Source organism: Psychrobacillus sp. PGGUH221 (genome assembly GCF_042055255.1).
Classification (GTDB): Bacteria; Bacillota; Bacilli; order Bacillales_A; family Planococcaceae; genus Psychrobacillus.
In genome coordinates this window covers 1-57,671 of the sequence record NZ_JAQMHQ010000004.1, presented here as the reverse complement: position 1 = coordinate 57,671, position 57,671 = coordinate 1, and the positions used below count along the sequence as shown (strand labels likewise).

Annotated in this window: 57 protein-coding genes, 3 rRNA genes and 1 pseudogene (1 of these 61 running past the window's edge); 3 read left to right on the top strand and 58 right to left on the bottom strand. The window is 36.4% G+C overall.

The window, feature by feature from the left end:
• The 28 genes from dprA to PGC35_RS07685 form a co-directional block, all read right to left on the bottom strand.
• Positions 1-198: the 5' end (the start) of a DNA-processing protein DprA gene (dprA, locus tag PGC35_RS07820; protein WP_375218788.1), read on the bottom strand. Its footprint begins 705 nt before the window's first position; the window shows 198 of its 903 coding nt (coding positions 1-198); it begins with the start codon at positions 196-198; its stop codon lies off the left edge, out of view.
• Between the two features lie 287 nt (positions 199-485).
• Complete coding sequence (sucD, locus tag PGC35_RS07815) at positions 486-1,388, bottom strand: succinate--CoA ligase subunit alpha (RefSeq protein WP_375218787.1); 903 nt, start codon at positions 1,386-1,388, stop codon at positions 486-488.
• A gap of 19 nt (positions 1,389-1,407) precedes the next feature.
• Positions 1,408-2,568, bottom strand: a complete 1,161-nt coding sequence (gene sucC / locus PGC35_RS07810; protein ID WP_053589993.1) for an ADP-forming succinate--CoA ligase subunit beta — start codon at positions 2,566-2,568, stop codon at positions 1,408-1,410.
• 126 nt (positions 2,569-2,694) lie between these two features.
• A complete protein-coding gene (locus PGC35_RS07805; protein WP_275784949.1) occupies positions 2,695-2,979 on the bottom strand; it encodes an EscU/YscU/HrcU family type III secretion system export apparatus switch protein in 285 nt (94 codons plus the stop codon).
• Positions 2,976-4,826: a lysozyme family protein gene (locus tag PGC35_RS07800; RefSeq protein WP_375218786.1), complete on the bottom strand. Its 1,851-nt coding sequence runs from the start codon at positions 4,824-4,826 to the stop codon at positions 2,976-2,978. The genes PGC35_RS07805 and PGC35_RS07800 overlap by 4 nt, the downstream gene beginning before the upstream one ends.
• 9 nt (positions 4,827-4,835) lie before the next feature.
• Positions 4,836-5,603, bottom strand: a complete 768-nt coding sequence (locus PGC35_RS07795; protein ID WP_053592153.1) for a ribonuclease HII — start codon at positions 5,601-5,603, stop codon at positions 4,836-4,838.
• A 217-nt stretch (positions 5,604-5,820) separates the two neighbouring features.
• Positions 5,821-6,669, bottom strand: coding sequence for a ribosome biogenesis GTPase YlqF (gene ylqF, locus PGC35_RS07790; RefSeq protein ID WP_053589996.1), 849 nt, complete (start codon positions 6,667-6,669; stop codon positions 5,821-5,823).
• Between the two features lie 74 nt (positions 6,670-6,743).
• Positions 6,744-7,304 carry a signal peptidase I gene (lepB, locus tag PGC35_RS07785; RefSeq protein WP_056829251.1) on the bottom strand — a complete coding sequence of 187 codons (561 nt, stop codon included), beginning with the start codon at positions 7,302-7,304 and terminating at the stop codon, positions 6,744-6,746.
• A gap of 592 nt (positions 7,305-7,896) precedes the next feature.
• Positions 7,897-8,241 carry a 50S ribosomal protein L19 gene (rplS, locus tag PGC35_RS07780; RefSeq protein WP_053589998.1) on the bottom strand — a complete coding sequence of 115 codons (345 nt, stop codon included), beginning with the start codon at positions 8,239-8,241 and terminating at the stop codon, positions 7,897-7,899.
• A 137-nt stretch (positions 8,242-8,378) separates the two neighbouring features.
• Complete coding sequence (gene trmD / locus PGC35_RS07775) at positions 8,379-9,110, bottom strand: tRNA (guanosine(37)-N1)-methyltransferase TrmD (protein ID WP_275785171.1); 732 nt, start codon at positions 9,108-9,110, stop codon at positions 8,379-8,381.
• A complete protein-coding gene (gene rimM, locus PGC35_RS07770) occupies positions 9,110-9,625 on the bottom strand; it encodes a ribosome maturation factor RimM (RefSeq protein WP_053589999.1) in 516 nt (171 codons plus the stop codon). The genes trmD and rimM overlap by 1 nt, the downstream gene beginning before the upstream one ends.
• 58 nt (positions 9,626-9,683) lie before the next feature.
• Positions 9,684-9,917 carry a KH domain-containing protein gene (locus tag PGC35_RS07765; protein WP_053590000.1) on the bottom strand — a complete coding sequence of 78 codons (234 nt, stop codon included), beginning with the start codon at positions 9,915-9,917 and terminating at the stop codon, positions 9,684-9,686.
• A 14-nt stretch (positions 9,918-9,931) separates the two neighbouring features.
• A complete protein-coding gene (gene rpsP / locus PGC35_RS07760; RefSeq protein WP_053590001.1) occupies positions 9,932-10,204 on the bottom strand; it encodes a 30S ribosomal protein S16 in 273 nt (90 codons plus the stop codon).
• Positions 10,205-10,307: 103 nt separating this feature from the next.
• Positions 10,308-11,663 carry a signal recognition particle protein gene (gene ffh, locus PGC35_RS07755; RefSeq protein WP_053590002.1) on the bottom strand — a complete coding sequence of 452 codons (1,356 nt, stop codon included), beginning with the start codon at positions 11,661-11,663 and terminating at the stop codon, positions 10,308-10,310.
• A 12-nt stretch (positions 11,664-11,675) separates the two neighbouring features.
• Positions 11,676-12,005, bottom strand: a complete 330-nt coding sequence (locus PGC35_RS07750) for a putative DNA-binding protein (protein ID WP_371256505.1) — start codon at positions 12,003-12,005, stop codon at positions 11,676-11,678.
• Between the two features lie 364 nt (positions 12,006-12,369).
• Positions 12,370-13,398, bottom strand: coding sequence for a signal recognition particle-docking protein FtsY (gene ftsY, locus PGC35_RS07745; RefSeq protein ID WP_053590004.1), 1,029 nt, complete (start codon positions 13,396-13,398; stop codon positions 12,370-12,372).
• Between the two features lie 15 nt (positions 13,399-13,413).
• Positions 13,414-16,968 (bottom strand): chromosome segregation protein SMC, encoded by a 3,555-nt coding sequence (gene smc, locus PGC35_RS07740; RefSeq protein WP_375218785.1) that lies wholly within the window; start codon positions 16,966-16,968, stop codon positions 13,414-13,416.
• Positions 16,969-16,970: 2 nt separating this feature from the next.
• Positions 16,971-17,720, bottom strand: coding sequence for a ribonuclease III (gene rnc, locus PGC35_RS07735; protein ID WP_053590006.1), 750 nt, complete (start codon positions 17,718-17,720; stop codon positions 16,971-16,973).
• A 133-nt stretch (positions 17,721-17,853) separates the two neighbouring features.
• Positions 17,854-18,090: an acyl carrier protein gene (acpP, locus tag PGC35_RS07730; protein WP_053590007.1), complete on the bottom strand. Its 237-nt coding sequence runs from the start codon at positions 18,088-18,090 to the stop codon at positions 17,854-17,856.
• Positions 18,091-18,240: 150 nt separating this feature from the next.
• A complete protein-coding gene (fabG, locus tag PGC35_RS07725) occupies positions 18,241-18,987 on the bottom strand; it encodes a 3-oxoacyl-[acyl-carrier-protein] reductase (RefSeq protein WP_375218784.1) in 747 nt (248 codons plus the stop codon).
• Positions 18,980-19,930 carry an ACP S-malonyltransferase gene (gene fabD, locus PGC35_RS07720; RefSeq protein ID WP_375218783.1) on the bottom strand — a complete coding sequence of 317 codons (951 nt, stop codon included), beginning with the start codon at positions 19,928-19,930 and terminating at the stop codon, positions 18,980-18,982. Before fabD ends, fabG begins: the two co-directional genes overlap by 8 nt.
• Positions 19,923-20,918: a phosphate acyltransferase PlsX gene (gene plsX / locus PGC35_RS07715; protein WP_053590010.1), complete on the bottom strand. Its 996-nt coding sequence runs from the start codon at positions 20,916-20,918 to the stop codon at positions 19,923-19,925. Before plsX ends, fabD begins: the two co-directional genes overlap by 8 nt.
• Positions 20,919-20,933: 15 nt before the next feature.
• Positions 20,934-21,500, bottom strand: a complete 567-nt coding sequence (gene fapR, locus PGC35_RS07710; protein ID WP_375218782.1) for a transcription factor FapR — start codon at positions 21,498-21,500, stop codon at positions 20,934-20,936.
• Between the two features lie 96 nt (positions 21,501-21,596).
• On the bottom strand, positions 21,597-23,645 hold the full coding sequence (gene recG / locus PGC35_RS07705; protein WP_375218781.1) for an ATP-dependent DNA helicase RecG: 2,049 nt from the start codon (positions 23,643-23,645) through the stop codon (positions 21,597-21,599).
• Positions 23,635-24,534, bottom strand: coding sequence for an L-serine ammonia-lyase, iron-sulfur-dependent, subunit alpha (gene sdaAA / locus PGC35_RS07700; RefSeq protein WP_053590013.1), 900 nt, complete (start codon positions 24,532-24,534; stop codon positions 23,635-23,637). Before sdaAA ends, recG begins: the two co-directional genes overlap by 11 nt.
• 12 nt (positions 24,535-24,546) lie before the next feature.
• A complete protein-coding gene (gene sdaAB, locus PGC35_RS07695; RefSeq protein ID WP_053590014.1) occupies positions 24,547-25,209 on the bottom strand; it encodes an L-serine ammonia-lyase, iron-sulfur-dependent subunit beta in 663 nt (220 codons plus the stop codon).
• 217 nt (positions 25,210-25,426) lie between these two features.
• Entirely contained in the window at positions 25,427-27,082 is a 1,656-nt protein-coding gene (locus PGC35_RS07690; RefSeq protein WP_056830267.1) for a DAK2 domain-containing protein, read from the bottom strand.
• A gap of 17 nt (positions 27,083-27,099) precedes the next feature.
• Positions 27,100-27,462, bottom strand: coding sequence for an Asp23/Gls24 family envelope stress response protein (locus PGC35_RS07685; protein WP_053590015.1), 363 nt, complete (start codon positions 27,460-27,462; stop codon positions 27,100-27,102).
• Between the two features lie 495 nt (positions 27,463-27,957).
• Here PGC35_RS07685 and rpmB point away from each other — a divergent pair, with 495 nt between their 5' ends.
• A complete protein-coding gene (rpmB, locus tag PGC35_RS07680; RefSeq protein WP_053590016.1) occupies positions 27,958-28,146 on the top strand; it encodes a 50S ribosomal protein L28 in 189 nt (62 codons plus the stop codon).
• A gap of 86 nt (positions 28,147-28,232) precedes the next feature.
• Here the strand turns inward: rpmB and spoVM are convergent, their stop codons facing one another.
• The 13 genes from spoVM to gmk form a co-directional block, all read right to left on the bottom strand.
• Complete coding sequence (gene spoVM / locus PGC35_RS07675; protein ID WP_156316786.1) at positions 28,233-28,325, bottom strand: stage V sporulation protein SpoVM; 93 nt, start codon at positions 28,323-28,325, stop codon at positions 28,233-28,235.
• 16 nt (positions 28,326-28,341) lie between these two features.
• On the bottom strand, positions 28,342-28,998 hold the full coding sequence (locus PGC35_RS07670) for a thiamine diphosphokinase (RefSeq protein WP_375218780.1): 657 nt from the start codon (positions 28,996-28,998) through the stop codon (positions 28,342-28,344).
• A complete protein-coding gene (gene rpe / locus PGC35_RS07665; RefSeq protein ID WP_375218779.1) occupies positions 28,995-29,663 on the bottom strand; it encodes a ribulose-phosphate 3-epimerase in 669 nt (222 codons plus the stop codon). Before rpe ends, PGC35_RS07670 begins: the two co-directional genes overlap by 4 nt.
• 3 nt (positions 29,664-29,666) lie before the next feature.
• Positions 29,667-30,548 (bottom strand): ribosome small subunit-dependent GTPase A, encoded by an 882-nt coding sequence (gene rsgA / locus PGC35_RS07660; protein ID WP_375218778.1) that lies wholly within the window; start codon positions 30,546-30,548, stop codon positions 29,667-29,669.
• A gap of 11 nt (positions 30,549-30,559) precedes the next feature.
• On the bottom strand, positions 30,560-32,557 hold the full coding sequence (gene pknB, locus PGC35_RS07655) for a Stk1 family PASTA domain-containing Ser/Thr kinase (protein WP_375218777.1): 1,998 nt from the start codon (positions 32,555-32,557) through the stop codon (positions 30,560-30,562).
• A 2-nt stretch (positions 32,558-32,559) separates the two neighbouring features.
• Entirely contained in the window at positions 32,560-33,297 is a 738-nt protein-coding gene (locus PGC35_RS07650; protein ID WP_375218776.1) for a Stp1/IreP family PP2C-type Ser/Thr phosphatase, read from the bottom strand.
• A 316-nt stretch (positions 33,298-33,613) separates the two neighbouring features.
• Positions 33,614-34,978, bottom strand: a complete 1,365-nt coding sequence (gene rsmB, locus PGC35_RS07645) for a 16S rRNA (cytosine(967)-C(5))-methyltransferase RsmB (RefSeq protein WP_275784899.1) — start codon at positions 34,976-34,978, stop codon at positions 33,614-33,616.
• Positions 34,975-35,916 carry a methionyl-tRNA formyltransferase gene (gene fmt / locus PGC35_RS07640; RefSeq protein WP_375218775.1) on the bottom strand — a complete coding sequence of 314 codons (942 nt, stop codon included), beginning with the start codon at positions 35,914-35,916 and terminating at the stop codon, positions 34,975-34,977. Before fmt ends, rsmB begins: the two co-directional genes overlap by 4 nt.
• Positions 35,913-36,407, bottom strand: a complete 495-nt coding sequence (def, locus tag PGC35_RS07635; RefSeq protein ID WP_375218774.1) for a peptide deformylase — start codon at positions 36,405-36,407, stop codon at positions 35,913-35,915. The genes fmt and def overlap by 4 nt, the downstream gene beginning before the upstream one ends.
• Before the next feature lie 25 nt (positions 36,408-36,432).
• On the bottom strand, positions 36,433-38,844 hold the full coding sequence (gene priA, locus PGC35_RS07630) for a primosomal protein N' (RefSeq protein ID WP_375218773.1): 2,412 nt from the start codon (positions 38,842-38,844) through the stop codon (positions 36,433-36,435).
• Entirely contained in the window at positions 38,841-40,049 is a 1,209-nt protein-coding gene (gene coaBC / locus PGC35_RS07625) for a bifunctional phosphopantothenoylcysteine decarboxylase/phosphopantothenate--cysteine ligase CoaBC (protein ID WP_375218772.1), read from the bottom strand. Before coaBC ends, priA begins: the two co-directional genes overlap by 4 nt.
• Positions 40,050-40,273: 224 nt before the next feature.
• Complete coding sequence (gene rpoZ / locus PGC35_RS07620; protein ID WP_375218771.1) at positions 40,274-40,498, bottom strand: DNA-directed RNA polymerase subunit omega; 225 nt, start codon at positions 40,496-40,498, stop codon at positions 40,274-40,276.
• Positions 40,499-41,119 (bottom strand): guanylate kinase, encoded by a 621-nt coding sequence (gene gmk / locus PGC35_RS07615; protein WP_053592156.1) that lies wholly within the window; start codon positions 41,117-41,119, stop codon positions 40,499-40,501. It lies immediately after the preceding gene.
• 354 nt (positions 41,120-41,473) lie between these two features.
• Between gmk and PGC35_RS07610 the strand changes: the two genes are divergently transcribed.
• Positions 41,474-43,159, top strand: coding sequence for an Rqc2 family fibronectin-binding protein (locus PGC35_RS07610; RefSeq protein WP_375218770.1), 1,686 nt, complete (start codon positions 41,474-41,476; stop codon positions 43,157-43,159).
• A gap of 346 nt (positions 43,160-43,505) precedes the next feature.
• Here the strand turns inward: PGC35_RS07610 and PGC35_RS07605 are convergent, their stop codons facing one another.
• From PGC35_RS07605 to PGC35_RS07550, 12 genes and pseudogenes are all read right to left on the bottom strand, one after another.
• Complete coding sequence (locus tag PGC35_RS07605) at positions 43,506-44,006, bottom strand: hypothetical protein (protein WP_375218769.1); 501 nt, start codon at positions 44,004-44,006, stop codon at positions 43,506-43,508.
• Positions 44,007-44,317: 311 nt separating this feature from the next.
• Positions 44,318-44,710: a hypothetical protein gene (locus PGC35_RS07600; protein WP_375218768.1), complete on the bottom strand. Its 393-nt coding sequence runs from the start codon at positions 44,708-44,710 to the stop codon at positions 44,318-44,320.
• A 139-nt stretch (positions 44,711-44,849) separates the two neighbouring features.
• Positions 44,850-45,185 (bottom strand): DUF7957 family protein, encoded by a 336-nt coding sequence (locus PGC35_RS07595; protein ID WP_375218767.1) that lies wholly within the window; start codon positions 45,183-45,185, stop codon positions 44,850-44,852.
• Positions 45,182-46,846, bottom strand: a pseudogene (locus tag PGC35_RS07590) (ribonuclease YeeF family protein); the annotation flags it as partial. The pseudogene PGC35_RS07590 and the gene PGC35_RS07595, both read right to left, overlap by 4 nt.
• Before the next feature lie 520 nt (positions 46,847-47,366).
• On the bottom strand, positions 47,367-47,720 hold the full coding sequence (locus PGC35_RS07585) for a hypothetical protein (protein WP_375218766.1): 354 nt from the start codon (positions 47,718-47,720) through the stop codon (positions 47,367-47,369).
• 613 nt (positions 47,721-48,333) lie between these two features.
• A complete protein-coding gene (locus tag PGC35_RS07580) occupies positions 48,334-48,492 on the bottom strand; it encodes a hypothetical protein (protein WP_375218765.1) in 159 nt (52 codons plus the stop codon).
• A 136-nt stretch (positions 48,493-48,628) separates the two neighbouring features.
• Positions 48,629-49,012: a GntR family transcriptional regulator gene (locus PGC35_RS07575; protein ID WP_375218764.1), complete on the bottom strand. Its 384-nt coding sequence runs from the start codon at positions 49,010-49,012 to the stop codon at positions 48,629-48,631.
• A gap of 24 nt (positions 49,013-49,036) precedes the next feature.
• Positions 49,037-50,629, bottom strand: coding sequence for a hypothetical protein (locus PGC35_RS07570; protein WP_375218763.1), 1,593 nt, complete (start codon positions 50,627-50,629; stop codon positions 49,037-49,039).
• The gene (locus tag PGC35_RS07565; RefSeq protein WP_375218762.1) at positions 50,619-51,320 is read right to left on the bottom strand and encodes an ABC transporter ATP-binding protein; all 702 of its coding nucleotides are present in this window, start codon (positions 51,318-51,320) and stop codon (positions 50,619-50,621) included. The genes PGC35_RS07570 and PGC35_RS07565 overlap by 11 nt, the downstream gene beginning before the upstream one ends.
• 52 nt (positions 51,321-51,372) lie before the next feature.
• The gene (locus tag PGC35_RS07560; RefSeq protein WP_375218761.1) at positions 51,373-52,152 is read right to left on the bottom strand and encodes a hypothetical protein; all 780 of its coding nucleotides are present in this window, start codon (positions 52,150-52,152) and stop codon (positions 51,373-51,375) included.
• Positions 52,149-53,057, bottom strand: a complete 909-nt coding sequence (locus PGC35_RS07555; protein ID WP_375218760.1) for an ABC transporter ATP-binding protein — start codon at positions 53,055-53,057, stop codon at positions 52,149-52,151. Before PGC35_RS07555 ends, PGC35_RS07560 begins: the two co-directional genes overlap by 4 nt.
• Positions 53,038-53,292, bottom strand: coding sequence for a PLD nuclease N-terminal domain-containing protein (locus PGC35_RS07550; RefSeq protein ID WP_375218759.1), 255 nt, complete (start codon positions 53,290-53,292; stop codon positions 53,038-53,040). Before PGC35_RS07550 ends, PGC35_RS07555 begins: the two co-directional genes overlap by 20 nt.
• 188 nt (positions 53,293-53,480) lie before the next feature.
• On the opposite strand from PGC35_RS07550, the gene PGC35_RS07545 reads away from it, so the two are divergent.
• A complete protein-coding gene (locus PGC35_RS07545; RefSeq protein WP_375218758.1) occupies positions 53,481-54,020 on the top strand; it encodes a helix-turn-helix domain-containing protein in 540 nt (179 codons plus the stop codon).
• A gap of 397 nt (positions 54,021-54,417) precedes the next feature.
• On the opposite strand, the gene PGC35_RS07540 is transcribed toward PGC35_RS07545, so the two are convergent.
• From PGC35_RS07540 to PGC35_RS07525, 5 genes are all read right to left on the bottom strand, one after another.
• The gene (locus PGC35_RS07540; RefSeq protein ID WP_172794324.1) at positions 54,418-54,588 is read right to left on the bottom strand and encodes a hypothetical protein; all 171 of its coding nucleotides are present in this window, start codon (positions 54,586-54,588) and stop codon (positions 54,418-54,420) included.
• 357 nt (positions 54,589-54,945) lie between these two features.
• On the bottom strand, positions 54,946-56,403 hold the full coding sequence (gene dacB / locus PGC35_RS07535; RefSeq protein ID WP_375218757.1) for a D-alanyl-D-alanine carboxypeptidase/D-alanyl-D-alanine endopeptidase: 1,458 nt from the start codon (positions 56,401-56,403) through the stop codon (positions 54,946-54,948).
• Between the two features lie 284 nt (positions 56,404-56,687).
• A 5S ribosomal RNA gene (gene rrf, locus PGC35_RS22240) occupies positions 56,688-56,813 on the bottom strand.
• 446 nt (positions 56,814-57,259) lie between these two features.
• Positions 57,260-57,375: ribosomal RNA gene (rrf, locus tag PGC35_RS07530) — 5S ribosomal RNA — on the bottom strand.
• Between the two features lie 186 nt (positions 57,376-57,561).
• A 23S ribosomal RNA gene (locus PGC35_RS07525) occupies positions 57,562-57,671 on the bottom strand; the annotation flags it as partial.

Genomic DNA, 57,671 nt, shown 5'->3' with positions numbered 1-57,671 from the left:
TTTTTGGTACATGTTTTTAAGTTGAATTGCTCGATTTTCAGTAATACGCAAGAGATCAACTAGTAAGCTTGTCTGCATTTTCTCTAATTGTAATGTGGGATTGTATTCAATTAGGGGATGTAGTTTGTTCATAGGGACTGGAAATACATAGTGTAACGCTAAAAATCGATTAATCCACTTCTCTTCTGAATTGATCATTGCTTTCCTCCTATTTTTTTTGGCTATGATAAACTTCGCTGTAGTTAAGATACTCATACTTGAATCTACGAATCTATTTGAATTCGCGCTGGCCGCAAAACCACGAAGAATGAGACTTCAGTTGGGGATTGAGAAGCAATGCCGCGGAACATTCTTGAAGACTCAGTCGTAGGCTGCTGTAGCGCACATACGTGCAAGATTCCTACTCTTAAAAACAACAATAAATAATACCAAAGCCAAATATAAAAAAATACGGCAACACCGGATGATGTGCCGTACCTTTAATATTAATGTGTTTTACATTTGTCGTAAAGACCTGCTGCTTTAATTGCTTTAATTAAAGTTTCGCCGATTACTGAAGGAGTTGGTGCAACTTCCATTCCAGCCGCTTGCATTGCTTTAATTTTTTCTGCTGCAGTACCTTTACCACCAGAAATAATTGCTCCAGCGTGACCCATACGTTTACCTTCAGGAGCTGTTTGCCCTCCGATAAATCCTACAACAGGTTTTGTCATGTTAGCTCTAATCCATTCTGCTGCTTCTTCTTCAGCAGTACCACCGATTTCACCAATCATAACAACTGCGTAAGTTTCTGGATCTTCATTGAATGCTTTTAATACATCAATGAAATCTGTACCATTTACTGGGTCTCCACCAATACCAACCGCTGTAGATTGTCCTACACCAGCTTGAGTTAATTGATGAACTGCTTCATAAGTTAAAGTACCAGAACGAGATACAACACCTACATGCCCTTTTGAATGGATATTCGGAGGCATGATACCGATATTACTTTCGTCTGCTGTTACAATACCAGGGCAGTTTGGTCCCACTAAACGAGTTTTTTTGCCTTCCATGTAACGTTTAACTTTAACCATGTCTAATACTGGAATGTGCTCAGTAATACAAATAGTCAAGTCTAATTCTGCATCTGTAGCTTCCAAAATTGCATCCGCTGCAAATGGAGCTGGAACATAAATTACTGAAACATTTGCTCCAGTAGCTTTAACAGCTTCTTCAACTGTATTGAATACAGGAACACCTTCTACCTCTGTACCGCCTTTACCTGGAGTTACACCAGCAACGATTTTTGTACCATATTCCAACATTTTTTTTGTATGGAATAGAGCAGTGGAGCCAGTAATACCTTGTACCAAAACTTTAGTATCTTTATTAATAAAAATTGCCATTGTTTTGTCTCCGCCTTTCTTAGCCTACAAGTTCAACAATTTTTTGTGCGCCATCTGCCATTGAATCAGCAGCAACGATGTTTAAACCTGATTCGTTTAATAAAGATTTACCTTTATCAACATTTGTACCTTCTAAACGAACAACAAGTGGTACTTCAAGTCCAACTTCTTTCGCAGCAACGATAACACCTTCAGCGATAATATCACATTTCATAATTCCACCAAAGATGTTAACAAAGATACCTTTAACATTTTTGTCTGAAAGAATGATTTTAAATGCTTCCGTTACTTTTTCTGCTGTAGCACCGCCCCCAACGTCCAAGAAGTTAGCCGGTGATCCGCCGTAATAGCTGATTGTATCCATTGTAGCCATTGCAAGACCAGCACCATTAACCATACATCCGATATTTCCATCAAGAGAAATATAGCTTAGGTCATATTTGGATGCTTCGATTTCTTTTGCATCTTCTTCATCAAAGTCACGTAATTCTACGATGTCTTTATGACGGTAAAGAGCATTTCCATCAAAATTAAATTTAGCATCTAATGCCACAACTTCTCCAGCACCAGTTACAACAAGTGGATTGATTTCAACGATTGCTGCATCTTTATCCACAAATGCTTCATATAATCCAAGCATTAGTTTTGCTGCTTTGTTTACTAATTTTGCAGGTATATTCATATTGAAAGCCATACGACGTGCTTGGAAACCAGTAAGACCAACTACAGGGTCAATTTCCTCTTTGAAGATTTTTTCAGGAGTAGCAGCTGCCACTTCCTCGATATCCATACCACCTTCTTCAGAACCCATTAAAGTTACACGAGAAGATGCTCGGTCTAAAACTAAACCAAGATAGTACTCTTTTTGGATATCAGAACCTTCTTCGATATAAAGGCGTTTTACTTCTTTACCTTCTGGACCTGTTTGGTGTGTTACTAATACTTTCCCTAACAGTTCCTTCGCATATGCACGAACATCGTCCAAGTTTTTTGCGATTTTTACTCCGCCTGCTTTACCGCGTCCACCAGCGTGGATTTGGGCTTTTACAACGACAACTTCAGAACCTAGTTCTTTTGCAGCTTTAACAGCTTCTTCCGGAGAAAATGCTACTTTCCCATTAGGAACTGCTACACCGTATTGTCTGAGGAGTTCTTTCCCTTGATATTCATGGATATTCATCTTACGTCCTCCAATCAAACTTATGTCAAGTAATTTACTACCTTTATCATTGTAATAAACCTGTCACTTCTTGTCTACAAAAGTAAGTTTTTTCTCTAAAACATAGAATATTCAAATATTTTTAGATTAATTCATTTTTCCTTTCTCTTGATCAATTCGATAAATAAATGCAAATACTTCCGCTACCGCTTGATATAGCTCGTCTGGTATTGACTGATTTATATCTAATTGACCGAGAAGTTCTACTAAACTACGATCCTCTTGTATAGGAACATTATGTTCTTTTGCCTTCATTAAAATATTATCTGCTATTTTTCCTTTTCCTTTTGCAAGAATAGTAGGGGCATCAATGATTCCCGGTTTATATCCTAATGCGACTGCTTCTTTACGAAAATGTTTTTCCTCTTTCATATACGAATATCTACTCCTTGTGAGTCTTTTCCCAGTAATTTCTTCGGTGACGTAAGTTTATTTTCTTCAAACGTTTTGACAAATACACCGGAGAGTTGGTATCCCACTGACAATAAGCCTTCCTTAAGGGTGTCATAAAATACGTTGGCAATTGGTTTTAAGCTGGTATCGTTATTGTATAAAGAGATGGTTACTACACGATTTTGAACCTGCATATCTACAACTGTCTCTTCTAAAGAATCTAAATGTAAATAAAACATGATACGAGCATAATCAGAATCTATTTTGCCATCCTCTTTCATACGACCATTCCATTCAAGGGTCGCATCCATTTTCTTCCCTAAAAATTCTAATGGAACCTGCATTAATAACTGGTGCTGTGGCCCGTTTTCATTCGACAATATTTGCAGACCATTCATTCGATTCAAAAGTAGTTCTGCTTGTTCTTTTAGTGGCGCAGAAATAACCTGATTATGAAGAAGGTCTATCAATTGAGGTTTCAATTGGCTTGCAAGCTGTCTAACCTCCTCGCTACCTCCCCCGAGTTTTGCTTCATAACTAAAACCAAGTGACTTTAAAGCTTCTTTCATAGCGTGCTCAAATGCTTTTCCATCCAACTGTTGAAGCACATTTTGTTCAGCTTGCTGAAGAGCTGTAGAAAATATCGGTTGCTGACTGTTCTTATTGTTGAACAGTACTTGCTGAAGGGTTTGAGAAACCATTTCCTTATTTGTACCTTTTCCAAGTAATGATAGTAAGTGTTCTTTTGCAGTTAATCCATGTTGATCTTTCAAAAAAACAGCTTCCTGACTTTGCTTTGCAAATACTTCCAAAAGCGTCTTGTTTAGCGTTAATATTTGTTCGGCCTGAGAATTATTATCTAACAAAATCCCTAATTGCACCTTTTGTTCAGATGTTAACAAAGGTTGTGCGCTAACCCAATTTCGAATCTGGTCCATTACCATACTTTTTTCACTTACCGGAGCTTTTAATAAGTTTGCTATAATGTCAGCTGCTGAATTAGGCATCGTAGAAAGAGTTGAAGCTGGCAAAAGATTATTTGAAGTAACATTTGGAGGTAAGACACCCGCTTCTTTTAAACTCTGTAGTATCGGCAACTTTGTAGCCAAGTTTGCTACCGGACTTTGTAACACTTCTATTTGTTTTCCTAGCAATACACCTGCTACAGGTTCTCCAAACGGCTCCGCTAACTTTTGCAAACTTTGAAGTAGAGTGTTCTTATCATTTTTTGATAGTGTCAAATCCTGTTGTAACGTTAGTTTAAATTCTTGAATCAGTGATTGGAGGCCACTAGTAGATTTACCACTTAAAACAGCATCAAACATTTGTTGTGACAAAGGTATTTTTAGTTCCAACATTTTTTGAATTGTTTCCATTGCTTGCTTTATTGATACATTCGGAGGTAATTGTTTTAATAGCTGTTCTGCTTGAACTAATATTTCTTTTGAGATTGGCAATTGTTCTTTTAAAAAGAACTGAATTACTGCCTGCATTTCTGTTGTTTTTGTTAAATTCATCGCTTGCAAAAGTTGTTGCGCTTGTTGAGCTAATGTGTTCCCGTTTGTGAGGGGTCCTGTTACGACTTTCAGTTGCAACTCCGGTTCCGTTTTAGTTACTTGAAAAAAATGTGCATCCCCTGCTTTTAGCGGAGTTTCCAGCTTAGCTATTACTTTTTGATTGCCTATTTGCAATTCTGCAGTCTGATTTGGATATAACTTCTTAATTGTTCCATGGACTACCTGCCCTTCTTTTATCGAAGTTTGCATTTTAGGTGAAAGGATCTTCGTTTGTTGTGCTTGAATGGAAGAAAAAGATGTTGATGACATGTTTTCACCTCATTTAAGTAATATAGATTTTATCGGCTCGAATGTTTTTCTATGGTGAATAGTAGGACCATATTTATATATCATTTCAACGTGTTGCTTTGTCCCATACCCTGCGTGTTTATTGAATAAATATTGAGGATATTCCTCGTGCAACTGATCCATATAATTATCTCTCGCAGTTTTAGCTAGTATAGAAGCCGCTGCAATCGCTAGACTCTTAGCATCGCCTTTTATAATGGAATGTGTTTCCATGTCAATTGGTAGTTTCATAGCATCTACTAAAACTATTGAAGGACTTTCCTTCAAGCTTAAAACAGACTTTGTCATGGATTGTTTCGTCGCTTCATAAATATTAAGTTCATCTATTTTTTCTACTGATTGAAAGTGAATAAAATAACTTAGCGCATTATTTTTTATTTTTGTTGCAAGTTCATTTCGCTTCTTTTTCGTTAGTTGCTTGGAGTCATTTAAACCAATTAGATTATCTGTGTTCTCATTTAAAACTACAGCTGCTGTAACAACTGGTCCAGCTAATGGACCGCGCCCTGCTTCATCTACTCCAGCAACCAAATCCGTGTGGCACTTTCTAAAACTAGCATCGAAATAACATTTATCGTTGTGGGCACGAATTTCCATCTGTAAAAGCTGTTGTCTATTCTTCCAAGTATTTAATAGCTTCATGGCACCAATTCTACTATCGTCTTCTAGTTGGCTCATCCATGGTTCCCATGAAGTTGCATTTTCTAATTTTTCTTTTATATCCTTCAAACTTAACATTTCATTCACATCAACTTTCTTGTACTTAATCTATGTATCGGCCAATATATGAAAAGCGTAAGCGTCTATTTAGTGCAGTACAGTTTATACAGCGCCTCACGTTGGCACCTTGCTTTCGTATAAGTACGCAGGTTTTACACATTTGACCTAGCTTGCAACTTAAAAAATCGAGAAAACCCTTCTCACCAAGTGGCAAAAAGGGTAAATTATTTATGTCTTATTCGGTTACAAAATCAAATGTTAGTCGACCAAGATGAAGGTTTCGAATATCCCTTACAATCAGCTCTGCAACTTGATCATAATCAATTTCACCGCCACCGGCAAAACATCTTCTTAACTTACCAATATGATCGAAAGTATCCACTAAATCTTCGCTAACTGTTGTCAATTGATATCTTTCTTCCATCCTCTTTGGATAATGCTCTTGTAAAAAACGAAGACCATACACCGCTAAATCTTCCATATTGATAACAGCATCTTTAATAGCTCCCGTTAATGCAAGTTTATAGCCGACTTGTTGATCTTCAAACTTAGGCCAAAGAATACCAGGAGTATCCAATAATTCTATTTCCTTTTCGACCTTTATCCATTGCTGTCTTTTAGTAACACCTGGTGTATTACCTGTTTTCGCTATATTCTTTTTTGCGAAACGATTAATTAGTGTAGATTTCCCGACGTTTGGAATTCCTACAATCATTGCACGAATAGCACGAGGTTTGATGCCTCTTTCTTTCATACGATCCCATTTAGGCTTTAAAAGCTCTTTAGCGGCTTTAAAAACAGATTGTAGACCTTTTCCTTCTAAAGAGTTTATCGCCACTGTAGGGAGCCCTATTGAGTCAAAATAAGCTATCCATTTTCTCGTTTGTGCTTCGTCTGCCATATCCATCTTGTTCAAAATAAGTAATCTTGTTTTCTGGTGCACTACTTCGTCCAGCATCGGATTTCTGGAAGACAAAGGCAAGCGTGCATCCACTAATTCAAAAACAATATCTACGAGCTTTAAATTTTCAGTTACTTCTCTTCTCGCTTTGGCCATATGACCTGGAAACCACTGTATTGTCATTTTATATCTCCTCCTTAAAGGATGAGAAAGTTACTTTTCCTTAACTATCTAACCTCAGGCATCTTACTAAATTTTTATTTTACAAAACCAACTTCATCAAATGGCCAAAAAACGATATTTGTGTTTCCAATCACTTCATCGATGGCAACTAGTCCAATATGTCGACTATCTTTACTATATCTACGATTATCACCCATAACGAATATAAAGCCTTCAGGTATCTTATCTACTTGGGCAATATCTTCTAATGTGAAATCATCGGTTAAAGATCCTTCAGTAATTTCATTTTTGTATTGTTCTAAGTATGGCTCTTCAACTTCTTTTCCATTTATATATAGTTGATCATTTTTATATTCCACATGATCTCCAGGAAGACCAATTACTCGTTTGATGTAATTCTTTTGCTCTGGTGCATGGAATACTACTATATCAAAACGATCTGGTTCACCAACCATATAACCGATTTTATTGACAACCATTCGGTCCCCATTTTTTAAAGTCGGCATCATTGACTCTCCGTCTACTACAATTGGTGTAAATAAAAAGAAGCGAATTATTGCAGCAATCCCAAAAGCGATTAACAATGCTTTGGACCATTCCCACAATTCGTTCTTTTCTTTCTTAGCTCGTTCCATCGACTTGCCCCCTTTATATACTTCCTTTATTGTACAGGGAAATTCTCATTCAAGCAAAAAGAAATGATATGATTTCTAATTATCTTTCAACTAAATCTAACTTAACTTTCCGGAACGAAGAATGCGAACCCTTATCAATCTTTATATTTCAACTAGCTTGAAAACGCTTTTCAGTCGAGGCGACCTAAACTGCGACATCCTTGTCGCAACGGTCGCAAGACCTACATCGTGTAGGCCCGCACGCCGCGCAAGGCGGAAGCGAATAGAACTTTAAGTTCATGAGCTTACATCGAAGCTTAAATAATTTGAAAGATTATTATTTCAAAGTCTTTTTTTAAACTGAATGAAAGCGCTTGGCATTCAAGGAGCGCCAGCAAAGTTACTTTGCGACGAGCTTTGCGCAGGAGCACCGAGGCGGAAGCGAATAGAACTTTAGTTCATGAGCTTACAACGAAGTGCAAACGCTTTTGTTTGCGACGAGTAACCGCAGGAGCAAGTAACGAAGAATGCGAGCGCTTCTCAACAGTTTAAAAAGAAAAAATGTTGTAGCGAAAGGTGAATCACCTTCACTACAACATTTGATTTTTTACTATTAGCGACGTTCTTTAATACGAGCTGCTTTACCACGTAGATCGCGTAAGTAGTACAATTTAGCACGACGAACTTTACCACGACGAACAACTTCTAAGTTTGCAATTTTTGGTGTGTGTACAGGGAATGTACGCTCAACGCCAACACCTGAAGAAATTTTACGAACTGTAAAAGTTTCGCTAATTCCACCACCACGACGTTTAATTACAACACCTTCGTACATTTGGATACGTTCGCGAGTACCCTCAACAACCTTAACGTGTACACGTACTGTGTCACCAGGGCGGAAATCAGGAAGATCCGTACGTAATTGTTCTTTTGTGATTTCTGAAATAATGTTTTGCATCATTTTTCTCTCCTTATATAGAATGCTCTTACACCCATTATCTGTTGCAGCGGAACACCCAAAATCCATACTCCACATAGAAGTACATAGTAGAATATACCACAAACATTTAATAGATGCAATGCATAAATGAAAGATTATTGTTTCTTATATTTATTAATAAATTCTTGATCCTTTTTGCTTAAATCAATCGATTCCAGTAACTCCGGTCTTCTTTCAAGCGTTCGTTTTAAAGATTGTTCTCTTCTCCATTTTTCAATCTCTGCGTGATTACCTGACAACAACACATCTGGCACCTTATAACCTCGATATTCAACCGGTCGAGTATAATGAGGATGCTCAAGCAGTCCAGTAGAAAATGAATCTTTTTCGTGAGATTCTGCATTGCCCAGTACATTAGGCAATAGTCTAACGACACTATCCACAATAGTCATAGCTGCCAATTCTCCACCTGTTAATACGAAATCTCCAAGTGAAATTTCATCTGTGATCAGATGTTCTCGAATTCGCTCATCATAACCTTCATAATGACCACAAATGAAAATAAGCTCTTCTTCTTTTGCTAATTCTTCTGCTTTTTTCTGCGTAAATCGCTCCCCTTGAGGGCAAAGTAGAACGATTCGGCGTTTTTGTTGTTTATTCGTAGTTAAAGAATCTATTGCGTTAAATAGTGGTTCAGGTTTCAATACCATCCCAGCTCCACCGCCATAAGGGTAATCATCAACCTGATGATGCTTGTTTCCTGAAAAATCTCTAAAGTTCACGACATTAAGTACAACTTCATTCTTTTCCTGTGCTTTTTTCAAAATGGATGTATTAAAAACACCTTCAAACATTTCTGGAAATAGAGAAAGAATGTGAATATTCATCATGATAATAGACCTTCTAACACTTCAATAACAATTTTCTTATTATCAACGTCTACTGACTTTACTACATCTTCAATGTATGGAATGTAATGTGTTTTCCCTTTTGCAGGCTGAACTGCCCAAACATCGTTGGCACCTGTTTCAAGAATTTCTGTAACAGTTCCGATCGTTTCGCCTTCTGTAGACAAAACTGTACATCCGATTATTTCATGATAGTAAAATTCATTTTCTTCTAATTCTGAAAGGTACTTATCAGATACTTTTAAAATAGCGTCTCTAAAAGGTTCTACATCTTTCAATAATGAATAGCCTTCAAATGTCAATAAATCAAAGTTTTTATGCTTTCGATGAGTAGCTACTTTAACGGTGATTGGTTTCGATCCATCTGCTTTAAACAGCCCTAGCTCACTACCCACTTCATAACGTTCATCTGCAAAGTCTGTTTTGGAGATAACACGAACCTCACCCCATATACCATGCGTATTGACTATCTTACCAACGTTAAACCATTCCATGAATATTTTTTACCTCCTATCAAAAAAGGAAGAACAAATTGTTCTCCCTCTTTGTACATTAATCTAGAATGTCGACATATGTTTTTTTCTTTTGGTGACTGCCTGCTGCTGAGTAAACAATAGTACGAATCGCTTTCGCTACCCGCCCTTGTTTGCCAATTACTTTTCCCATATCTTCAGGATGAACAGAAAGTTTGTAAACTATACGGTTTACATTTTCTTCTTTAACAACCTGAACCTTATCTGGATAATCAACTAATGGTTTGACGATTGCTTCGATCAGCTGCTTCACATTGTCCCCTCCGATTATTTGCCGAGTTTTGCGTTATGGAATTTTTCCATAATACCTTGTTCTGAGAACAAGTTACGTACTGTATCAGATGGCTTTGCGCCGTCTTGAAGCCATTTTAACGCTAATTCTTCGTTAATTTTAACTTCAGCTGGTTTTGTAAGTGGGTTGTAAGTACCTACTGTTTCAATTTGACGACCATCACGTGGTGAGCGAGAGTCTGCTACTACAATACGATAGAAAGGAGATTTTTTTGCTCCCATACGTTTTAAACGAATTTTAACTGCCATTTTTATTGCACCTCCGAATAGTTTCACACAAGATAGTATATTATCAAGCTTTTATTTGTTTGTAAAGTGTTTTTTCTTAACACCCTAATTTTTTCAGGGAAAATTATTTAAAAAGTGAGTCTAAACCAGGCATTTTCATCTTTTTCTTCCCTTTTTGTTGCATGTTTGTCATTTGTTTCATCATTTTTTTCATATCTTCAAACTGCTTCAATAGTCTATTGATATCTTGAATAGACGTACCAGATCCTTTAGCAATTCTTTTCTTCCTAGGACCATTAATAATTTCAGGAGTTGTTTTTTCTTGCGTAGTCATGGAATAAATAATCGCTTCGACACGATCCATTTGCTTTTCATCCACTTTTGCATTCTCTAGTCCTTTAATTTTGCCTGCTCCTGGGAGCATTTTCAAAATTTCGTCCAACGGTCCCATCTTCTTCACTTGACTAATTTGTTCTAAAAAGTCATCAAAAGTAAAAGATTGCGTACGGAATTTTTCTTCTAATTCCTTCGCTTTTTCTTCATCAACATTTGCTTGTGCCTTCTCAATCAGAGACATCATATCTCCCATACCTAAAATTCGAGAAGCCATTCGCTCTGGATGGAAAGGTTCAAGAGCATCCATCTTTTCACCCATACCAACAAACTTAATAGGTTTTTGCGTAACAGAACGGATAGATAAAGCCGCTCCGCCTCGAGTATCCCCATCAAGCTTCGTTAATACGACACCGGAAATGCCAATGGATTCGTTAAAATTATTCGCTACATTGACTGCATCCTGCCCAGTCATTGCATCTACCACTAAAAACACTTCATCTGGTTCTTTGATGGCACGAATATCTTTTAATTCTTGCATAAGGGTTTCATCAATATGAAGTCGACCCGCAGTATCAATGATCACAACATCGTTATGCTCTGCTTTTGCATGCTCCATCGCTTGTTTTACGATTTCTACAGGTGAAATATCAGTGCCTAATGCGAAAACCGGTAATGATAACTGCTTACCAATTGTTTCAAGCTGTTTAACAGCTGCAGGACGGTAAATATCAGCCGCTACTAATAGTGGCTTTTTATTGTATTTTTTGCGTAACACATTCGCAAGCTTTCCAGTAGTGGTTGTTTTACCAGCACCTTGAAGACCAACCATCATAATTACGGTAGGTGGTCTTGATGAAAAAGAAATTTGACTTTGTTCTCCACCCATTAACTCTGTCAATTCGTCTTTAACAATTTTAATGACTTGTTGACCAGGTGTTAAGCTTTTCATTACATCTTGCCCAACAGCTCGTTCCGAAACATTTTTGACGAATTCCTTTACTACTTTCAAGTTTACGTCTGCTTCGAGTAGTGCATAACGAACGTCTCTCATCATTTCTTTTACATCTGCTTCAGAAATCTTTCCTTTACCTTTAATTTTCTGAAGCGTTCCTTGGAGTCGCTCAGCTAATCCTTCAAATGCCATGCATGCCGCCTCCTAATCCCATTCTTTTAATTGATTAATGAGTTCAATCAGTTTATCTTCAGATGATTGCTCCTTTGCTAAAAGCAATAGCTGCTCTATCGTTTCCTGACGTTTTTCAAATTTCGTAAAGAGGTTAAGTTTTTCTTCATACTCCTCTAACATTGCTTCTGTACGACGTATATTATCATAAACAGCTTGTCTGGAAATATCATATTCTTCTGCAATTTCTCCAAGGGATAAATCATCTAAATAATAAAGCTGCATATAGCTTCTTTGCTTATCTGTTAATAATGCCTGGTAAAAATCGAAGAGAAAATTCATGCGTGTTGTTTTTTCAATCATTCCCATCTCTCCTTACCAATTCAATTACATCCTCTAGTTTATTAATTGAGGATACAACTGTCAAGTATTTTTACTTGTCTCAGACTGTTGACAAGCGCTCGCATTCTTCGTTGCTTGCTCCTGCGGTTACTCGTCGCAAACAAAAGCGTTTGCACTTCGTTGTAAGCTCATGAACTTAAGTTCTATTCGCTTCCGCCTCGGTGCTCCTGCGCAAAGCTCGTCGCAAAGTAACTTTGCTGGCGCGCGGGCCCACAGGAAGTGGGTCATGCGACCGTTGCGACATGGATGTCGCGATTTTAGGTAGCCTAGAATGACAAGCGTTTTCAAGACAGTCTGAGATGACCCTACAATCTGCGTCTAGTATTTACTTGTCTTCATTTTCTTCATTTTCACTTTCCAACTCTAAACCTTCAGCAAAAAGTCCATATACATATTTTTCGGAATCAAATGGTTGTAAATCATCCATTTGTTCGCCTAGTCCAACAAATTTTACAGGAATATGAAGTTTCGAACGTATCGCTAATACGATACCACCTTTTGCGGTACCATCTAGTTTCGTTAATACAATTCCAGTAACATTTGTCGCTTCTTTAAACGTCTGTGCCTGCACAAGTGCATTTTGTCCAGTTGTTGCATCTAGGGCTAGCAATACCTCATGAGGGGCATTTGGAACCTCACGCGAAATGACACGATGAATCTTTTCTAACTCATTCATCAAATTCACTTTATTTTGGAGTCGACCTGCGGTATCACAAATTAAAACATCCGCATTACGCGTTTTAGCTGCTCTAATCGCATCATACATAACAGCAGCAGGGTCAGAGCCTTCCGCTTGTTTTATAACTTCTACGCCTACTCTATCGCCCCATACTTGAAGTTGGTCGATTGCCCCAGCACGGAAAGTATCCCCCGCTGCCAAAATGACTTTCTTTCCTTCGCTTTTTAAACGATGAGCAAGTTTCCCAATTGTAGTAGTCTTACCTACCCCGTTCACTCCAACAAACAAAATAACGGATAAACTATCTTTCTCCAGTTGAAGCTCTGTAATATTTTCATCCCCAGCTTCATAAATTTCGACTAGTTTTTCTGAAATAACCGATTGGATTCCGGCAGTATCCTTCATATTTTTACGCTGTACTTCAAAACGTAAGGATTCCATTAATTCAGAAACTGTTTCAAAACCTACATCCGCTTGTAATAATATTTCTTCTAGTTCTTCGAAAAAATCTTCATCTACTTTACGGTATTTAGCTACTAAATCATTTACTTTGGAAGTAAATTGGTTTCTTGTTTTCGCTAAACCTTCCTTAAATTTATTTGTAATCGAAACTGTTTCTTCTATCTCTTCCTTCGATCCAAGCATCTTATCCTTAAACTTCTTAAAAAAACTCATTCTCTAAGCTCCTTTTTAAGTTACTAATTCTTCTTCTAATTTTACGGAAACTAATTTCGAAATACCCGATTCCTGCATCGTAATACCGTACAATACATCTGCACCTTCCATTGTTCCTTTTCGATGCGTTATTACGATAAATTGCGTATCATGACTAAATTTCTTTAAATAGTTGCTATAGCGGGCCACATTTGCCTCATCTAGGGCTGCTTCTACCTCATCCAGTATACAAAATGGTACAGGACGAGTGTGCAGAATAGCAAACAATAAAGCGATTGCAGTAAGCGCACGCTCCCCTCCTGATAAAAGCGTAAGATTTTGCAGTTTTTTCCCCGGAGGCTGTGCAATGATGTCTACCCCTGTATCAAGTAATGAAGTAGGGTCGGTCAAAATTAAATCAGCTTGACCACCTCCAAAAAGTTCACGGAAAACAACTCTAAAGTGAGATTGTATTTCATTGAAAGTTGTTTCGAAACGGATAGTCATTTCTTCATCCATTTCTCTAATAACTTCATGCAAAGTTTCTTGGGCAGAAAGTAGGTCTTCTCGTTGCTCTGTTAAAAATGAGTGACGTTCACTCACTTGTTCAAATTCTTGAATAGACCCAAGATTAATCGGACCAAGCTCCTCAATCGATCTTTTTAGTAGAGTTACTTTTTTGCGTGCCAATTGTTCTTCCATTTTAAACGGGAAGTCACGTTCAGCTTCTTCCAAAGTCAGCTCATACGTTTCTTCCAAGTGATTGCGAAGCGTGTTCATTTCTACTTCTAGTTTACTTAGTTTAATCTCCAAGGTACGCTCTTCATTTGTCAGGAGCCCCGCTTTTTGCTGTAGCTCTTTAAGCTTGTTTTCAGCGCTATTAATATTTTGGGAAAGTTCCACTCTGCTACTTTTTTCAGCTTGAATTTGCTCAATTAATCGATCTTTTGTCAATTTGTACTTTGTAATGAGATCTGATAATTCATCGGCAGTTGGGCCTTCTTGGTCATCATTTTCATACCAAGCAATTTCTTTATCTAAAGTATCAATTTTATGTGTGCTAGCTTGAATTGAATTGGTAATTTGAATTTTTTCTTTTTCTTGTTGCGTAACTTGTTCATTCACTACAGCAATCTGAGATAACAACTCACCGAGCTCATTTTGAAATTTGTCTTTTTCTTCAATCGATCGAAGTTTTAAAACTTGTAACTGGTCAATCGATGCTTGAATAGTAGCTAATGATACTTTTATCTCCACGCTACGAGATGAAGTTTGTTCTTTTTTACGGACTAAATCATCATGTAAGTTACCTTTTTCCGTTTTCTCTTCATCATATTCAAGTAACTGACTTGTAAGCCTTGAAATAATAGCGGTACACTCTCTTGTTTCTGATAGTAATTTAAGTTCTTCTTCCCTTAAACTTTCTCCCAAAAGACGTGTTTCTTCCAATTCTAATCGTAATCCTTGAACTTCTTGTTTTTTGGAAGAAACCGATTTTTCCGCTTGAAGAACCGTTTTTTCCAACTCTACTAATTTATCATTTAGCTGTTCTAGCTCTACTTTACGAGTAAATAAGGAGGATTGCTGTTTAACAGAACCACCAGTGAGGGACCCTCCTGCATTCACGACATCACCATCTAATGTGACAAAGCGAAATTTATATTGCAGACGAGATGCCATTTCATTAGCACCCTTTAAATCTTTTGCAATAATTATATTTCCAAGTAAATTTTCCACAATAATTTGATACCCGTCATTGTAATTCACCAGCTTGTCCGCCGTATTTACAAAAGAAGGATGGTCCTTTACCATTGCTAAAGTTTGCTCATTTACCTTACGTGATTTCATTACTTGGAGCGGAAGAAATGTCGCTCTTCCTACACGCTTCTTTTTCAACCATTCAATAGCTAAACGCGCGTCTTGACTAGAATCAGTAATAATATGTTGTGATTGTTGTCCAATTGCTGTATCGATTGCATTCATATACGTATGCGGAATTTGAATCAGCTCTGCTACCGCGCCATGAATACCATGTAATTCTTTTTTTTCTCTAGCAATCAATACTTCTTTAACACCTTGGAAAAAGCCAGAAAACTCCGATTCTAGTTCTTCTAAAGAATCTTTTCTTGCTTGCATTTGATGTTTCATTTGATATGCCTTTTGAAGCATCGTCTGTTGTTCTTCCAACCCATTTTCAAGCTGTTCAGCTGTTTCACGTTTCTTTTTAAATGCTGATAATTTCTGTTCTAACTCTTTTTGACAAGTAGTCAGGCGAGATTCTAGTTCCATTTTGCGTTTAGTTAGTTTCTCTAGTTCTTCTTTTATTTCACGATAATCTTCCATCATTTTTTCAGAAGACACGAGTTCAAATTGAAGTTGCTGCTCCATATGTTTCATTTCGTTTTTCATAGTAGCTTCTTCATTCAATAAATCGATATAAGTACTTTTTAAATCCTCTATTTCTTCTTCTACTTCAGAAGCGGATTTACTTAAGACTTTGTCAATTTGCAACTTTTTGGAGCGAAGTTCTTTTAAGTGAACTTGTTTTTCTGTTCTGGAACCATCATTTTCTCTTAACTGTCTCTCGAGCAATTCAAGTTTTTCGCGTTCTTCTTCTAATGCTCTTTTTAACTGGGAAATTTGTTGACTTGCATTTTGTTTTTTCTCTGCTAGTAAAAGTTTTCTACCTTCTAATCGCTCTAATTCAGAACTTGCTTCTACGAGCTCACTTTGATTTGTATCTAGGCTTTCATCTATATCAGACATTTTTCTTCTGTCTGCCTGTATAGTCGCCTCTACATTATCTATTTGTAGTTGAAGTGCTTGTTTTGTTTCATCCAATGTATGAAGTTTTTTATGTAATTCAGCACTTTGCTGAACACACATTCTTAAATCATGTGCGATTACTGCTATTTCAATATCTTTTAATTCTTCGGACATTCTTAAATAATCCGAAGCAAGCGATGATTGTATTTGTAGAGGTTCCATTCGACTATCTAACTCATGCAAAATATCTAATACACGATTTAAATTGTCGTCTGTCTCAATCAGTTTAAATTCAGCTTTCTTCTTACGTTGTTTGTATTTAAGTACTCCTGCAGTTTCTTCGAATATTGTTCTTCTATCTTCTGGACGACTATTTAAAATTTCATCTACTCGCCCCTGAGAAATAATAGAAAATGCTTCTTTTCCAAGTCCAGAGTCCATAAAGAGATCCGTGATATCCTTTAATCTGCAAGTTTGTTTGTTTAGTAGGTATTCACTATCTCCTGAACGAAATACTCTTCTAGTTACACTAATTTCGGCAAAGTCTAAAGCAACTCTATTATCCGAGTTATCCAATATTAACGTAACTTCAGCAAAGTTTAACGCTTTTCTAGAGTCACTTCCTGCAAAAATGACATCCTCCATTTTAGACCCACGCAACGATTTAGCAGATTGCTCTCCTAATACCCATCTAATCGCGTCGGTTACATTACTCTTTCCACTACCATTTGGACCTACTACCGCAGTAACGCCTGGTACAAAATCGATTCCAATACGGTCAGCAAATGATTTAAATCCTATTATCTCTAATCTTTTAAGGAACAAACTTATTCCTCCCGTTCATGATCCCTTAATGCAATAATTGCTAGCCTTGCAGCTTGTTGTTCCGCTTCTTTTTTCGAACGCCCTTTTCCAATGCCAAGTTCATTTGTACTTAACAAAACACGAGATACAAAGGTTCGATTATGTGCAGGACCTTTTTCCTCCACGATTTCGTAACTTAACGTTCCATTATTTTGTTGCTGAATAATTTCTTGTAATTGACTTTTATAATCCATCACATGCGAAAAAGCACCGAGTTCGATTTTAGGGAATACAATTTTTTCTAAAAATGAAATAACTGTTGCAAGTCCCTTATCTAAGTATAATGCACCGATAAATGCTTCAAAAACGTCTGCAAGAAGCGCAGGTCTTTCACGTCCACCTGTCAATTCTTCTCCCTTTCCTAGCAATACATATTTACCAAAATTCAATTCATTGGCAAATAGTACAAGAGATGGCTCACAAACAATTGCTGCACGAAGTTTTGTCAGTTCTCCTTCGCTCATCCCCATGTATTGTTGAAATAAATATTGAGAAACAGACAATTCTAAAACAGCGTCTCCTAGAAACTCTAGTCTTTCATTATCGGCAAAAAATTTCCGTCGATGCTCATTCACATAAGATGAATGCGTAAAGGCTTGATACAATAATGTTGGATTATCGAAATGAATATCAAAATGTTGTTGAAAGAGATTAAAATGTTCTTTAACACTTTCAGGGAAAACTGATTTTTTCGTATGCGTACTTTTTTTCATGAATTATCTGCCTTTCTTGCTTATGGATCTATCTGTTTAAGTTTACCTGTTTCTTTAGCTTTGTGCAAAAGAAATAGAGACGTTCTATCTCTATTCGCAAGGAATGAGTAGAACGTCTCTGATGTTATTGAAATTAAGCTTGTTTACTTTCAATATAGCTAACTGCACTACCTACAGTTGAAATGTTTTCAGCATCTTCATCTGAAATTTCCATATCGAACTCATCTTCAAGTTCCATAACTAATTCTACTACATCAAGAGAGTCAGCACCTAAATCATCACGGAAAGATGCTTCTAATTTTACTTCGCTTTCATCTACACCTAGACGATCCACGATTACTTTCGTTACGCGTTCTAATACTGTTGACAAATTTGTCACCTCCCCTCAATGATTATACAAAAAACTCTAACCTATGGAAAGTGTAATTATAAATTCATGAATATTAATTCAGACCGAATTGCGATAGTCGAGGCAATAAGTTCTTCAACGACTGCAAGCATTATTCAATGGTCTGTAAAATTACATATACATGCCGCCATTAACATGTAACGTTTGACCAGTAATATAATTCGCATCATCCGAAGCTAAAAATGCAACGACTTTAGCAATATCTTCCGTATTTCCAAACTTTGCAAGCGGAATTTGACTTAACATTTGAGCTTTCACTTCTTCTGGAAGAGCCTCAGTCATATCGGTTGTAATAAAACCAGGAGCGACAGCGTTCACTGTAATATTACGGCTAGCTAGCTCTAGTGCAGTAGTTTTGGTTAAACCTATCACACCCGCCTTAGCTGCAACATAATTTGCTTGACCAGGATTTCCAGAAACACCAACAATGGAAGTAATATTAATAATACGCCCTTTTCTTTGTTTCATCATCTGGCGTGTAACTGCTTTTGTGGAAAGAAAGACACCCTTTAAGTTTGTATTAAGAACATCATCCCATTCTTGTTCCTTCATACGCATTAGAAGATTATCTCTCGTAATTCCTGCATTATTTATTAAAATATCGATAGAACCAAAATTCTCTAAAGTAGCACTAATTAAATTTTGTACATCTTCTGATTGATCTACATTCGCCTGAATAGCAAATGCTTCCCCACCAAATGATTTTATTTCCTCTACTACTTCTTCCGCTTTTTCTTTACTGCCACTAAAGTTAACAGCTACTTTTGCACCTTCTTTTGCAAGATAAAGAGCAATATCTTTTCCAATTCCACGTGAAGCACCAGTTACAATTGCTGATTTGCCATCTAATTTACCCATTATTAACCTCTCCTAATTCTGTAATAACTTGCTGCAAAGATGCTTCGTCATAAACGCAATAAGTTGTTACAGAGCGATCGATTTTTTTCACTAAACCACTAAGTACTTTTCCTGGCCCACATTCGATAAATACATTTACACCAAGCTCCATCATTTTCTCCACTGATTCTTCCCACCGAACTGGAGAATATAATTGCTCAACTAGTAAGTTTTTTATACTTGATGCTTCTGTTACAGGAAGCGCTGTGACATTTGAAATTACCGGTGTTTTCGTATCATGTAACGTAACAGCTGAAATTGCGTCATCTAATTTTTGTGCTGCAGGTCGCATTAGTTCTGAATGGAATGGTCCACTTACTACTAGTGGAATCGCTCTTTTCGCCCCAGCTTCTTTCGCTTTTGCTGAAGCTGCTTCTACGCCTGCAACCGTTCCAGAAATGACAATTTGACCTGGGCAGTTCAAGTTAGCAACTTGGACTATTTCACCACTTTTAGATACTTCATTCGTTACTTCTGTTAATGCTTCTTTATCTAACCCTAAAATAGCCGCCATTGCACCTTCACCTGCAGGAACAGCTTCATTCATGTACAAGCCTCTTTGATGAACTAATAAAACAGCTTCCTCAAAACTGATTACATTTGAGGCAACGAGTGCAGAATATTCCCCTAAGCTATGTCCAGCTGTATAAGCAGGAGAAATACCGGCATCCGTTAGTTTTTTAGCAATCATTGTACTAGTTGTAAGTAATGCGGGCTGCGCATGAAAAGTTTTTGTTAATTCTTCAGCAGGACCTTCTAACATAATATTAGATAGAGAAAAGCCTAGTACCTCATCTGCTAACTCATAATGCTTTTTGCTAGAATGGTCATTTTCTATAAATTGTTGTCCCATTCCAACAGATTGAGAACCTTGTCCTGGGAAAATAAACGCGATTTTAGTCATTTGGTAATTCCTTTCTTAAAGTACTTTGAATAATTCCACAAACGTCATGTTCTACCATTGTTCTTGCTTGTCTGATGGCATGAAAAATTGCATTTGCATTAGAAGAACCATGCGCTTTGATGACAGGAGCTTTTAAACCAAATAATCCTGCTCCACCATACTCGGAATAGTCTAGTTTCCCTTTTAACTCTTTTAACTGACCTTTCACAAGAAGTGCAGAAATTTTTGTTTTCGTAGAAGTATTAAAAGCTTCCTTCAACAAAGTAAAAATCCCAGATGCTGTTCCTTCAATCGTTTTTAATACCATATTACCGGTAAACCCATCCGTTACAACGACATCCGCAACACCAGTTAACAAATCTCTTGATTCCACGTTTCCAACGAAATTGATTGGCGCTTCTTTTAATAAATCGAATGTCGCTTTCGTTAATTCATTTCCTTTTTTGTCTTCAGTCCCTATATTCAAAAGTCCAACTCGTGGATTTTTAATACCTCGAACTTTTTCTGCATACACACTTCCCATTACAGCAAACTGTTCTAAGTGTTCGGGTTTTGCATCTGAGTTTGCTCCCAGGTCAAGCATTACAAACCCTTTCCCATCCAATGTCGGTAAGGTAGGAGCAAGTGCTGGTCGATCCACTTGGTCAATACGACCAACAACAAATAAACCCGCTGCCATCAATGCTCCAGTATTTCCTGCAGAAACGCATGCATCCACTTCTCCGTTTTTCACGGACTCTGCCATTTTTACCATCGAAGAATTTTTCTTTTTCCGGACAGCTCGTACGGGTTCATCAGTACCTTCAATAATCTCATTTGTATGTATCACTTGTAATCGGTCATGAGCAGTTACTAAAGAAGACAGTTTTTCCTCGTCCCCATATAACTGAATATGCAGATCTTCGAAAGCTTGTAATGCGTCATATACGCCCTTCACTATTTCATGTGGGGCGTTGTCTCCACCCATTGCATCAATTGAAATTTTCATATGTCATCACCTTATTTAAGACTTTGTCATTCTATACATACTGAATTGACCTACAAAAACAGTGTCATTCTCCACTTTACTCGTTACTTCAATAAGCGTTGTGTTTATTTCCATATCACTAGAAACTACTACAGCCTTTGCAATCACTCTGTCACCTTCTTGAACAGGCTTCACAAATGTGATGTTAGATTTTCTAGTAAGCGCTAATTCATCATTTATGACAGCAACAGCCAAAGAATTGGCTTGTGCAAACAAATGATGCCCTCTCGCTATTCCATTTCTTGCAAACACATGGTCTTTTGTAATATCTAATAAAGAAATCGCTTGTTTATCTAAATCAATATCAATTATTTCACCAATTACCTCGTCGATAGGAAGTGATTTCACTTCTTCTTCAAAATTATGTGCTGCTACAGTTTTTATACGCTCTCGCAATTCTGGAATAGATAATTCCATTCGATCAAGTCTTATTGTTTGCACACTTACATTGAATGTAGAAGCTAATTTTTCATCCGTGATAAATGGGTTTTTATCTAATGTATCAAGCAGTAACTTCTGTCTTTCTTTTTTTGAGTATTTCATCCAATCACCACCATTTTAGCACTTGGTACTAATATCAGTATATAAATATTAAAAAAAGAATGCAAGAATTGATTTGCAATCCTTCCAGCATTCTCTTTAGTCAATACGCTCACCATCTAGCGCTTTGGAATTTAATAATATTGTTCTTAGACCTTCCATTTCTTCGGACTGCCAAAAAGCATCTGAATCCAACAATCTTTCTGCATCTACTTTAGCAGTATTAAGTGCACGATAATCATGTACAAGATCTGCTACTTTGAATTCTGGTAACCCACTTTGCTTTCTACCGAAAAAGTCACCCGGACCACGTAATTCTAAATCTTTTTCAGCAAGCGCAAAACCATCATTCGTTTCGGTCATGGATATCATTCTTTCTTTTCCTTCTTCTGATTTTGGATCAGCAAGTAGGATACAATACGATTGGTGTTCTCCTCGTCCCACACGCCCTCTTAGTTGGTGTAGTTGGGCAAGTCCAAATCGTTCCGCATCTAAAATAATCATAAAGGTTGCATTCGGTACATTTACTCCTACTTCAACGACCGTTGTAGAGACAAGAACTTGAACTTTCCCTTCTGAGAAATCTCTCATCACTTGCTCTTTTTCATCAGGATGAAGACGTCCATGCATCAAGCCTATTGTATAGCCTGCTCCAAGATCAGTAACCATCATATTGTATACGTCTACAGCATTTTGGACATCTAGTTTTTCTGACTCTTCAATAAGTGGACAAATAATATAAGCCTGTCTTCCTTTAGCTAATTCCTTTTTTAACCGGACTATTAGTTTGTACATTTGATCTTGCTTCATCCAATGAGTCTCAATTTTCTTTCGGCCAGCAGGCATTTCATCTATAACAGATACATCCATTTCTCCAAACGCTGTAATGGCTAAAGTTCGGGGTATCGGAGTTGCCGTCATAAATAATACATCCGGATCTTCCCCTTTTTCCTTCAAGACCCTTCGTTGTTCTACTCCAAATCGATGCTGCTCATCAGTAATAACTAAGCCCAATTTTTTAAATGAGACGTCAGGCTGAATTAATGCATGAGTTCCTATTAACAAATCTATATTACCGGCTTCTAAATTTTCTAATACAACACGACGAGCCTTCGCTTTTGTAGAGCCAGTCAGTAAAGCAATTTTGACTCCAATTGGGGTAAGCCATTCATCCAAAGAAGTAGCATGTTGTTCCGCCAATATTTCCGTAGGAGCCATAAGTGCTCCTTGATAACCCGCAGTAATAGCTGCATATAAACATATAGCAGCAACAATTGTTTTTCCTGAGCCTACGTCTCCCTGTAAAAGGCGGTTCATACGATAAGGTTCTTTTAAGTCTCGACAAATTTCGTTTACAACTCTTTTTTGTGCATCAGTTAATTCATACGGTAAAGAATCAATTAATTTTTTCACCAAATCATTATTGAACGCAACGCTGTTACCGATATTTTGTTCCTTACGAGCTTTCTTTATAGCTTGCATTTTTAACTGAAAAATTAATAATTCTTCATAAACAAAACGTCTTCTTGCATCTTTTGAATGCTCTGCATTTTGTGGAAAATGTATTCCTTCCAACGCCGTCGAAATATCAGGCAAACGATAGGTTTCTCTAATTGATGCAGGTAAGATGTCTACTAGGTATCCATTTACCTCATCCAATGCTTGTCTCATAAATTTCCGAAAAGTCTTTTGGCTAATCGTACCTTTCAATGAATAGACAGGTTCAAAATCTTGTTGGTCCGTCTTAGGGCCAGCCGAAAAGGTAGAAACATTTATGACTTGTCTTCCCCTGTCCCATTTTCCGGTTACTGTAATGACTGCACCTGGTGTTATCTTCGTTTTTAAATAAGCTTGATTAAAAAAAACTGCTTTAATCAGATGTTGTCCTGCTAATAAACGGACTTGCAATCTCGATTTGTTTTTCCCTAAAAAAAGAAGAGAAGGCTCACTTTCGACCCTTCCTTCCACTGTTACTCGTTCATTATGAGCGGTTTCCGCTAAGTTCTTTAATCGAAAGTCTTCATGACGATAGGGAAAGGTCATAACCAAATCTTCTAATGTGATGATCCCTAATTCTTGCAATGCGTTAGCTGTACCACTTCCCACTCCTTTTAAGGAAGTAACTAACTCATTCTTTTTAGTTTCCACTATTAACTACTGCTCCGCCAAAAATTTTGGATTCTAACCATTTTCCTGTAGGAGTTGCTGCAAGCCCGCCTCGAGCAGTTTCTTTTAATGCAGTTGGCATTGTTTGGCCAATTTTATACATGGCATCTATTACTTCATCACATGGAATCCGACTTGTTACACCTGCTAATGCCATATCTGCTGCCACTAATGAATTAGAGGCACCCATTGCATTTCGTTTTACACATGGAACTTCTACAAGACCCGCTACAGGATCACACACTAAGCCAAGCATGTTTTTAAGGGTAATTGCAAAAGCTTGAGCGCTTTGTTCAGGGGTTCCTCCCGCCATTTCTACGATTGCTGCTGCTGCCATACCTGCTGCTGATCCAACCTCAGCTTGGCAGCCACCTGCCGCTCCAGAAATAGAAGCGTTGTTGGCAACTACAAAACCAAAAGCACCCGCTGTGAACAAATAACGAATCATTTGCTCTCTTGTAGGATTTAACTTGTTTTTCACTGCAAATAATGTTCCCGGTACAACACCGGCAGAACCAGCAGTCGGAGTCGCACAGATAGTACCCATTGCTGCATTCACTTCATTTGTTGCAACTGCTTTACTAACTGCATCTAGCATTAATTCTCCAGATAAAGTGTTTCCTCTTTGCATATAATTTTGAAGTAGCACCGCATCTCCACCCGTTAAGCCGGACGTTGATCGAACTCCATTCAAGCCTTTTTCTACCGCTTCTTCCATTACAGTCAAATTACGATCCATTTGAGCCATTATTTCTTCTCTTGAACGCTCTGTTATTAAGATTTCTTGTTCGATCATGATTTCTGAAATCAGTTTTTGCTCTTTGTTAGCTAAATCAACTAATTCACGAACATTATGAAATAAAACATCCATTCGTCTTCCTCCTTAGTCCGCTATTCTAGTAACTTGTGTAATATTAGGTAATGTAGATAATTCCGCAAGTATATTGGCATCCACATTCTGATCCACTTCAATTACCATTAACGCCATATTTCCTTTTTCTTTACGAGAAACTTCCATATGACCGATATTAATATCATATTTAGCAAGACAATTTGCCACGCTCGCAATACAACCAGAACGATCTTCATGCACTACTAAAATTGCCGCTAAATTACCTGATAGACGAAGCGGGAAACCATTCAACTCCGTTATTTCTGTCTTTCCGCCACCGATGGAAATACCGACCATCGACATTTCTTGTGTTCCATCACCAATCACAATTCGAGCAGTATTCGGATGCTCTGTGTGAGCGGTTTCAGGAATAAACTCATATGTTAGTCCAACCTTTTTTGCATCTTCAAAGGCTGTTTTTATACGCTCATCAAACGTATCGTAATCTAGCAATCCACCAATAATCGCTACGTCTGTTCCATGTCCTTTATAGGTCTCTGCAAATGAACCATATAAATGTATTCTTGCCCATGTAGGCTGCTTTCCAAATAAATCTCTTGCTACTCTTCCTATACGTGCTGCTCCTGCAGTATGGGAAGAAGATGGTCCAATCATAACAGGTCCAATTATGTCAAAAACTGATTTGAACTTCATTGCATAGACCTCCAATAGTATATTTACTACTTATTTTACACTGAATGTACATATTAAACAAAGGTTAGAAGATTAAGAGAATAAAATGGAAAGTAAGTGTCTAAACCACTTGGTTATTTATCTTTAACCTAATTACGCTCGACCTAAATTTTTCAAGCAAATCTATCCAAAAAAAACCACGGGGAAAGTAAACTTCATTCCTCGTGGCATCTTATTTCTATTCAACCGATAAAATATATGGATATAAAGGTTGTTTACCGTTATATAATTCAATTTCAACATCTTCGAATTGCTCTTCAATGAAAGCAGCAAATTTAGTTGCTTCATCTTCCGTAACATCTTCACCGTAAATGATCGTTACGATTTCTGCATTCTCATCGATCAACGTTGTTGCAAGCTTATTTGCTGCCTCTTCTCTAGAAGGATTAGAAAGAATAATCTTCCCTTCTGCCAGAGCCATGAAATCATCTTTTTTAATTTCCACGCCATCAATTGAAGTATCCCGAACTGCGAAAGTAACTTGACCTGTTTTAACATGAGAAAACGCTTCGGTCATATGCTTTTTATTTTCTTCTACAGTAGCTTGTGGATTGAATGCTAAAATAGCTGCCATTCCTTGTGGAAGTGTTTTCGTTGGTACGACAGCTGCTTCAATACCCATCACCTCCGCTGCTTGTTCAGCAGCCATAATAATGTTTTTATTGTTCGGTAAGATGAGGACGCGTTCTGCTCCCACTGCCTCGATTGCTTTTACAATATCCTCGGTTGAAGGATTCATTGTTTGTCCGCCTTCAATTACTGCGGAAGCTCCTAAGCTTTTTAGAAGATCCGAAATACCTTCGCCCATCGCAACTGTTACTACTGCATAAGGATGCATCTCTGCTTTTTTTGCGGGAATTTCTTTCGAGTATCCTTCTCCTACGATATCTGTATGTTGTTGGCGCATGTTTTCGATTTTAATCTTAATCAAATCTCCATATTGTTGGCCATATGTTAGTACTTCCCCTGGTGTTTCTGAGTGGATATGGATTTTAGCAATTTCGTCGTCTGAGATCACTAAAAGTGAATCACCGAAAGCACTTAAATCGTTTCGGAATGAGGTTTCATCAAATGCTTTTTTACCATCCTCAAAACGAACCATGAATTCAGTACAGAATCCAAATTCAATTTCGGACGTATCCATAAATCCTTGAACATTTTTATGGTGTTCAGCACTCACTAAATCATCCATTGACGAATTAACTGTTTTCTCAGGTAATGCTTCACCTTTTAAGCTAGCTAAAAAGCCTTCATATACAAATAACAGCCCTTGTCCGCCACTATCTACTACCCCAACTTCTTTAAGTACCGGAAGTAAATCAGGTGTTCTATTTAACGAAGCTTTTGCCTCTTCTACAACTGCTTCCATTAATAAGCGAATATCGTCTTCTGTTTCGCTCACTTCTACCGCTTTTTTAGCAGAGTCCTTTGCAACAGTCAAAATAGTACCTTCTACCGGCTTCATCACTGCTTTATATGCTGTTTCTACACCATAATTTAAAGCTTCAGCAAATTGTTTAGCATCTAGTGTAGAAGATTGCTCAACTGATTTTCCAAACCCACGGAATAATTGGGAAAGAATAACCCCAGAGTTACCTCTAGCTCCCATTAGTAAACCTTTGGATAATGCCTGAGCTGTTTTACCGATATGCTCTACAGTATGAGCTGCTGTTTCCTTAGCACCAGAAGTCATCGATAAATTCATATTTGTGCCAGTATCTCCGTCAGGAACTGGAAAAACATTTAAAGCATCTACGTAGTCTGCGTTTTGAAATAGGTGGTGAGCACCCATTTTAACCATATCTGCAAACTGTATACCATTAATTGATTTCATTGTTTTCTCTCCCTCATTCACACGCTTGCCACGCGAACTCCTTGTACATATACATTTACGGATTTCACTGACATACCAAGAGATTTATTTAGTGTATATTTCACTTTTGATTGCACTTGATAAGCTATTTCAGAAATTTTTGTTCCGTAACTAACAATAATATACATATCAATATGTAGGTCTTCTTTTTCTTGTCTTACAATAACGCCTTTTGTAAAATTTTCTTTTCTTAATATGTCTGTTAATCCATCTCTAATTTGATGCTTAGATGCCATACCAACTATTCCGTAACACTCTATAGCGGCTCCGCCTGCAATTTGTGCAACTGCATCTTGCGATATATCAATTTGTCCGAATTCATTTTTCAATTCAATTGACATGATGAAACCTCCCAAGTCTTTTTGACTACCCTTTATTGTACTACACCGTTCAGAATTATAAAAGAGAGCGTTTACTTTTTATACTATTTCCTTCTATATTATAGGGTATGATGGATAGATAGGCAAAAAACGTGTAACATTTGATGCATTTTTTCATTTTACTCTTTTTATCCAGCACATTGCTCCTGCCCACAACTCGTCGCAGATGGGATTGCTCTTCAGGGGTAAAAATAGTCGCTTGCGCATTTCTAGATATCCAGTTGCAGCGCTTTGCCCTTCGAGGTCAAATGTGATTCATCTACGTCTAACAGGGTTGGACATAGAATTTTCGCATTTGCTTGTCAGGGCAGAAATAGGCGCTTCCACATTCAATATGGTGTAAAGGTTTTTTTCTTGATATGCTTGCACTTCATATTAGTCTGTGGTAAATTATTAAAGTATGTGAAATATCGAACTGAAAAATCTTTCAGCTTCTTTTTTAAAGGAGGAAATATAATGCCAAAAGTATGTGCAATCACTGGGCGTAAAGCTCGTTCTGGTAATGCTCGTTCTCACGCAATGAACGCCAACAAGCGTACATGGGGGGCAAACCTTCAAAAGGTCCGCATTCTTGTAGACGGTAAACCTAAACGTGTTTGGGTTTCTGCTAGAGCTTTGAAATCAGGAAAAGTTGAGCGCGTTTAATCGTACTCATAATTAATGCCAGGCCGACAACAGTCGACCTGGCATTTTTTCTTTTGTTTCCCCAGAAGACTTGCGTCCATCATCTGTTACTTCTTGACTTCTTCTTTCTTAAACATGCGAATACAAACTCTTACAAAACTACTTACTGATTTAGGCAATCTAAATGTGTATACCTTCACACACAATTCCTCCCTTTTAGTCGCTGCTTCTTATCATTAAACATATGCCAGCAGTAAAAGAGATAGTACCAATTCGTCCACTTACTTCATTACTAGTAAATTTGGAATTGCCAAATGAAATATTTTCTTTGGTAACTTCATACAGAAAGCCTCTAAGAGATATATTTTCAACTGTTTCACCGTACGAAAAAAAAGAAATATATTTAAAATGTGGATCAGGTTTAATTTCATGTATTCCAGGTAATAAAAAACGAACAATATTTTGCTTATTACGTATGTAGAAAACAATTTCCGGATAGTTCATTTGAAAGCGTATCATATCATGTAAAACTGCTTCATAATGATCGAGTCTCCCACCAGTTACCGCTGTTAAAATAATATTATCCGGTTTATATTCTATAGCTCGCATTATTGCTATGTGTGTATCTGTTTCATCCTTCTCGGCTTGTAAAACTGTTACTTTTTCAACCGTTGATTCTAATAAATGAAATTCTTCTTCTTTTAATGAATCGAAATCACCAATAATTTCATGTGGCGTTATTCCATTTGTTAATAAATGAAGAGCTCCGCGATCAGCACCGATAAAAAAAGTATCTTCTTTGGAAAAAGGAAGTTGTTTAAAATCAACAACTTCCTCTACTGGACCTCCTGAGCAAACGATGACCGTTTTCATTTTACCGCTACACTTAAACCGGCTTCTTTTATTGCTTGTAAAGCCTTCCCTTTATCCTCTGCATTATAGATGGCAGAACCAGCTACAAATATCGTAGCTCCTGCCTCTACACAAGGAATAATCGTTTCTTCATTTATTCCGCCATCAATCTCGATTTCGATCGCTAAATTTCTTTCTTTCACGATATCTGCCAATTGTTTTACCTTTGGTACAACTGAATGAATAAATTTTTGACCTCCAAAGCCTGGGTTTACTGTCATAAATAAGACCATGTCTATATCTTCTAAAACATGTTGAATCGATTCAATTGGAGTATGTGGATTTAACACGACTCCCGGTTTTACGCCAAAAGAACGAATCAATTGAATCGTACGATGTAAGTGTGGACTTGCTTCTACATGAACCGTAATATAATCCGCACCTGCTTTTGCAAAAGATTCAATATATTGATTGGCATTTTCAATCATTAAATGTACATCTAAAGGGAGCTTCGTTAAAGGTCGTAATGCTTCCACTACAATTGGTCCCATTGTAATATTCGGAACAAAATGACCATCCATTACATCTATATGAATAAGTTCAGCACCTGCTTTTTCTACTTCTAACACTTCTTCTCCTAGCTTCGCAAAATTAGCTGCTAGTATTGATGGGGCAATTTTAACCATAATTTAGTACCTCGGCTTTCTTTCCACTATTTCATTAAAAAATTGTAGATAATGTTTATATCGATAATCTTTTATGCTTCCTGTTTCTACTGCATTTTTTACTGCACATTTTGGTTCATTCACATGCATACAGGCTCTAAACTTACACTCATCCTGAATTTCTACAAACTCTGGAAAACATCTTGATAGCTCTTCTTTTTCCATTAATTCGAACTCAAAAGAGCTAAAACCAGGGGTATCAGCGAGTAAACCACCACATACCTCAATGAGTTCCACATGTCGTGTCGTATGCTTTCCACGTCCTAAAGCATCCGAAATTACACCAGTCTTTAAGTTAAGTGTAGGTAAAATCGTATTTAAAAGCGTAGATTTACCTACACCAGATTGGCCGGCAAGCACTGTAGTCTTTCCTTCTAATAAAGGAGTAATTTTGTCGTCAAATTGGGGGTCACCTTTAAACGTGATCAAAACCTTATAACCAATTTGTTCATATTCTTTTATATATTGTGCGATTGTTTTCTCCATCTTTTCATCTAATAAATCACTTTTTGTTAAACAAATAATTGGTTCGATATGAAATGACTCCAATACTACTAAAAATCGATCTAATAAGATTGTATTAAAGTCTGGCTCCTTCACAGAAAAAACTAAAATTGCCTGATCAATATTGGCGATGGGAGGACGAACGAGACTGTTTTTTCGGTCATGAATGACCGTTATTGTTCCGTCATTATCCCCTTCCACCTTATAGTCCACAATATCTCCTACTAACGGAGATTCTCCTCTATTGCGAAATACGCCTCTTCCTCGACAAGTTATCATTTCTCCATTGTCATAAACATAGTAAAATCCACTTAATGCTTTTCTTATTTGACCTGTCGGCATCCGTAACCTCCTTATTTTACATCCTTATAATCAATCGTTTCTTGTGCAAATACTGTATTACCTACTTCTATCCGATATGCAGCTTTTTGTCCTTCACTTATTTCTAGCTTAATATGTCTTTCTACCGTTTCAGTTAATACGAACTCTTCAATAGGAACGGCCATTGTACGTGTTTTATCTTGTACATAGATTCTTACAACTTGTTCTTCTTGGGTAGGCTGCTCTTCATCTTCTTCACCCTCAGCTCCATCCCCCTCTTCTTCCGTGTTTGGAGGCTCGTAAGGGATCGTAACCGTTTTGACTACCAATTTTGTAGAAGCAGGTTTTGGCCCATCTGAGACCACAACCTCTATCGTACTTCCTGGTGCCACTTTTTTGTTCGCTTGAGGTTCTTGACTAATCACATTACCTTTTTGAATGGTATCGGAATACTTGGAACCTGCTATTTTTATTTTAAAACCAGAAGTTCTTTCATAATCCTTTAAAGCTTTTTCATTCCAATCTTTTAAGTCGCTTACTGAACGTAAATCTAGTCCCTTACTAACTGTAAACACTAAATCTGTTTCAGATGGGATAATTTCAGTACCTGGTGGCGGATCTTGTCCGATAATTTCACCTATTGGCTTTTCTGAAAATTGTTCTTCGGGTTCAATGGAACGTAATTCTGAATTTGAAAGTAATTCTTTTACCTCATCAATATTTCTCCCTCTATAATCGGCAATTTCAGAAGATTCTTTTCCCGATGATACGAACAAATCTATTTTTGTTTCTTTTTCGCGAAGTTTTCCTGCCTCCGGTGAGGTTCGAATAACATTTCCTTCTTCCACCTCATCTGAAAACTCTAGTATTTCTTCACCTACCACGAAACCTTCCGCTTCTATTTGTTCAATAGCAGCTTGTACATCTAAATTTGCCACATCAGGCACTTCTACTTTATCTGGTTTAAATAGTCCAGGGAAGAGAATGACAAATAGTAATGCTAGTAGTAGAACACCTGCTATAACCCCAGTTACAATTTTCCACTTTTTTACCTTTTTCGTTGGAATGGTCTTATCCAACTTAGTTGGTGCAACAGGTATTTTTTTTGTTTCTGAAACCTCTTCAAAAGGAATCGGCTCTTTAATAACAGGTAAAACCTTCGTTGCGTCGTTGTCGACAGCTATTACAAATTTAGCTTCATCTGCTCGTTCTGGTGACAAGGCAGTTGCTAAATCTTCTTCCATTTCCTCCGCAGAATGGTATCGATTATTTGGGTCTTTAGCAGTTGCTTTTAGGACCACATTCTCCAAGCTTTGTGGGATGGAAGGAATAATCGAACGAATGGACGGAGTTTCAGTTTGCAAATGCTTTAATGCAATGGAAACTGCTGACTCACCAGAAAAAGGAAGTTGTCCAGTTAGCAGCTCAAACAATACAATCCCCAAAGCATAAATATCTGAACGATTCGTAGCTGTTCCACCACGAGCTTGTTCAGGAGACAAATAATGGACTGTCCCAAGCACTGAATTTGTTTGGGTATAGGATGTTGCACTCAAAGCCATTGCTATACCAAAGTCCGTTATTTTAACTTTACCTTCTTCATCCAATAAGATATTTTGCGGTTTAATATCTCGATGAATAATATGGTTGTTATGCGCATTAGCAATGGCAGATGTTAGCTGTCTCATAATCGTTACTGTTCTTACCGGAGAAACTGGTGCATTACGTTGTATGTATTGTTTTAATGTTTCACCTCTAACATACTCCATCACGATATAGTGAATATCTTCATCTTCACCGACATCGTATATATTTACAATATTTGGGTGTGTGAGGCTGGTTGCAGATAATGCTTCACGTTGAAAACGACGACGTAATTCCTCTTCGTTAGAAAAATCGTAACGAAGTACTTTTATGGCAACGTCACGATCCAATATCATGTCATGCGCTAAGTAAACGTGGGACATACCTCCGCCGCCTATCATTTCTAGCAACTTATATCTGCCACTAATTCTTTTTCCTATTAACATCCTCACACCTCCTCACTATTATTAGATAGTATTATTAAAGAAATATTATCTTCTCCACCTGCGCGATTTGCTTCTTCTACAAGCTCTGCACCTTTTTCGGCTAAAGACGTATTTGAGTATAGAATGGAATGAATGAACGGTTCACTCAATTTATTGCTTAGTCCATCTGTACAAAAGAGAAAATAGGAATTCGGTTGAAACTCTACTTCATGAAAATCTGGTTGAATTGTTTGTTCTGTTCCAACTGCTTTCATAAGAACATTTTTCTTCGGGTGCGTTTTAGCTTGTTCCTCACTTATTTCACCTGAGTCGATCAATACATTTACATAAGAATGATCTCTCGTAATTCTCCCAATACCGTTCGGTAAAAGTTCATATACGCGGCTATCTCCTACATGAGCAATAATTCCTTTATTCTGTTCAAATAATCCAGCAATGAGCGTAGTACCCATTCCCTCACAACCTTTATTGACGGTTGAATGTTTAACGATTGCCTGATTAATCGACTGAAACGTATATGTCAACCAGTCTTTAGCCTTTACAATGGAAGGGTTATATGCCGCAAAGTATCTTTTGAACTCGGAAATAGCTATTTCACTTGCGACATCACCAGCATTGTGACCACCCATACCGTCCGCCACTACCGCTAAAATGCGCCCATCGGAGCGAACAAATACGTCCGCCCGATCTTCATTTACCGTTCTTCTCATTCCAACATCCGTTTTAACAACAAACTCCATTTACTCCTTCACCTCTTTAAATGAAATGAAAATTATCTTTGCCATTTATCGGCATAGTGGGCGTCTTAAGCTTTCTTTACAAATAAGAAACTATAGACATTTCTAAATTGTAACTTTCCAGACTCCAGCACCTTTCCTCTCCAAGTCCAATGTGAAATTACTGTCCTTGGCAATCTCGTCGCAAACTAAAACAATAAAACCGTTTGCGATGGCTGAAGACCTGCCTCCTATGGCCGCTCGAGGCGGGTCATGACTGCTTTGCCACAGAAAGTGGCGTACATTGAAGAACTTCCAATTCCCTCATTTCCTTGTTGGGTCAGATAGAGGTGCTTCCGCTTTTCTTAAATACGGATACAAAAAAGCCGTCGCTTCTTAAATCTTGTGGGAATAATTGAAGCATTCCGTCTTGCTGGTTGTCTTTGATGTTTTTAATAACGTCTGGAAAAGCTTGTAGTTGCATATCTGGGTGTGCCTCTAAAAACAATTTGGCAGTTCCTTCATTTTCTTCTCGATCTACTGTACAAGTACTATAAACCAACAAACCATCTTTCTTTAAAAGTTTATAAGCTTCTTCTAACAAATTCAGTTGAATCGGTTTTAACGATGCAAAATCTTTTTCATTTTTAGTGTACTTAATATCTGGTTTACGCTTCATCACACCTAAACCACTGCATGGTGCATCTACTAAAATTCGGTCAAAAGACTGTTCAGGGTATTCCTCTGATGCTTTTCGCCCATCCTTTTCTACCGTTTCGATAAAGCTGAAACCCAATCTATCAGCATTTTCTTTTACTAGCTTTAGTTTATGCTGATGGATATCCATTGCTATGAGCTTTCCGGTATTTTTCATCTTTTCAGCAATATGCGTTGTTTTCCCGCCTGGTGCGGAACACATATCTAAAACGGTCATACCTGGTTCAACTTGAAGTGCATACGCTGGAATCATGGAACTCTCGTCTTGAATTGTTACAAATCCCTTTTGGAAAGCAGTAGTTTTTGCAGCTTGAGCATTATACAAATAAATACACTCTGGGATAACTTCGCTTTGTGCAACAACATATCCTTCTTGTGTCATTAAATGAAGAACTTGATCCACTGTGCGTTTAAACAAATTTACTCGAAGCGTTGTCACAGGAGGCTCATTATTTTCCCTCAACATGTTAGCAGTTGTTTCAAAACCATATTCAGATATAAAACGCTTTACCATCCAAAGAGGGTGACTTGTTTCTACAGATAGTCGTTCTACTTCATCTTTTATTTCTTCAGTAGATCGAACGCCTTCTCTTAAAATAGAACGAAGAATACCATTTACTACACCTGCTATACCTTTATGACCTCTTTTTTTCGCAATATTCACTGCCTCATTTACAGCCGCATGGTCTGGAATACGAGAAAGATATTGAATTTGATATAGAGAGAGGCGAAGTAACTGTAAGACCCAGTCTTCCAACTTTCCTTTGATGAACGGTTGTAAATAATAATCCAGCGTCATTTTGTATTGAATTGTTCCATACGTTAACTCTGTCAATAACGCACGGTCCTTATCTTCAATATTATATTTTTCGATTGTTTGATGTAATAATAAATTACTGTATGCCTGTTGCTTCTCAACTGCCATTAATATTGTGAGTGCCGCATCTCGAACATTACCAACCCAAATTTTTTCTTGTTTTTTTGTCATTCAAATTTATCCCCTATTCGCAATTTCGAACCTACGCCACGCAAATAATCTACTACGGACATTTTCTTTTTTCCAGCTGGCTGTAATTCATCTATTCGAATTGCTTCTTCAAAGCCTGTTTGAACAACAAAATAATCCGATTCCACTTTCACAACAGTTCCTGGTAGTTCCTTGGTTTTCACTTGCATAATGTCTGCTTTCCAAATTTTTACCGATTGTCCTTCAAGTGTTGTGTACGCAACTGGCCAAGGGTGCAGACCACGAATTTGATTGTGTATTTCTAGTGCTGATTTGTTCCAGTCAATTCGTTCTTGCTCACGCGAAATATTTTTTGCATATGTCACAAGAGACTCATCTTGTTTCACTCGATTATTTGTTTTCGAAATGATAGATGGTAACGTTTCTTTTAATAAATCAGTACCTACTCCACTTAATTTATCAAACAGAAGTCCAGTATCATCTGTATGGCTAATTGAGACTTCACATTGTGCAATAATATCTCCAGCATCTAGCTTTTCTTCCATATACATAATTGTCACACCTGTTTTGTCCTGCCCATCTATAATCGCTTGATGAATAGGAGCTCCACCACGATATGCAGGTAACAAGGAAGCATGAACATTAATACAGCCAAGTTCAGGAGCATCTAGCAACTCCTTTGGTAGTAATTGACCAAATGCAGCAGTGATAATAATATCTGCATGCAATGCTATAATTTCCTGTAATTCTTCCGACCCCTTCAGTTTCGTAGGCTGGATGACAGGAAGTCCTAGCTTAACCGCTTCTTCTTTTACAGGGGGAGCAGTTAACACTTTTTTTCTTCCGACTGGACGATCTGGCTGGGTGACAACAGCTAACACATCATAGCCTTCCTCTACAAGCATGCGTAAAATAGGAGCGGAGAATGCAGGGGTCCCCATGAAAATGATTGATGTCATAGTTGTTCCTCCTCTAGCTCTTTCTCTACTTCCTCCAAATCCACATAACGAATGATTTTGGATGTAAATAAAACACCATGTAGATGATCAATTTCATGCAATATGGCTCTTGCTTCATAATCCTCTGCTTCTAATTCATATAGCGCACCGTCTCGGTCTTGCGCTTCTACCTTTACATAAAATGGACGTTCCACTTCCCCATATATATCTGGAAAACTTAAGCAACCTTCTACTTCAATCTCGGAACCGCCAATTTCGACTACTTCTGGATTGATCATTTCAATGACTTCTTGCCCTTCGCCAAGGTCCACAATTGCAACCTGAATTGTTTCCCCTACTTGAGGAGCAGCTATTCCGATACCATCTGAAGCGATCATCGTGTCGTACATATCATCTAAAAGTGTTGCTAGCTTCTGATTAAATACAGTAACCTCTTTACATTTTGCTGTAAGAATTTCATTTGGGTGTGTAACAATTTCTCTTATTGCCATTTCTTTTTTCCTCTTTTCAAACCGCCTATAAAATTGTGGAAGGATCTAGATCAATCGATAAGATAATACCTTTTTTCATCCACTCTGTACGATATATTTTTATTAATTGCTGTAGTTTTTCAATTAAAATTGGTTCTTTTTTGTATTTTATCAAACATTGGTAACGATATCTATTTTGTATCTTACTGATAGCACATGCTGTTGGTCCAACAACCATTGATTGTTCAGATAAATTTGCTCTTAACCAATCCGTTGCAAGCTTCGCATATTCGGATGCAAGCATAACATTCTCATGCGTTATTTGAACTAACGTCAAATAATAAAATGGTGGATATTCATACTGTTTCCGAACGAGCATTTCTTTATGATAAAAAGGTTCATACAATTGAGCTTTCGAAAGTTCTATTGCGTAGTGCTCCGGAGTGTATGTTTGAATATAAACTTTCCCTTCTTTATCGTGTCTGCCCGCTCTTCCGCTAACTTGCGTCATCAATTGAAACGTCTTTTCAGCAGCTCGAAAATCAGCTAAATGCAAAGTAGTATCAGCATTTAGAACGCCTACCAATGTAATTTTTGGAAAGTCTAAACCTTTTGCAATCATTTGCGTTCCAAGCAAGATGTCTGCCTCACCATCACCAAATTGCTTTAAAATACGTTCATGGGAACCTTTTGTTCTAGTAGTGTCTACATCCATTCGTAGAACTCTTGCAAAAGGAACCAATCTCGCAATTTCTTCTTCTACTTTTTGTGTACCAGTACCAAAAAAGCGAATATGTTCACTTGCACATTCCGGACAAATTGTTGGAACTGGTTCCTCATGTCCACAATAATGGCATTTAAGCTGCTCTCCCGCACGGTGATAGGTCAAGGAAATATCACAATTCTTACACTCCACGACTGTTCCGCAGTCACGACATAATACAAAGGAAGAAAAACCTCTTTTATTTAAAAACAATACGATTTGTTCTTTTTTATCGAGTTTTTCCCTAATTGCATCTGCAAGCTCAACACTGAACATAGAGCGATTACCATTTTTCAACTCCAATCGCATATCCACAACATTCACGGTAGGTAAGGCTTGTTCTTTTGCGCGTGCTTTCAACGTTAACAACGAATATACACCCTTTGAAGCGCGAGCATATGACTCAAGCGATGGAGTAGCGCTCCCTAGTATGACAGGGCAATGATGAAACTCGCTACGCCAAATTGCCACGTCTCTCGCATGATATCTTGGGTTGTCTTCTTGTTTATATGTAGATTCATGCTCTTCATCTAAAATTATGACACCGAGATCTTTAAAGGGAGCAAAAATGGCAGATCTTGCACCAACGACAACCTTCACTTCTCCCCGCCAGATTTTACGCCATTCATCATACTTTTCACCGATCGATAACCCACTATGCATAACAGCTACCTCATCACCAAAACGAAGTTTAAATCGCCGAGTCATTTGAGGAGTCAACGAAATTTCTGGCACAAGCATAATCGCTTGTTTTCCTTTTAAAATGGAGTTTTCGATTGCATTTAAGTAGATTTCAGTCTTCCCGCTTCCAGTAATCCCATGCAATAGGAACGTCGTGTTTTCCTTATGATTTTGAGCATGGTTAATCTTTTCAAGTGCAACAGCTTGTTCCTCTGTAAGCTGGAAACGTTGGTCTGTGTCATGATGTTCTAATGTGGTAATCTCACGATAAATCTCTTCTTTTTCTAATTCTAAAATATTTTTTTCAATGAGCGCTTTCACTACATTATTATTTGCGTTAACTGTTTCTTTTAGTTCTTCCATTGTAAAAGAATCTTGCACTTGGATTAATAACCATTCCATTAATTCTTTTTGTTTGACGGCATTTTTTGCTAGGTTATTTATTTGATTTTGAATGTATTCTTTAGTAGCTATAACCTTATATTTGGTAATCGTCTTTGCTTTCGCGTGCTGTTTTATGACTGTTTCCAGTTGAACGCTACCTTGTGTTAAATACTTTTTCATCTGATGTAAATAACCAGCTTTTTCAATTACCTCGTAAGAAATAATGTCTTTTTTTCCAAACAGAGCAAAAAAGGATTCTTCCACTGCATTCGAATTTATCAACTTAATATTTTTCTTATATGTAGCTCGTAAGGCCGCAGGGAGCATAACTTGAAGTGCATCTATTTCATAGCAAAGCGTTTTATTGGTCATCCATTTAGATAACTGTAACAGTTCTTCCGTGACAACTGGCTCTACATCAATAATAGATTGAACCTCTTTTAGCTTGGAAGTATCGATATCTGTTTGTTCTTTAATGTTGGTAATAAAACCTTGTACTTTTCGATTTCCAAAAGGAACATGAACCCTGCTCCCTCTCTCAACGAGATCCTTTAATTCCTCAGGAACAATATAATCAAAAGGTCGGTCAATTGGATAAGCAGAAACATCAACAATAACTTCTACTATCATTTAGACTCTTCTTTTTCGAGTTTGATAATGGTTTGAAGCAATTGATGAGCGAGCTCCTGTTTATTTAAATGAGGGAAATGCATTTCCAAATCATGTTTACCTACTAAAATGACCGAATTCGTATCCGTTCCAAAACCTGAACCTGCCTCTGTCACATCATTCGCGATGATATAGTCTGCATTTTTCTTTTCCAGCTTACCTTTTGCATAATGAAGTACATCATTCGTTTCTGCAGCAAATCCAATTAACAATTGGTTTGTCTTTCTACTGCCAAGCTCCGCAAGTATATCCGTTGTTCGTTCTAATACAATGGTAGACTCACCAGGTTGTTTTTTCATTTTTTGATTATGTACTTCTTTCGGTTTGTAATCCGCTACAGCAGCTGTTTTGATAACGATAGAAGCTGTATCAAACTCTTTTAGAACGGCATCAAGCATTTCTTTCGCACTTTCCACCGGGATAAGCGTTACATTGCTTGGGGCATCTATACTTACTGGTCCAGAGATCAAAATAGTTTCTGCTCCTAATTTAGCAGCTGCTTCTGCCATTGCGTAGCCCATCTTGCCACTGGAAAAATTCGTTAAGAAGCGCACAGGATCAATTCTTTCTCTCGTAGGTCCGGCAGTCACTACAACCTTTTTCCCTTTTAACGGTAACTCTTTTGGAACAAAATATTCTTCTACCAGTTGAACGATTTTCTCAGGCTCCTCTAAACGCCCTTTTCCAACGTAACCACATGCTAAAAAACCTTCAGAAGGTTCGATAAATGAATATCCGTCTTTTGAAAGTTGATCGATGTTTCGAATAACCGCAGCATTTTCATACATATGCACATTCATTGCTGGTGCTATCCATACGTCAGCAGTAGTAGCAAGTAAAGTGGTAGTTACCATATCGTCTGCTATTCCGTTTGCTAGTTTCCCAATAACATTTGCGGTAGCCGGCGCGACAATAACTAAATCCGCCCAATCGGCTAAATTGATATGTGCAATAACACTAGAATCTTTTTCATCGAATGTATCAAAATATACATCATTTCGAGACATCGCTTGAAAACTTAAGGGTTGTACAAATTCCATCGCTGATTTTGTCATAATGACCCGCACGTCCGCTCCAGCCTGTGAAAGTTTACTTACGAGCGCAACCGCTTTATAAACAGCAATACCACCTGTCACACAAACAACAATTTTTTTTGAAGTTAACATACGCTTTTTCCCCCGATCTAAAGCTTAAACCGAATACGTTCCTTTAACTAAACAACCTCCCAAAGAAATTTATTCTTTGGGAGGTGTTTGCTTCTTCATCAATTTCGCATTGGCGTATTTCCGCCCAGATTTTGCATCCAGCCTGCTGAATAAATTTCTTTAAAAATCCAAGGCAACCGCTTTATCCTACAGTCGTTCAACCGACCTATAATGAAGTAGATATTTTATACTTCGTCCTCGTAAATTACGTTTTCACTTGATGATTCGATTGTAAGTTCACCTTTAGCTACTTCCTCTAAAGCTTTCCCAACTTGTTTATAAGAAATATATGAAGTTAAACGTTCGCCGCCTTCTTCTTGTAACTGTCGAGCTCTTTTAGAAGCTACACTCACTAACGAATATTTTGAGTCAATTTTGTTTTTTAATGAATCTACTGATGGATATAACATTTATAATTCCCCTTCCAACATGGCTAAATATCTTTTTTCAACACGTTCACGTCGACAATGCTCAGCAGCAACAATAGCATTTATTTTAGCGCATGCTTTTGTCACTTCGTCATTTTCAACGACATAATCATATAAATGCATCATTTCTAGTTCTTGTCTTGCAGCTTGAATTCTAGAATTAATCACATCTTCTGTTTCCGTTCCTCTACCGATTAGTCTTTGCTCTAATTCGGATAAACTAGGAGGGGCAAGGAATATAAATAGTGCTTCTGGCGCTTTTTCACGCACAAGTGCGGCACCCTGAACTTCTATTTCTAAAAATACATCTCGTCCAGAGTCAAGCGTTTCATTGACATAATCAATAGGAGTACCATAGTAATTTCCTACATAACAAGCGTACTCTAATAATTTTCCTTGTTCAATTAACTGTTCAAATTCTTCATTCTTTTTAAAAAAATAATCTACTCCATCTACTTCTCCTTCTCTTGGAAGTCTTGTAGTCATCGAAATAGAATACTCATAATTTGTACCAGGCTCTGAAAATAATTCTTTTCTCACTGTCCCTTTTCCGACTCCGGATGGTCCCGATAAGACGATTAATATCCCTTTTTCTCTTCGCATAACGTCTCCTTCAAATACATTCATATACCGTATACTTCTTCAAATTACATACTTAACTGATTATAACACAAGTTTCTCAGAAAATGATAAGATAATAAGAAAAGCGGCAGACGCCGCCCTGCTGCGACAAGCAAATGACGGTTTCCGAGGAGGCAGCTCCTCAGCCACCACAGGAAAGTGGCATTTGACCTCGAGCACACGCTTTTATTGCGACGAGCTTGCGCAGGAGCAGCTGGTGTCTGGAGCTGGACAATACTTATTAGAAAATCATATAATTTCTTTTCTTATAAGAACAGGCGCCGATATATGGCGACAAAGATTGATCGAAAATAACGTTTTGAAAGAGGACATATTATGGCTTTTGATGGTTTATTTACAATTTCAATGAAAACTGAATTACAACAATTAATTACTGGGCGTATTTCTAAAATACATCAACCGAATGCACAAGAAATTTTAATGCAAATTCGCGCGCAAGGGAAAAACTATAAATTATTATTTTCAGTTCATCCTTCTTATTCGCGAGTGCAAATTACGCATGAAACAATTGATAACCCTGCACAACCGCCACTTTTTTGCATGGTGTTACGTAAGCATTTAGAAGGCGGAATTATCACTTCCATCCGACAACATGAAACAGACCGTATTCTCATCTTCGAAATTCAAAGTAAAAACGAAATTGGAGATGATATTACACGAGAAGTCCACATGGAAATAATGGGTCGTCATAGTAACTTACTTTTAATTGACCCTACTCGAAATCTTATTTTGGAAAGCATTAAGCATTTATCACCTTCCATGAATAGTTATCGAACAATTTTACCTGGTCAACCTTATATTGCACCTCCCGCTCAAAATAAGCTCCATCCCTTAGAGTATTCTAAAGAACTCTTAGATGTGATTCATTCAGTTAATGAATCAAAAGAAATTGTAGATCAAATTTCTGGTTTCTCACCATTACATGCAAAAGAATTACTGTATCGATTTAATAATGGGACAGATCGGACAGAAATTTATAAAGCATATATGAGTGAATTTGAGCAAGGTGGATCTGCAAAACAAATAGTTGAATACAACGGAAAATCTTTTTATTCTCCAAATACTTTATCTCATTTAGATGGAGATAAATTTAATGAAGAAACTCTAGGAAATTTACTAGATAGAGTTTATTTCGCAAAAGCAGAACGCGACCGTGTGAAACAACAGGCTGGAGATTTAGAAAGATGGCTTCAAAACGAATTAAATAAATTAAAACTGAAAATGAAAAAACTCCAAAAAGACTTTGAACAAGCCGAAAAACTAGATACTTTCCAATTGTATGGGGAGCTATTAATGGCAAATGCTTATGCAATTGAAAAAGGCTTAAAAGAAGTAGAGCTAGTCAACTACTACGATGAAAATGGTAAAACAGTCACTATCCCATTAGATAACCGAAAAACAGCTACGCAAAATGCACAAAGCTATTATAATCGCTACACAAAAGCGAAAACGGCATTACTGAAAATAGAACAACAATTCGAAATAACAAAAGAAGATATTGCGTACTTTGAATTACTTCTTCAACAGGTAATGCAGGCATCTCCGACCGACATCGAGGAAATCCGAGAAGAACTAATGGAGCAAGGGTTATTAAAAGCACGTGCATCGAAAAAGAAGAAAAAACCAATGAAACCAACACCTGAAAAATTCATTGCATCTGATGGAACAGAAATTTCTGTTGGTAAAAATAATAAACAAAATGATTTTGTCACCTTTAAGCTGGCGAAAAAAACAGACACATGGCTTCATACCAAGGATATCCCTGGATCCCATGTTGTTATACATTCAGAGAATCCATCCGAAACAGCATTACTAGAAGCAGCGAATCTTGCAGCATATTTCAGTAAGGCTCGCGAATCATCTTCAGTGCCAGTAGATTATACGGTGATTAAGCAAGTGAAGAAGCCTAGCGGTGCTAAACCAGGGTTTGTCATTTATTTTGAGCAGACTACTTTGTTTGTTACACCGGATGAAGAGAAGATAAGACATATGAAGAAATAGAAAAAGGTTATCAGAGTGATCCATGGATCCGCTTTGATAACCTTTTTTGGTTCCTTCTAAAAATTGTAAAGGGTGTGGCGTATATCGTAATACTAATAAAACTATTAAGTGTATTGAAATTGATATATTGATTGATTTTTAAATGAGTGAAACACCATTTGAAAAATATATAATAATGTAAATTGGTTAAAACCTGGAATTTATCATTTTTTAAAAATACTATCTAGAGACATCAAAATCTACCGTACTACCAGGGTTAAATAACATTCTATTCTTTGTGTAGAAATAATATTTTTCATAATATTTCTCAGCAGCAAAGTTCCACTCTATAAAACAAGAATCATTATCAATGAATATATTTAATTAGAAATTTTTTCACTAATAAAATTGTAGAATCTCCATCTGAATATAGAACTTCTTCATCCTCACTTATACAAACTACTTTTTTTAATTTATTACTAAGAATATTTTTTGTTTCTTGCTTCAATTGTGGGTAACCATAAAATATTATTATCCACCAACTATTAGGATCCTCAAAAAAGCAAGTCCAATTTATTAATTTAATTTTCTCTCTAATAAGTTTATCAAGATCTTCAGATTGTTTTTTCTTAAGTTTATTTTTTTTAGTATAGTTTATCAAAACAGCCGCTAAATTTACCGGATTTTCTCTATAATCTATGTTATCATATATAAATTCCATAGTTTTGGTTCCAATTTGAATATTATAAGTAGAAATAAAGAGCAAAAGGTCTATCCAATCATTGGAGAAATTATTAAATATAATTTTTCCATACCTCTCTATATTCCACCCAATATTTTCAATGATCTGTTCAGGCTCAATATTCAAAAATAAAGTGTATAATCTAATAATTTTTTGAGTGGAGTCATAGCTTAATTCAATCCATTATCCACAATTAATCTGCTCCCCCTACATATTTTTTTATAAAATTGATATTGTGGCGCAACCCCTCCGGCTACCATTTTTGATTTCCAAATGTTTTAGATTTACTTAACATTACAAGTTTTTGATTCAATTATCTGATGAAATTAATTTTTAAAATTTTAAAGAAAAAACCTTGAAAAGGTTATTCCTATTTAAGGCTAAAATTATATCTCTCTACCATAACTCGAAAACGGGATTTAAATTTTAGACAACGATCATAAGTCTTCCGGATTAATAGGTGTTATCTCTTCAATTAGCCTTACCTCACTTTTAGATACCCACCCAAGCCATGAATCTCTATCTATTCTAGGCAATTTTAGATTCCTTCCCACGAGTAAAGAACCTGTAGCAACTTGATATTGGTCATCCTTTTCCTTTAATATTTGGACTTTCTCCCCTTTTATAATTCCATAAGAAACAATACTCACACAATTCACTAATTCGTTTGGTTTCACTAGCTTAGTATAAACGCCACTTTGGTAAGTATCTTCAAATGTTGCATCTATTTTCTCTTTCTCTTCAGTCATGATTTTCAAATTATTATCCATATCAACAGTTAACCTATACTCTACTCCCTCATTAGATCCAAATAAACCTGTTTTTAACATATTATTCACCTCAACTGGTCCGGTTTCCTTCGGCTCTTGCAGATACACTGTTAAAGCCTCATTGCTAATTTAAGAAAATAGAATAATATTTTTTCTGTTCTTAATTTTTTTATAATGTCTAAAGCTTTACAACATATCTCTATTTAACAATATCTTTACCAATTATTTCCCCATTATTAATATCTATATATAATCTTCTACCGTAAAAATCAATCACACCCAATTTATTATCACGTTCACTCAAACCAACATACGGAAATCTATTTTTTCCTATAATCTCCTTATTAGGCTCTTGTATTTTCCACAATAGATCACCATTTTGATTAATACCATATACATTATCTAATGAACCATCAATAGCCAGTAAAACAACAATTATTTCATTTACTATTTTTACTTCTAGAATTTTCTTCTCAAAAAAGACTTCCTTTTTATCTATAATTAACTTATTATCATTAATCTCTACATTTTTCATTTTACCCCACCTATTAGTCTTTCATTACCAAATTCCCCAATATATTGACCCATTAAATCAAATTGAGTCCCCCCTCCTTTATATCCAAAAAGAGGATTCACAATACCATTTCTTATTATAGTACCTTCCTCTAACTTTAAATCTGCTATATATTTAGGAGTATACGGTAAAGCAAATTTCTCCTGTATTTCTTTTGGATTCAAACCTTTTATATCTTCAAACTCCATAAACCAACCTCCATACATTTTAGAATTTTCTCCATCGTATACTCTTACAAAGGTAGTATTTTTTGTTAATAATAATTCCTTTACAACTGTTCCAGTTTTGTAAGGAGGTTGATCATATCCCATTTCCTCTTTCCACCATTTATTGACTTCCTCTGCAGATACCTCGTTTTTCACTTTAAAATTTTCAATATTCTGCGTACCCTTTGTACTATCTAACTCTGCTACTTCAGGTTCTGTTATCTTATTCGGTGTAGAATGCTTACCAGTCACTAAATTTTCACTAACGCTTGTAACTTGGTTTTTTCCTGCTCCATTAACTCCACTCGTAATTTTAGCCATGGAAAACAGTTGATCCTTCAACCCCACACCATTAACCACGTTATAAGGTATCTCTCCTGCCATTGCCAGCTGAGGACGTGGAGTGTATGGTAACAGATTGGCAAGGGAAGAACTTGCATTATTTGTGGCGAAAACTACTTTTGGAACAGCTGCTCTAGCTGCAGTGGTACCTGTTTTTACGAGGGCATTTGCACCTTTTGTACCTACGATAGATGTTGCAACAGTCCCGATGGCGTAAGCAACCCAATGTCCACGGGAATTAGCGTCACCATTAACCATATCCCGTTCATAGGATTGGGAGATGGCGGTTTTAATGGTGTTATATGTTTCTATAGGATTTGTGACTGCATTCACAAGGCCTTCGACGGTTGCCTTAGGGTTTGTGATCGTATCCCAAAGACCAACCACAAAATCTTTTCCCGCATCATAGAGACCCGTCCCTACTCCTTTAACTAGCTCTACACCAGTATCCACTATGGTATCATTCTCATTCTCCACTTCCGGGGAGTCAATATCGGAGTTGGCGGATGTGGTCAAATCGGTCAAGAGCGGGTTACACGAAGCCAAGGATGCCCATTGATTTGTTTGAAAATGGATATCAGTAAGTCCGTCTTTAAATAATCCTTCTAAATCCGCAAGCCAAGTTTCCATCGTCTGCATATCTTGTTCAATTGGCGTCAGTGCGGTTGTCTGAGATAAATCGAATTCGTGAAGTTGAGTGACCGTGTCATCACGTTCCCTCTTAGAATTAACAACTCCCTCCTGTACTACGCTATCATCGAGATGTGGTAGTCCAACAATGTCACTTACTTGATCCATGATACTATTTGTCTCATCCGTCAAATTAGCTGTCAACTGGCCGATCAGCGTAAGTCCTTGTTCCAGCTCTCCTTCTAGGAATTGTTCCAGTATGTAGCCGGCCGAATTAGGTTCGAGTGAGTGAAGTGCTGCCTCCATCTGGTGAAGAACTTGTTTGAAATTCTCGGAAAACAATTGGAAATATTGAAGAAATGGTAAATGGCACTCTCCATAAAAGGAGCGAATGGCATTTCCTCCCTCACCTTTCAATTGATCCTCCATCTGGACGAGCCCATCGACCGCCCGATGATCGCTTCTATTTCACTTCGTAACCTGTCTAACATGGTAATGTTGCGTTGAAGCCCCACTTGAAATAAATCTACGTCCAACACTTTCATAGGCATTGCCTCATCATTTGCTTAGAATTCACAACTTTTGAATAAAACCAATAATCCTTATTGTACAATGTTACCCCACTGGTGATCATTCTTCTCCTCCTCTAGCAACCTATCAATAGTTATAATATTCCATTTTTTCATAGCTAGGTAAAGGGAGAAGTTGTAATTTTCGAAAAATAATCCTTTTGCTTTAAATTGTAAAAAATGGTTCGTGACTCTTAGACTACTACGAAAGGCGAATAGCGGTTATTTAGAAGGAGTTAAAAAGAGGAGTCAATATCCTATACACTGAGTTATTTTTAATAACTGTTATTTACTTGCTAATCCCATTCTTACTAGCTGCTAAAATCGTCCATATATATTTCACGAGGTCCATTAATGCTACTATACATAAACAGCAAGTTGTAGACATATTTTCATTAGCTCGATACTATCTCATACTCTATAACCTTATCTTCATCGTTTAACCAGATGATTAGGTAATCGCTATCCATCCTTATTAGCCCTAGCTCAAGTCCAAGAAGATATACAATATTATTCTCTTCATTGAAAAATGAATCTCCATCTGGAACTCCTAATAGTTTTTGAATGTCTTCTTTTGTCTTACCTACTATTTCATTTTCATTCAAAAAGTCGTAGACAATATATCCTCTATCATCAGGATTGTTTATCCATTTTTCTGTTGTAAAGTTTGTTTTTCTTTCATTTGCTCCTAACCGATCTGCTAAAAACAGAGGTGGAATGATACAAAGAACAGCAATAACAAGTAACATAATCTTGCCTTTTCGCTCATTCTTAAGATAGCTGTATTTCCACAAAATCAATATTAATAGCCAAAAAAACAAGAGTGGTAAAAGAACCACGGAAAGACTTAATACGCTGTAAGAGACATAGAAAGTAATTATGAAAAAGGTAAGTCCAAAAAAAAGTAATATATACAAAAAAACACTTACACTTAATATACTATTTGATAAATATCTCTTTTCCAAGTGTTCGTCTCCCCTTTTCAATTTTGTATTTTGAAAGTTAATTTGTCGGAGAAGAATTTCATAGGTAGAAATTGTCCCATTTAAACTTCTCTTAATCAAATAATACCACATTATACCATTTTCATAATTTTAATATCATATAATTAACTACAAAGTCGAGAACGTAAGTTGGAGACTTGCCTTTACCATCTTTTTTAACAAACCTTCAAACTTCAAGGAGTTGAAGATTCCCAATAGCACTCTTCAGTTTCCTGTATGCTTTGGAATGCACCATATACAACAAAAAAATCGACTGGAAGTTGACTTCATCACTTCTAGTCGATTTTTACTTTTCGGAAATCCTATTGGAAATGGCAAACCTTCGAGTTCCCACTATCACAAGATACCTAGTTAGTTATTACTTTTCAGATTTACCTTTTGGATTCCCTTGATTATAGGAAAAAACAAATCCGTACTTATACGCATCTTTAGATTTATTTACATATGAATAGGATGGATCTTCTTCTATTTTTGCGAAGCTAGGAACATCCCCTACTTCATTGTCTACCGCTTTCATACTTACTGGTAATGCAAATGGAAGCTTACCGGTTGGATTTATTCACCACAAATAACATCAATGGTCGAACGGCATTCACCACTTATCAAAAGTGCTGGAAGAACAAAATAGACTAATATTGAAATATGAACTGATATTAGGATATGGAATATTTTTGTAAAATGCGATTAAATATCTGTTGTAGTTGTTCCTTACCTAACCCCATAACATATGCTTCCATTAAAATTTGTTCAAGATTAAATGAAATTTGATACAATTTATTGTCTTTAATAGTGGACGAATGTCCAGTTAATATAAATGCTTTGGTTTTAGGTTTGAGTGCTATCAAACCTTTTCGCTGAAGTTCTCTGTAGCTTTTGTGAACGGTATGTAGATTAACTTTTGTTTGCATAGCCATATCACGAATAGATGGTAATTGATCGCCATTCTGCAAGTTTCCTTTGGCGATTTCTAAAATAAGTTGCTGAGCTAGTTGTTGATAGAGAGGAATTTTACTACTTGTGTCTAATGATAAATTCATTTTTTTCCATCTTTCCTCTCCTATTCAGAATTTAAATCTATATTTGCTAACTTTGAAAAGTAAAATTACTGTACTTACTATTGTTAAAATCGCAATATTAATAGTCACTACCCATTGAGAAACATTCAACGCAAGTAAACAGAAATGACTGAATGCAATAACCATCAATATCGGAAATCCATATACTAGACTGATTAATACGTTAGGATTAGATTTAACAGCCTCTGACGGATTTTTCCATTTTAATAATGGATGTTGCATATCATAAATAGGTGACAATAAATTATAATTAATGATTAATAAAAATGTAATAAGTAATAGCAACAGCCCAAGAAGATCGATATTTCCAAATAACATGTAAATAATATAACTGATTAAAACTGATAGGATACTTATTAACGAGGCAATTGTAACTTTTGCTAGAAATACTTTTCGTCGATCTAATGGAATTACAATGCTAGATGCATAATTCTTTCCCTCTCTTGAATAAGGTGTACCACTAATATTGTTTACACAGCTTAAAAATAATATCATGTATGCAAATAGATGACTTTCATTGTCAGCAATCCACTGCAATTTCAACAAGTCCATCTTAACCACAACTGTGAACATAATTGTAAATAAAGGTGTAAGGATCAAACTCAATATGATTTGCATTTTAAAATATGGCTCTGCTTGAATAATCCAGAATTCTCTTTGTAAATAATAACCCCAAATATTTTTCGTTCTGTACATCGAAATTTTGGGCATTTTTTCAACTCTATTTTCAAGCAGTCCGTTTTTGTAATAGTTAACCGCTATATTTTTAACAGTAGCAATTAATAATAGTATACAGATTAGTATTAGAATACTAACTATAATGAGAAAACCTATTAAGCTAGCTTTTGTTAACAGTGGTGTTGTAATCGCTTTTATAAATGTTTCTTCCATCGAAAGTCTATACCCCATATTAAGCAAGTTTGCTATAGCAGTGAAAAAGTCTGATGAGGTAGATACTTTAAAGCTCCTTATTATTAATTTGATTTTTTCCGATTGATGAGTTATTAGATATATGAAAGGGCTTATGCCGATTAATATGGCTAATATCGTATTTGTAAATAAGTACAATAAGGAGCTAGGGAATAGTTTTCTAAAACGGTTCGAAATGGACAGTATAGATAAAAGAAATAATGCGGTAACTACATTTGTTAAAGTTAGAAAAACTACCGTTTGTACTATTTCCATCAACCCATATTTTAAAAACAATAAAAAATAAGTTGGTATCTGCAAAACTCCAACTATGATAATAGGTAAAGCAAGTCCACTTATCACTTTTGCTATAACAATTTGTTTTGATGAGATAGGTAGACTAGATAATATGTTAAAATCGCGTTGATTATATACAACTGATACTGCAAAAAAAGCTGTTAATATATACGTTAATCCCATTGAAAGAAATAGATTATAAAACAAATATTCCTCAGAGGTTCCTAAAAAGTAAATCATTATATTAACGCCTAAGTACTGTAAAGCTAAATAAAACATAGCAATGAGCAACATTATATAAAGAGCTAACTGCTGGGGCTTAGAATAGAAGGATCTAATAAATAATTTCACTAGTTGAAAATTAAACTTCATTTGCTTGTATCTCCATAAAAGTTGTTTCTAAATTTCCTTCTCGCAGTAAACTATCTACAGACTCATGCAAAACGATCTTGCCACCTTTTAAAAATGCAATTGATTCGCAGATTTTCTCTGCAACATCTAATAGATGGGTGGAAAAGAAAACGGTTCCTCCATTCTCCACATAATCCTTCAAACATTTTTTAAAGACAAGAACTGCAAATGGATCTAAACCATTTAACGGCTCATCCATAATGATGATAGGTGGACTTATCGTAAAAGCTGTAATCAACGCCATTTTATGGAGCATTCCATAAGAATACGTCCCCATTGGTTTATAAATACTCTTCTCCATCTCAAAAGCCTTAATAAAGTAATTAAGCTTTTCCTCATCTACCTTTTCATAGAGCTTTAAGACAAAGTGTATCCAATCGTATGCAGATATATTTTTGAATACATGAATTGTATCAGGGATAAAATAAAACTGCTTTTTATAGGTAATTTCATGTGATTTAGGTACATTATTAATCACTACCTCTCCATCATCTTGGTCTTCCAATCCAGTGATACAATGTAATGTAGTTGTTTTACCTGCGCCATTAGCACCAACAAATCCTAAAATTTCTCCTATTCCCACCTGTAATTCTACGCCTTTTAAAACTTCTTGTTGACCATACTTTTTCTTTAAATTACGTATAGTTAACATACTTGTCCACCTTCTATCCGCGTTGTATTCCACAAACAATGACTTGTTACTACTAAAATTTCTTTTTTGCAATCCAATAATGCATCATTACTGTCATTACAAAAATTATTAGCAGTGTTACTACAATATTAATCTCCCACCCAGTTCCCAAGCTGCCAGTAATTAGAATACTTGTTGCACGAAGACTCATACTTGCTGGATTCAACATATCTATTAGTGGGTGTAAACCTGCACAAAAACGACATATCAAAAGAAAAACAATGCTTAGTAGTGCGATAAACGCAGGGCTATTAAAAAATGTACTCAACATAGTTACAAATGTAATTAGGAATAACACCCAAATACAATATAGAACAAACGCTAAAAGTATTTGAGAAATCGGTATTGTTGTAAATAAGTACGCTGTATATCCATAAGCGACTGAGTAACCGATAGCAATACAAAGAACCGCCATTAAATAATGGATTAAAATCTTGCTGCTTATATAAGAAGAAATAGAAACTGGTCTCGTTAAAATAAATGCCAACATACCATTTGCTTTTTCAGATTGAATAACACTCATTACAGCAACGACAAGAACAATCATTCCTAACTGATCAAACTGTGAGTTAAGTGTTGAAGCAAGTACCTCGCCCCCCAAAGGTTTTGCCATTGCCGGATCAATAATAATGCCCTCCACACCTCCAAGGGTTTCTAAAATAACCGGCAAATAATACATCATGATTGGTTGTGTAAGTCCTAATAGCACAAAAACTATTGGCAACCATATAATCTTAAATTCACCAATCATTTGATTGATTTCTTTTTTACTTAAAGCTAGAAAAGTATTCATACGTTCACCACCAATGATAAAAATATTTCCTCAAGACTCTCTTTAACACCAATCTCAAACTTTGTAAAACAAACTTTTTCATCCAAACCATATTGTAATAATTGAGAACCATTTACTTCTACTTCATTGACAAATATTTTATAACCATCTTCATAACTTACTATTTTCTTTACATACGGCAAATGTTCAATTTTATGTAACCACTTTATATCTTCTTTTCGAATAACTATGTATATAGCACTCTCTTTATTACGATTTAGTAGATCGGATTTTGTGGCATCTTCTATTTTCTGTCCATTTTTAATAACAACAAAGCGTTCACAGATTTCTTCTGCATCTCCCAATATATGTGTAGATAATAATATTGTCGTTTCTTTTTTTATCTCTTTCATTAAATTTAACACTTCTCTTCTTCCGATTGGGTCAAGGGCTGATACAGGTTCGTCCATGATTATCAATGTTGGTTTATGTAGCAGGGCTTGCGCAATTCCTAAACGTTGCTTCATACCACCTGAAAAGTTTCCTACTTTGGTTTGCGCTTCATCCGCTAATCCTACCTTCGCTAATAAAGGAGGAATATCTCTATGTAATATATTTTTTGAAATACCCGATAGTGTCCCCATAAATAGTAAAGTGTCATATGCAGTCATCCATGAGAAAAAATTAGGGTACTGTGGTAAATAGCCAATTTGATTTTTCTTCGTTGAAATTTTTTGTCCATCAAGTAAAATACTACCTTCATCCGCATTTAAAATATCTGCAATAATTTGTATTAAGGTAGATTTCCCTGCTCCATTAGGACCGATTAAACCAACACATTCATTTGCATCCATTACCATTGAAAAATGATTGACTGCCGTTTTATGTTTAAACTTCTTCGTAATATTATTGATTTCTAATCGCATGTTCATTTACGTCCTTTCTGCCAATTGCAAAGTATAAAATAGGTCCAATTGTATTAAAAAATAAAATAAAAAAAGTCCACATTAATACATGTTCTCTTGTTGCTCTATGACGATATAAATCAATTAAAGCAATCATAATTAATAAAAGCGTTACTAGAAAAAAAGGTATAATGATTGGCAAAATGCTTCCCCAATCAATTTTTGATATTTCATTTAAATCGAAGTGTAATTGCATGCATAATTAACTCCTTTCTGTTATCATTATCAATAACGATAACAGAAAGAGAAAGTAACTTCAATAACTTTTTTCACTGTACATTTACTTTCATTTATATTATATTTTTTGATAACGTTATCTTTAGTTGGAATGAATGTCTTTTATTATTGTTTACATCACTTTAAAACATGTTGGAGGAACTATTTATGCGCAACAAAGTAGAGGTAATAATGCACCCAGTGAGAATGAAAATATTACAAGCTCTTATGCAAAATAAAGAAGATGGCTTAAGTACATTAGAAATGATTACTATCATCAAAGATGTTCCACAAGCAACCTTATATCGGCATATTCAGATTTTAGTGGATGAAAGTATTATTAAAATCGTAAAGGAAAGAAAAGTACGATCCGTAACTGAAAAATTTTATGCATTAAATGAAGAAGCAGCAAGACTGAGTGAAGAGGATTGGAAGCATCTATCCAAGGAACAAAAACTAAATTATATTTCCTACTATCAATTAGTTTTATTATCACAATACCAAAATTATTTAACTTTACTTGAGGATAAGGAAAACATCGAAGACACGGCAACTTTTTCATTACTAGAGCTGACTTTATCTAGTGAGCAATTTACGCTTTTCCAAAATGAGCTAAACAATCTAATGATAAAGTATTATAAAATGAGTAACGTAAATGAGGAAACTAATACTAAAACAATTGCTGTTAACATTATTCCAAAACTATAAAATCATAGGAATTAGCATTAGGTCTGTTTTAGAGAACGCATGAAATAGATAGCGAAAATGGTTTATTACAACTTCTGCTAATGCTTGTTAAAAATATCCTATTTGAATTACTAAATTCAATTTTATGTTCAATATTTAAAGAGAAAATTAGTAATTTATTGATACGATTGAACGTGGAGATTAGTTATGTATTATTTAAGTTTAATCGCTTGTATATTTATTTCTTATGAGAAAATAATATAAGAACTTTAATGGTATTATTTCATACCATTTAAATGAAGAGTGTATGAAGGAACAATAGGATTTAAATAGACAGATTAAGTTTGAAACATATTAAAAAAAAGTTGAACTCATGGAAGAGGTGAGCATTTAATACACTCACCTTTCATGTATAGGTTTAATCCTTTTTCTTAGGTTTACTTTTATTAATTTCTTTCGTTACCTTGTTTTTAGAAATAGCAATAAATTCTTCAGCGAATTCTTCGTCAGGATTATTCGTAGGATTTTTATACAGTTCGAAACTATTGTGCGTTCTAACATTGCTTGTCTTATTGTTATTTTTACTCATGGATATTCACCTCCTAGATTCTAATTTGCACTATCTAGAGAGTTTTATTCTCACAGAGTTAGTGAAAAGCTTAATGGAACTCGTTAATACTTCAGATGATTTCGCCCTGTTAAATTTATATTTCCTACTCCTCAATAATTAATGTAATGGCCAACATTCATGTTGTGCCATTTGCAAGACTTAAAATCTTTGAAGACATAGAAAAACACCTCCACGTAGAATAAAGGTATAATACCAATTTTCTAGGTAAAGGTGTTTTGTTTTATTTAATTTACTAGTTAAGTTGAAAAAATTACGTAAACCAACTTACTATTATAGTTTTTTGCATATCAGCAAGAAAAGTGTTTCCTCAATTTTTTACAATTCTTTTGCTATTACCTTAACAATTTCATCAATCGTTGAGGATGTCCCTGATTTATTTTGAACTAATACACTAAAGATGTATGATTGCCCGCTACTCGCTTCTAAATATCCACTCAGTGTACTAACACCCGTTAATGAACCTGTTTTTGCATAGACTTTTCCTGCAGTCAGTGGATCTTTTAATCGATTTCTTAAAGTGCCTCCTACCATTCGATCGTTATTAGCAGCTACTGGTAAGCTAGTAAAATAGGTATTAAACCAATCTTCTCCTTGCACTTTATATAATAATTCACTCACTGCCAAACTTGAAACCCTATTTTCATGAGACATTCCTGATCCATCTTCAAATTGCCAATCAACCATATTTAAATTAATTGATTTTCCATATTCTCTAATAACTTCTAAGCCAGCTGTTGTACTACCTTCATTTTTTTTCACTTTTCCCATTGTTTTTACTAAAATATCCGCAATTCCATTATTACTTAGTTTCATATACGGGATTAATAGTTGCTCCAGTGTCATCGATTGCTTCATAGCAACTAGTTGTGCACTTTTTGGTGTTGCTGCTCTAAATAATTTCTCTTTTGAATACTCAATTTCTGCTTCAGCTAAAACTGCCTGGAACATTGTTAATGTATGTGTCGTAGGATGTTTGACAGTCACCCATTCTTTTTTAGTTTTATCAACTGGAAGGTTCCCACTAATGACAATCTGATTTGTTTCATACATTCTTTCTATCGTTACTGTATTTGTTTTTCCTGCTTCCACTGTCTGTGCTTCATTTACTATTTGTAAATCACCAATGTGCGGAGTTACATTAATGGACGGTAACTCTCCAACAGCAGTTCCAGTTGCTTCTACGATAATCGTTCCAGAATCGTAGTCTGTGTTTGGAGAAGTTGTTAAAGCTGAAATAGGTGCAGCGTAATAATAAGACTCGTCCCCAACCCAAATTCCCGGAGTTAATAAATCATCATCAAACCATTTGTCATCACCGACAATCCGTCCGTCAATTTTATTAATCCCCTGTGCTTTTAACTCTTCTGCGAACTGTTGTAAATCTTCAAAGGATAGAGTAGGATCACCTTGTCCTTTTAAATAAACATCTCCTTTTAAGACTCCATTTGACATCTTCCCTGAAGTATAAAGAGTTGTATTAAAACGGTAATCTTTTCCTAATACATCTAAAGCTGCTGCAGTAGTTAACAGTTTCATATTAGAGGCTGGTTTTATAGTTGTTTGACCATTGTAATCATATACCATTTCTCCAGACACTCGATCTCTAACCGTAACACTAACATCTGCACCAGCTAATTTTTCTTCTATTATCTTAGTAATAGAATCACTTAATGTTTTTTCCATTGTTTCTTCTGCTTGAGCAACATTATTAAAACCAAACAGACTCACAACCAACATCCACGTCATCACCATGGCAGTCCACTTTTTCTTCATAGTTTCCCCCTATATTAACTGAATTTTTAATCTTTTCCAAAGATATATATTCTTCATGAAAAAAAATTCTCCTTTAATTCTATTTAAAACAGGTATATAGATAGAGTCCTCATAAATAAACTACCATCTATAAACCTATATTTTTCTTTAAAAGCATGTCAAACGTCTTACAATTCACCTATAACCAATGAGTAAAGAAATTTTTTTTCACCCTTTAATTTGAATATAATTTCCTAAACAACAAAAAAAGCCGCCACCGATTACTCGGTGACGACTTTTCAATTGCCCAGCGACGTCCTACTCTCACAGGGGGAGACCCCCAACTACCATCGGCGCGCGAGCTTCACTTCCGTGTTCGGGCTACGAAAGCAGATGAACGGCAGATTTCTTCGTCAGCCGCGGTCGTTCGATTCTCGCGTATATCATACGCTGCGAGCCTCTCTTCCTTGCTTCCTCGAACTCTTTGTTCCTCTACTTTCTTGCAAGTTTATTATAACTCTTTGCCTTCGGCCTTTTTTAGTACAAAAGAAAAAAGCCGCCACCGATTACTCGGTGACGACCTTTCTAGTGCCCAGCGACGTCCTACTCTCACAGGGGGAGACTCCCAACTACCATCGGCGCTGAAGAGCTTAACTTCTGTGTTCGGGCTGCGAAAGCAGATGAACGGCAGATTTCTTCGTCAGCAGCGGTCGTTCGATTCTCGCGTATATTATACGCTGCGAGTCTCTCTTCCTTGCTTCCTCGAACTCATTGTTCCTCTACTTTCTCGCAAATAAAACTACTATTCTTTGCCTTCGGCTTTTTTTAGTACAACAAAAAAAGCCACCACCGATTGCTCGGTGACGACTTTTCTAGTGCCCAGCGACGTCCTACTCTCACAGGGGGAGACCCCCAACTACCATCGGCGCTGAAGAGCTTAACTTCCGTGTTCGGTATGGGAACGGGTGTGACCTCTTCGCCATCATCACTAGACTCTTCGGCTTTTCATACACATCGTACTTCTTCGTCAACTTCATTCGTTCGGACAGTCACGTACTTGAGTACGCTCCTTTCCTCTCTCAATCATTTCCTTGAATTACTCGTGTCTAGAAACCCTCTTATTAGAGTGCTTGTTCACTCAAAACTGGATAAAAGACATTGGTGCTCGCAAATTCATATTTGGTTAAGTCCTCGATCGATTAGTATTCGTCAGCTGCACGTGTCGCCACGCTTCCACCCCGAACCTATCTACCTCATCGTCTTTGAGGGATCTTACTTACTTGCGTAAT

Bases quoted from the DNA above. Each gene is read 5' to 3' on its own strand.
- sucD (WP_375218787.1), bottom strand. From the start codon at position 1,388: ATGGCAATTTTTATTAATAAAGATACTAAAGTTTTGGTACAAGGTATT.
- sucC (WP_053589993.1), bottom strand. From the start codon at position 2,568: ATGAATATCCATGAATATCAAGGGAAAGAACTCCTCAGACAATACGGT.
- PGC35_RS07805 (WP_275784949.1), bottom strand. From the start codon at position 2,979: ATGAAAGAGGAAAAACATTTTCGTAAAGAAGCAGTCGCATTAGGATAT.
- PGC35_RS07800 (WP_375218786.1), bottom strand. From the start codon at position 4,826: ATGTCATCAACATCTTTTTCTTCCATTCAAGCACAACAAACGAAGATC.
- PGC35_RS07795 (WP_053592153.1), bottom strand. From the start codon at position 5,603: ATGTTAAGTTTGAAGGATATAAAAGAAAAATTAGAAAATGCAACTTCA.
- ylqF (WP_053589996.1), bottom strand. From the start codon at position 6,669: ATGACAATACAGTGGTTTCCAGGTCATATGGCCAAAGCGAGAAGAGAA.
- lepB (WP_056829251.1), bottom strand. From the start codon at position 7,304: ATGGAACGAGCTAAGAAAGAAAAGAACGAATTGTGGGAATGGTCCAAA.
- rplS (WP_053589998.1), bottom strand. From the start codon at position 8,241: ATGCAAAACATTATTTCAGAAATCACAAAAGAACAATTACGTACGGAT.
- trmD (WP_275785171.1), bottom strand. From the start codon at position 9,110: ATGAATATTCACATTCTTTCTCTATTTCCAGAAATGTTTGAAGGTGTT.
- rimM (WP_053589999.1), bottom strand. From the start codon at position 9,625: ATGGAATGGTTTAACGTTGGTAAGATAGTCAATACGCATGGTATATGG.
- rpsP (WP_053590001.1), bottom strand. From the start codon at position 10,204: ATGGCAGTTAAAATTCGTTTAAAACGTATGGGAGCAAAAAAATCTCCT.
- ffh (WP_053590002.1), bottom strand. From the start codon at position 11,663: ATGGCATTTGAAGGATTAGCTGAGCGACTCCAAGGAACGCTTCAGAAA.
- PGC35_RS07750 (WP_371256505.1), bottom strand. From the start codon at position 12,005: ATGATTGAAAAAACAACACGCATGAATTTTCTCTTCGATTTTTACCAG.
- ftsY (WP_053590004.1), bottom strand. From the start codon at position 13,398: ATGAGTTTTTTTAAGAAGTTTAAGGATAAGATGCTTGGATCGAAGGAA.
- rnc (WP_053590006.1), bottom strand. From the start codon at position 17,720: ATGAAAAAAAGTACGCATACGAAAAAATCAGTTTTCCCTGAAAGTGTT.
- fabG (WP_375218784.1), bottom strand. From the start codon at position 18,987: ATGGGTAAATTAGATGGCAAATCAGCAATTGTAACTGGTGCTTCACGT.
- fabD (WP_375218783.1), bottom strand. From the start codon at position 19,930: ATGACTAAAATCGCGTTTATTTTCCCAGGACAAGGTTCTCAATCTGTT.
- plsX (WP_053590010.1), bottom strand. From the start codon at position 20,918: ATGAAAATTTCAATTGATGCAATGGGTGGAGACAACGCCCCACATGAA.
- fapR (WP_375218782.1), bottom strand. From the start codon at position 21,500: ATGAAATACTCAAAAAAAGAAAGACAGAAGTTACTGCTTGATACATTA.
- sdaAA (WP_053590013.1), bottom strand. From the start codon at position 24,534: ATGGATGTTTTATTTCATAATGTTCGTGAATTAGTTGATTTAGCTAAC.
- sdaAB (WP_053590014.1), bottom strand. From the start codon at position 25,209: ATGAAGTTCAAATCAGTTTTTGACATAATTGGACCTGTTATGATTGGA.
- PGC35_RS07690 (WP_056830267.1), bottom strand. From the start codon at position 27,082: ATGAAATCAATTAATGGTATACAGTTTGCAGATATGGTTAAAATGGGT.
- PGC35_RS07685 (WP_053590015.1), bottom strand. From the start codon at position 27,462: ATGTCAATTGAATTGAAAAATGAATTCGGACAAATTGATATATCGCAA.
- rpmB (WP_053590016.1), top strand. From the start codon at position 27,958: ATGCCAAAAGTATGTGCAATCACTGGGCGTAAAGCTCGTTCTGGTAAT.
- PGC35_RS07670 (WP_375218780.1), bottom strand. From the start codon at position 28,998: ATGAAAACGGTCATCGTTTGCTCAGGAGGTCCAGTAGAGGAAGTTGTT.
- rpe (WP_375218779.1), bottom strand. From the start codon at position 29,663: ATGGTTAAAATTGCCCCATCAATACTAGCAGCTAATTTTGCGAAGCTA.
- rsgA (WP_375218778.1), bottom strand. From the start codon at position 30,548: ATGCCGACAGGTCAAATAAGAAAAGCATTAAGTGGATTTTACTATGTT.
- pknB (WP_375218777.1), bottom strand. From the start codon at position 32,557: ATGTTAATAGGAAAAAGAATTAGTGGCAGATATAAGTTGCTAGAAATG.
- PGC35_RS07650 (WP_375218776.1), bottom strand. From the start codon at position 33,297: ATGGAGTTTGTTGTTAAAACGGATGTTGGAATGAGAAGAACGGTAAAT.
- rsmB (WP_275784899.1), bottom strand. From the start codon at position 34,978: ATGACAAAAAAACAAGAAAAAATTTGGGTTGGTAATGTTCGAGATGCG.
- fmt (WP_375218775.1), bottom strand. From the start codon at position 35,916: ATGACATCAATCATTTTCATGGGGACCCCTGCATTCTCCGCTCCTATT.
- def (WP_375218774.1), bottom strand. From the start codon at position 36,407: ATGGCAATAAGAGAAATTGTTACACACCCAAATGAAATTCTTACAGCA.
- priA (WP_375218773.1), bottom strand. From the start codon at position 38,844: ATGATAGTAGAAGTTATTGTTGATGTTTCTGCTTATCCAATTGACCGA.
- coaBC (WP_375218772.1), bottom strand. From the start codon at position 40,049: ATGTTAACTTCAAAAAAAATTGTTGTTTGTGTGACAGGTGGTATTGCT.
- rpoZ (WP_375218771.1), bottom strand. From the start codon at position 40,498: ATGTTATATCCATCAGTAGATTCATTAAAAAACAAAATTGACTCAAAA.
- gmk (WP_053592156.1), bottom strand. From the start codon at position 41,119: ATGCGAAGAGAAAAAGGGATATTAATCGTCTTATCGGGACCATCCGGA.
- PGC35_RS07610 (WP_375218770.1), top strand. From the start codon at position 41,474: ATGGCTTTTGATGGTTTATTTACAATTTCAATGAAAACTGAATTACAA.
- PGC35_RS07600 (WP_375218768.1), bottom strand. From the start codon at position 44,710: ATGTTAAAAACAGGTTTATTTGGATCTAATGAGGGAGTAGAGTATAGG.
- PGC35_RS07595 (WP_375218767.1), bottom strand. From the start codon at position 45,185: ATGAAAAATGTAGAGATTAATGATAATAAGTTAATTATAGATAAAAAG.
- PGC35_RS07585 (WP_375218766.1), bottom strand. From the start codon at position 47,720: ATGTTACTTGTTATTGCTGTTCTTTGTATCATTCCACCTCTGTTTTTA.
- PGC35_RS07580 (WP_375218765.1), bottom strand. From the start codon at position 48,492: ATGAAAGCGGTAGACAATGAAGTAGGGGATGTTCCTAGCTTCGCAAAA.
- PGC35_RS07575 (WP_375218764.1), bottom strand. From the start codon at position 49,012: ATGAATTTATCATTAGACACAAGTAGTAAAATTCCTCTCTATCAACAA.
- PGC35_RS07570 (WP_375218763.1), bottom strand. From the start codon at position 50,629: ATGAAGTTTAATTTTCAACTAGTGAAATTATTTATTAGATCCTTCTAT.
- PGC35_RS07565 (WP_375218762.1), bottom strand. From the start codon at position 51,320: ATGTTAACTATACGTAATTTAAAGAAAAAGTATGGTCAACAAGAAGTT.
- PGC35_RS07560 (WP_375218761.1), bottom strand. From the start codon at position 52,152: ATGAATACTTTTCTAGCTTTAAGTAAAAAAGAAATCAATCAAATGATT.
- PGC35_RS07555 (WP_375218760.1), bottom strand. From the start codon at position 53,057: ATGCGATTAGAAATCAATAATATTACGAAGAAGTTTAAACATAAAACG.
- PGC35_RS07550 (WP_375218759.1), bottom strand. From the start codon at position 53,292: ATGCAATTACACTTCGATTTAAATGAAATATCAAAAATTGATTGGGGA.
- PGC35_RS07545 (WP_375218758.1), top strand. From the start codon at position 53,481: ATGCGCAACAAAGTAGAGGTAATAATGCACCCAGTGAGAATGAAAATA.
- PGC35_RS07540 (WP_172794324.1), bottom strand. From the start codon at position 54,588: ATGAGTAAAAATAACAATAAGACAAGCAATGTTAGAACGCACAATAGT.
- dacB (WP_375218757.1), bottom strand. From the start codon at position 56,403: ATGAAGAAAAAGTGGACTGCCATGGTGATGACGTGGATGTTGGTTGTG.